The sequence below is a fragment of the Pseudomonas sp. NFPP07 genome, from assembly GCF_900115645.1.
Lineage (GTDB): Bacteria > Pseudomonadota > Gammaproteobacteria > Pseudomonadales > Pseudomonadaceae > Aquipseudomonas > Aquipseudomonas chlororaphis.
In genome coordinates, this window is sequence record NZ_FOXG01000011.1 from 228,215 (window position 1) to 284,100 (window position 55,886).

The following is a 55,886-nucleotide window of genomic DNA, read 5'->3' on the forward strand; positions in this document are numbered from 1 at the left end:
CTGTCCAAGCCCGGCTACCAGTGCGCGCCAATCAACCTGGGGTCCAACACCGACCCCTACCAGCCCATCGAACGGGAGCACCAGCTGACCCGGCGGACCCTGGAGGTGCTGCTGCGCTACCGGCATCCGGTGACCATTGTCACCAAGGGCTCGCTGATCCTGCGCGACCTCGACCTGTTGGCCGAACTGGCCGAGCAGCGGCTGGTGGCGGTGATGATCAGCCTGACCACCCTGGACGACGAGCTCAAGCGCATCCTCGAACCCCGGGCGGCGGCGCCCAAGGCGCGGTTGCGGGCGATCCGGGTGATGCGCGAGGCGGGGATTCCCGTGGGCGTGCTGTGTTCGCCGATGATTCCGATGATCAACGACAGCGAGCTGGAAAGCCTGCTCGCCGAGGCCCATGCCGCGGGCGCGCAAAGCGCCGCCTACATGATGCTGCGCCTGCCCCTGGAAGTGGCGCCGCTGTTCGAGGAATGGCTCAACGCCCACTATCCGCAGCGGGCGGCCCATGTCCTGAGCCTGATCCGCCAGTGTCGCGGCGGCGAGCTGTACGACAGCCGTTTTGGTGCACGGATGCGCGGCGAAGGCCCCTTCGCGGCCCTGCTGGCGCAGCGTTTCGCCAAGGCCAGCAAACGCCTGGGGCTCGATCGGCGCGAAGGCTACAACCTCGACTGCACGGCGTTCTGTCCGCCGGGAGGGCAGATGTCGTTGCTCTAGGATGTATTGGCCTATGGTGGAGTAGTGCCGATGCACCGCCGTCTCTACGCTGGTCACCTTTTTGCATCGCCAATAGTGGCGTTTTAGAGCGGCCGGTTCAGTTTGAGTTAAGTTTGGAAGGCTACCTTGTTCACCAAGTGACCGATGGGTCGCTGTCAGCGGGCTGGTTGTTTTTTAATCAATCGCTGGCGTCGTGCCGGATAAAACTGGAAAATTCACCTAATCCGTCAAAAGAGGATGAATCATGAGTGACAAGGATAAACAGCCGTTGGCTGCGTCGGCTTCAGCGTCCCCGGAGGTCGCCGAAAGCGCCGATGCAGCGCTGCAGATAATCGTTGACGGCTTTTTGCATTTTCATCACGAGGTCTTCCCACAGCAGGAAGAACTGTTCAAGAAACTCGCCACGGCCCAGCGGCCGCGGGCGATGTTCATTGCCTGCGCGGATTCGCGCATCGTCCCCGAACTGATTACCCAGAGCGCCCCGGGCGACCTGTTCGTGACCCGCAACGTCGGTAACGTGGTACCGCCTTACGGGCAGATGAACGGCGGGGTGTCCACGGCCATCGAATACGCGGTCATGGCCCTGGGTGTGCACCACATCATCGTTTGCGGCCATTCCGACTGCGGCGCCATGCGCGCGGTGCTCAACCCGCAGAGCCTGGAAAAGATGCCGACGGTCAAAGCCTGGCTGCGCCACGCCGAAGTGGCCAAGACCATGGTCCAGGAGAACTGCGACTGCGCCGACGAGAACGCCAGCATGCATGTGCTGACCGAAGAGAACGTCATCGCCCAGTTGCAGCATTTGCGCACCCACCCTTCGGTGGCTTCGCGCATGGCCAACGGCCAGTTGTTTATCCATGGCTGGGTGTACAACATCGAAACCAGCGAAATCAAAGCCTACGACGCGGATCAAGGGTGTTTCCTGCCGTTGGACGGACGCCATCCGATCCCGGTTGCGACGCCTAAAGCGCGCTTCTAAATCCTCCTAAATCCCAGTGGGGTTCAGCCATGACTGCCGTCTGCGCGGTCAGGCTTTGCCACGCCTGAAGAAAGCTTCGGGAGAATCATCATGCGTGCAGCACAATTGAAAGCTGTTTTGCCACGGGAGCTGCTCGCTTCCGTGGTGGTGTTTCTGGTGGCCCTGCCCTTGTGCATGGGTATCGCCATCGCTTCCGGCATGCCGCCGGCCAAGGGGTTGATCACCGGGATCATCGGTGGCCTGGTGGTGGGCTGGCTGGCCGGCTCGCCCTTGCAGGTCAGCGGTCCGGCCGCGGGGCTGGCGGTCCTGGTGTTCGAGCTGGTGCGCCAGCACGGTATCGCCATGCTCGGGCCGATCCTGCTGCTGGCGGGTTTCCTGCAACTGGTGGCTGGACGCCTGCGCCTGGGTTGCTGGTTTCGGGTCACGGCGCCGGCGGTGGTCTACGGCATGCTTGCCGGGATCGGGGTGTTGATCGTGCTCTCCCAGGTGCACGTGATGCTCGACGCCCAGCCCCAGGCGTCCGGCCTGGATAACCTCGCGGGCTTCCCCGAGGCGGTGGCCCAGGCCTTGCCCAGCCTGGGCGGCGGCTTTGGCTGGCAGGCCGGGCTGCTCGGCCTGTCGACCATGGCGGTGATGTTCCTGTGGGAAAAACTGCGCCCGCATTCGCTGCGCTTCATCCCCGGTGCCCTGCTGGGCGTCGGCCTGGCGACCTTTGCCAGCCTGGCCCTGGCGCTGCAGGTCAAGCGGGTCGAGGTGCCGGAAAACCTTGCCGAGGCGATCGACTGGCTGCGGCCGGCCGACCTGCTCAACCTGGCGGACCCGACACTGCTGATCGCGGCCTTTGCCGTGGCCTTTATCGCCAGCGCCGAAACCCTGCTGTCCGCGGCCGCGGTGGATCGCATGCACAGCGGTACGCGCTCGGATTTCGACCGTGAACTATCGGCGCAAGGGATCGGCAACATGCTCTGCGGGTTGCTCGGCGCCCTGCCGATGACCGGGGTGATCGTGCGCAGCTCGGCCAACGTCCAGGCGGGCGCGACCACGCGGCTGTCGGCGATCTTCCACGGTTTGTGGCTGCTGGCGTTCGTGCTGTTGCTGTCCAGCGTGCTGCAAAGCATTCCGGTGGCCAGCCTGGCGGGCGTGCTGGTGTACACCGGGTTCAAGCTGGTGGACCTCAAGTCGTTCCGCAAGCTGGGTCGTTATGGGCCGATGCCGATGCTGACCTACGGCGTGACCGCGCTGGCGATTGTCTTCACCGACCTGCTGACCGGTGTACTGATCGGTTTTGGCCTGACCCTGGTGAAGCTGGCCTGGGGCGCTTCGCGGCTGAAGATCAGCCTGGTGGACCTGCCGACCGAAGGCGAAATGGAGCTGCGCCTGGTGGGTGCCGCGACCTTCCTCAAGGTGCCGGCCCTGACCCAGGCGCTGGGCAGCATCCCAGCGGGCACCACCGTGCATGTGCCGCTCAATAACCTGGGCTACATCGACCATGCCTGCCTGGAGCTGCTCGAGGAGTGGGGGCGGGCCAATGCGGCCAAGGGCTCGAAGCTGGTGATCGAGTCGCGCGGGTTGAAGCGCCGCCTGGAGGGGCGCTTGCACACCAACGTCGGCGTGAGCCCGGCCTCGAAGCTGGAGGCCAAAGGCCTGAGCCGGGCGTAAGTCTGTAGCCCTGTAGCCGCTGCCGAAGGCTGCGATAAGGTCCGAAGGGCCTTCAGCGTCGGTGATATCGCTGCGACCGTGCCGGTCGATCGCAGCCTGCGGCAGCGGCTACAGGGCCGCCCCCTGCAATCATCAGGCAGCCGGCTGGTCGAGTTCCAGTTCCACGCCCAGTTGGCGCGACAGGCACGGCCAGCGTTTCCAGGCGGCATCGGTGTCGGGGCTGTTGAGCTTTTCCCGGTAGGCCTCGACCGACTCCAGGGCGAAGCTCTCTTCGTCGAGCATCGCGTCGACCGCATGGTGCACCGCTTCGTCCAGCTGGTTGGCGAAGATTTCGCCGATCAACTGGTGGGCGATCAGGTTGGCCACCGTGGTGTCCAGGGGAATCAGCGGCTGGCCGAAATGCGTGATGTACAGGTCGTTGACCTCCTCCACCAGGCGATGGGCCAGATAGGCTTCGTCCAGCAGACTGTCCAGGCCTTCGTGGCCGGCCATGATGGCGGGCGGCTGGAGAAAGAACTGCTCGGCGATCTTCAGCACCGGCTTGATCTGCGACTCGATGCCGGCTTCGCGCGCGACTTCGTTGGCGGCGTCCAGCAGGTCGGGAACCTGATCGATATAAGCGGCGACAAAACGGGTCATCACCCCCTGGGCGTCCACTTCGGGGAGCTGGATGGCGGGGTGCAGGTGTGGCAATTGGGTTTCCAGCTGGCGGCGCAATTGCCCGGTGCCGGACTCATGTTGATGGGCTCGTTGGATCTGCTCGCGCAATGCGGCGGTGTTCATGAATACTCCAGGAAACAAGGGCAATTAATTAGGGAAGACATAAGTTAGCCTGCTCACGAAATCGCTTAAGACGTATTTTTCATAATTATTTCATGGTTAGTCGTCTGGGTTATATCGCTTCGCCATCATTGATCCCCTATCCCTTTCCAACCGTGGCCTATAAGGCAGCGGCAAACTGTTTCAGTGGATTTACGGCACCGCGTTGCGAGGTCGAGGTCGCTGTCTATACTCGGGTCTGAATGAAGTTAGCTGATGACGCCCGACTGCATGCGCAGCGAAGGCTCGGCGGTTTAAGTTCGTAGTCTAGGCAGCCGCTCCCTTGGCCGCAGGTGCAAGCCGGCGGGATAACAAGAACGATAAGGGGAACCCGCAATGATGCGACATCCACAAGTCTGGATGGGCCTCCTGTTGTGGTCGGTATTCAGCCAGGCGCATGGCGCCTGGACCGTGAATATGGCGCCTGGAGCGACTGATATAAGTCACGCGGTATTCGACCTGCACATGACCATCTTCTGGATCTGTGTGGTGATCGGCGTCATTGTCTTTGGCGCCATGTTCTGGTCGATGATCCTGCACCGCCGCTCCACCGGCCAGGTGGCCGCCAAGTTCCACGAAAGCACGACGGTGGAAATCCTCTGGACCGTGGTGCCGCTGCTGATCCTGGTGGCCATGGCCGTTCCCGCCACCGCGACCCTGATCAAGATGTACGACGCCAGCGAACCGGATGTGGACATCCAGATCACTGGCTATCAGTGGAAGTGGCACTACAAATACCTGGGTCAGGACGTCGAGTTCTTCAGCAACCTGACCACTCCCGCCGACCAGATTCATAACCAGAGCGCCAAGGGCGAGCATTATCTGCTGGAAGTCGATCAGCCGCTGGTGCTGCCGATCGGCGCCAAGGTGCGCTTTCTGGTGACCTCCGCCGACGTCATCCATTCCTGGTGGGTCCCGGCCTTCGCGGTCAAGCGCGATGCGATCCCCGGTTTCGTCAACGAAGCCTGGACCCGGGTCGACAAGCCCGGCCTGTATCGCGGCCAGTGCGCCGAACTGTGCGGCAAGGACCATGGCTTTATGCCGATCGTGGTCGACGTGAAGACCCAGGCCGACTACGACACTTGGCTGGGCGAACGCAAGGCCGAAGCCCTCAAGCTCAAGGAACTGACCAGCAAGGAATGGACCCTCGAAGAGCTGGTGGCCCGTGGCGACAAGGTTTACCACACCACCTGCGTGGCCTGTCACCAGGCCGAAGGCCAGGGCCTGCCGCCGATGTTCCCGGCGCTCAAGGGCTCGAAGATCGCCACCGGGCCGGTGGCGGATCACTTGAATATCGTCTTCCACGGCAAGCCCGGCACCGCCATGGCGGCGTTCGGCAAGCAGTTGTCGGAAGTCGACCTGGCAGCGGTGGTCACCTACGAACGTAACGCCTGGGGCAACAACAAGGGCGACATGGTGACGCCCAAGGATGTCCTGGCTCTGAAACAGGCGCAAAGCAAATGACCCGGTCCATTGCGTGTTCCCGCAGCCGATCAGGGCGTGCCGCCCTCGATCGTCCAGCCCACCCGTTTACAGGAGACAGGCCATGAACGCTGTGAGCGACGAACAGGGTCATGCCATCGTTGGCGATCACGACCACACCCACGGCCCCGCCAAGGGCCTGATGCGCTGGGTGCTGACCACCAACCACAAGGACATCGGCACCCTGTACCTGTGGTTCGCCTTCTCCATGTTCCTGCTCGGCGGCTCGTTCGCCATGGTGATCCGCGCCGAGCTGTTCCAGCCCGGCCTGCAGATCGTGCAGCCGGAATTCTTCAACCAGATGACCACCATGCATGGCCTGGTGATGGTCTTCGGCGCGGTGATGCCGGCCTTCGTCGGCCTGGCCAACTGGATGATCCCGCTGATGGTCGGCGCGCCGGACATGGCCCTGCCACGGATGAACAACTTCAGTTTCTGGTTGCTGCCGGCGGCGTTCCTGCTGCTGGTCTCGACCCTGTTCATGCCCGGTGGCGGACCCAACTTCGGCTGGACCTTCTACGCCCCGCTGTCCACCACCTACGCGCCGGAAAGCGTGACCTTCTTCATTTTCGCCATCCACCTGATGGGCATCAGCTCGATCATGGGCGCGATCAACGTGATCGCCACCATCCTCAACCTGCGTGCTCCCGGCATGACCCTGATGAAGATGCCGCTGTTCGTCTGGACCTGGCTGATCACCGCGTTCCTGCTGATCGCGGTGATGCCGGTGCTGGCTGGCTGCGTGACCATGATGCTGATGGACATCCACTTCGGCACCAGCTTCTTCAGCGCCGCCGGTGGCGGCGATCCGGTGCTGTTCCAGCATGTGTTCTGGTTCTTCGGTCACCCCGAGGTGTACATCATGATCCTGCCGGCCTTCGGCGCCGTCAGTGCGATCATCCCGGCCTTCTCGCGCAAGCCGCTGTTCGGCTACACCTCGATGGTCTACGCCACGGCGAGTATCGCCTTCCTGTCGTTCATCGTCTGGGCGCACCACATGTTCGTGGTCGGCATTCCGCTGGTGGGCGAGCTGTTCTTCATGTACGCCACGATGCTTATCGCGGTGCCGACCGGGGTCAAGGTCTTCAACTGGGTCAGCACCATGTGGCAGGGCTCGCTGACCTTCGAGACGCCGATGCTGTTCGCCGTGGCCTTCGTGATCCTGTTCACCATCGGCGGCTTCTCCGGGCTGATGCTGGCCATCGCCCCGGCGGACTTCCAGTACCAGGACACCTATTTTGTGGTCGCGCACTTCCACTATGTGCTGGTGCCGGGCGCGATCTTCGGCATCTTCGCCTCGGCCTATTACTGGCTGCCGAAGTGGACCGGGCACATGTACGACGAAACCCTGGGCAAGCTGCACTTCTGGCTGTCCTTCATCGGCATGAACATGGCGTTCTTCCCGATGCATTTCGTTGGCCTGGCGGGGATGCCGCGGCGGATCCCGGACTACAACCTGCAGTTCGCCGATTTCAACATGGTGTCGTCCATCGGCGCGTTCACCTTCGGCGCGACGCAGATCTTCTTCCTGTTCATCGTCATCAAGTGCATCCGTGGCGGCCAACCCGCGCCGGCCAAGCCCTGGGACGGTGCCGAAGGGCTGGAGTGGAGCGTGCCGTCGCCGGCGCCATACCACACCTTCACCACGCCGCCGGAAGTGAAATGAACAGCCTGGTGCTCTGCCAACTGATCTCCTCCTGTAGGAGCGAGCTTGCTCGCGATAGCCACGAAGTGGCGTTCCATCAGCCACATCGTGTCATCGTTGGTGATTTTTTCGCGAGCGATCGAGCGTCGACCGGCTGCTCCTACAGGGGGCGCGCTCATGGCTGAGATCTCGATGAAGAAGCTGGTCACCCGCCTGTTGCTGGTGGTGGCGGCGATGTTCGTCTTCGGTTTTGCCCTGGTGCCGATCTACGACGTGATGTGCAAGGCGCTGGGCATCAACGGCAAGACCGGCGGGCAGTACTCCGGCGAGCAGCAAGTGGATGTCTCGCGCCAGGTGCGGGTGCAGTTCCTGTCGACCAACGCGATCGACATGGTCTGGGACTTCTATCCCAAGGCCGACGACATCGTGGTTCATCCAGGCGCGGTGAACGAGATGATCTTCATCGCCCGCAACCCCAGCGACCGTCCGATGAGCGCCCAGGCGATCCCGAGCATTTCGCCGAGCAGCGCCGCGATGTATTTCCACAAGACCGAATGCTTCTGTTTCACCCAGCAAGTGCTGCAGCCCGGTCAGCAGATCGAGATGCCGGTACGTTTCATCGTTGACCGCGACATGCCCAAGGATGTGAAGCACCTGACGCTGGCTTACACGCTGTTCGATATCACCGCGCGTCATCCACCGGTGGCCGTGAGCACCAACACCGGCGGTTAAGACGGTGCCCGATAAGGAGAACAATAAATGGCAACTCATGAGCATTATTACGTTCCCGCCCAGAGCAAGTGGCCGATCATCGCCACGGTGGGCATGTTCGTTACGGTGTTCGGCCTGGCCACCTGGTTCAACGACCTCAAGGCCGCGCGCCCGGAATCCCATGGCCCGCTGATTTTCTTCGTCGGGAGCCTGTTGCTGGCCTACATGCTGTTCGGCTGGTTCGGCGCGGTGATCAAGGAAAGTCGCGCCGGCCTGTACAGCGCCCAGCTGGATCGCTCGTTCCGCTGGGGCATGAGCTGGTTCATCTTTTCCGAAGTGATGTTCTTCATCGCCTTCTTCGGCGCGCTGTTCTACGTGCGCCAGATCACCGGCCCGGCCCTGGGCGGCGAAGGCAGCAAGGGCATCGCGCACATGCTTTGGCCGAACTTCGAGTTCGTCTGGCCATTGCTCGAAAACCCCGATTCCAAGCTGTTCCCGCCGCCCAAGGAAGTCATCAGCCCCTGGGGCCTGCCGCTGCTCAACACCGTGCTGCTGGTGAGTTCCAGCGTCACCGTGACCATCGCTCACCACGCCCTGAAGAACGGCCATCGCGGCGCGCTGAAGATCTGGCTGGCGATCACCGTGCTGCTGGGCTGTGCGTTTCTCGGCTTCCAGGCCGAGGAATACCTGCACGCCTACCACGAGCTGGGGCTGACCCTGGGTTCGGGCATCTACGGCGCCACCTTTTTCATGCTCACGGGTTTTCACGGTGCCCACGTGACCATCGGCACGGTGATCCTGTTCGTGATGCTGATGCGCATCATGAAGGGGCACTTCGACGCCGAGCATCAGTTCGGTTTCGAGGCGGCCAGCTGGTATTGGCACTTCGTCGATGTGGTGTGGATCGGCTTGTTTGTCTTCGTCTACGTGCTCTGAGCGCGGCGTTACCAGGGCGCGTGCGACACCAGCTGGCCGCTGAAGAAACCCCAGGCGATCAAGCCGACGGTGAGCGCGGCCAGGCACACACGCACGGTCAGCGACCTGACCAGGCGATGGGAGCTGCTGTCGTCCTTGACCAGAAAGAACAGGCCGCTGAACAGGCTGATGAGCGTGGCTATCAGCAACAGGACGATGGCCGCTTTAAGCATGGTGGGCTCCAGGAGAAACGCGATGCGCTTGAGTATAGCCAGTCGATCTCGCCACTTTCTGGCACGGCCATGAACGGTTTTCGTCCGGGCGTGCTGCCGACCCTGGTGGTGTTGGTGTTGCTGCCGGTGTTGGTGACGCTCGGGTTCTGGCAACTGGGCCGGGGCGAACAGAAGCGCGAGCTGCTGGCCAGCTACGCCGAACGGCGCGTGGCCGAGCCTTTGACCGTGGATGAGCTGCAGGCTGCCAGCGATTTGGCTTTCCGCCGGGTGCAAGTGCATGGCCGCTTCGATGCGGCCCACAGCCTGCTGCTGGATAACCGCATGCATGAAGGCAAGGTCGGGGTCGAGCTGCTGCAACCCTTTCTCGACCAGGCCAGCGGTCAATGGCTGCTGCTCAACCGTGGCTGGCTGCCCTGGCCGGACCGGCGCACGCCACCCGCATTCAGCACCCCGGAACAGTCCCTGAGCCTCGATGCCTGGGTCTATGTCGCCCCCGGCGCGACCTTTCAACTGCACGCCGACCCACTGAATGCCCAGTGGCCGCGGCTGGTGACGACGATCGATCCGGCCAGGCTCTGGAGCGAACTGGGACGCAGCGGTTTTGCCTACGAGCTGCGCCAGGAGGCTGGTCCGGGCGCCTACCTGACCGAATGGCCGGTGGTGGCCATGGGGCCGGAAAAACACCTGGGCTACGCCGTGCAGTGGTTCGCCATGGCGCTGGCCCTGTGCGCTTTGTACCTCTATCTCGGATGGCATAACGCAAGGGAGAAACACCATGGGAGCGGCCATGAATCCACCCAACATTTCTGAGGCCCAGGTGCCCCACAACCGGCGCCGCGGACGCTGGCAGCTGCTGCTGATCGTGGCCATGGTGATCGGCCCGATGATCCTCGCCACCGGCATGTACAAGTTGCAGTTCTGGGTACCGGAAAGCCGCAGCTACCACGGCGAGCTGATCGGCAACGGCCAGAGCCGCGCCGACATCGGGGTCCAGGCCGACGAGACGCGCTGGCAGATCCTGGTCACCGCGCCCAGGGACTGCGCCGTGGATTGCCAGCAACTGGTGTACCTGGCGCGGCAGATCCAGATCTCCCTCGGCCGCGACGCCTCCCGGGCCAGCCACGCCCTGGCCGCCGCCCAGCCGCTGGACACCGACTACCAGGCCAAGCTGCAACGCGAATATCCGCAACTGCAACGCTACCCACTGGACCTGCCGATCTTCACCAAGGGCGCCAGCGACCAGGGCGCGCCGCTGCTGTGGATCGTCGACCCGCACGGCAACCTGGTCCTGCGCTACGACGCCCGGGTCAAGGGCAAGGACCTGCTCAACGACCTGCGTCATCTGCTGAAACTGTCGAACATCGGATAAGGGCATCGTCATGGCCAAACCTGGATTTCGCCTCGCCTTGTTTGCCACCTTGCTGGCACTGATCGTGGTGCTGCTCGGCGCGTACACCCGGCTGACCCACGCCGGCCTCGGCTGCCCGGACTGGCCGGGTTGCTACGGTTTCATCAGCGTGCCGAAAAGCGAAGCCCAGCTGGCCCATGCCGAACTGCATTTTCCCGACACCCCGGTGGAAGCCCACAAGGGCTGGAACGAGATGATCCACCGCTATTTCGCCGGCACCCTGGGCCTGTTGATCGTGCTGCTGGCGGCACGCTCCTGGACCCACCGGCATCATCCCGGGCAACCGCTGAAGTTGCCGCTGTTCCTGCTCTCGGTGGTGTTCGCCCAGGCCTTGTTCGGCATGTGGACGGTGACCCTCAAGCTGTGGCCGCAAGTCGTCACCGCGCACCTGCTGGGCGGCTTCGCCACCCTGAGCCTGCTGTTCTTGCTGACGCTACGGCTGTCCGGGGTGCTGCCGGCGCTGATCGTGCCCAGGCGCCTGCAATACTGGGCCACGGCCGGGCTGGTGCTGGTGATCGGGCAGATCGCCCTGGGCGGCTGGGTCAGCTCCAACTATGCGGCGGTGGCCTGCATCGACTTGCCGACCTGCCACGGCCAGTGGTGGCCGGCGGCGGATTTCGCCAATGGCTTTCACCTGACCCAGCACATCGGCCCCAACTACTTGGGCGGGCAGCTCGACAGCGACGCGCGCACGGCCATCCACCTGACCCATCGCATCGGCGCGTTGCTGGTGACCCTGGTGTTGCTCGGCCTGGCCTGGCAACTCAAGCATGTGGGCATGACCCGCCTCGCCGGGCTGGTGCTGGTGGCGCTGGCGGCGCAGATCGCCCTTGGCATCAGCAATGTGCTGTTCCACCTGCCGCTGCCGGTGGCCGTGGCGCATAACGCCGGCGGCGCGGCGCTGCTGCTGACCCTGGTGCTGGTCAATTATCACGCCCGCACCAGCCTGGTCCGCACCCGCTCGCACCTGCCGCTGGGCTGGCGCCTGAGCCCGCGCAAACACGCCGCCGGGCCCATAACCATAAAAGGAGAGATGCCATGGCGACTTTGATCGGCGAGCGTCACAGCCAGGCGATCTGGCGTGACTACCTGGAACTGACCAAGCCCAAGGTGGTGGTGCTGATGCTCATCACCTCGCTGGTGGGCATGTTCCTCGCCACTCGCGCCGGGGTGCCGTGGACGGTGCTGGTGTTCGGCAACCTGGGCATCGCCCTGTGCGCCGGCGCGGCGGCGGCGGTGAACCATGTGGTGGACCGGCGGATCGATGCGGTCATGGCGCGCACCCACAAACGGCCGCTGGCCGAAGGCCGGGTGTCGCCGGCGGCGGCGCTGGGTTTCGCCCTGCTGCTGGCCATCGCCGGGCAAGCCTTGCTGCTGGCGTTTACCAACCCGCTGACCGCCTGGCTGACCCTGGCGTCGTTGCTCGGTTATGCGGTGATCTACACCGGCTTCCTCAAGCGGGCGACCCCGCAGAACATCGTGATCGGCGGCCTGGCCGGGGCCGCGCCGCCGCTGTTGGGCTGGGTCGCGGCCACCGGCCATGTGACGGCCGAACCGCTGCTGCTGGTGCTGATCATCTTCGCCTGGACCCCGCCGCACTTCTGGGCCCTGGCCATTCACCGCAAGGAGGAATACGCCAAGGCCGATATCCCGATGCTGCCGGTGACTCACGGCGAGCACTACACCAAGGTGCATATCCTGCTCTACACCTGCGCCTTGCTGGCGGTCAGCCTGCTGCCTTATGCGATCCACATGAGCGGCATGCTCTACCTGATGTGTGCCCTGGGCCTGGGCGCGCGCTTTCTGCAATGGGCCTGGGTGCTGTACCGTGGCAGTCGGCCGCACGCGGCGATCAACACCTTCAAGTACTCTATTTATTACTTGTTCCTGCTGTTTATCGCGCTGCTCGTAGACCACTACCTATTGTTGAACCTATGACTCGAACTCAGAAAACCGTCTTTATTCTCGTGGCGCTGGTGGCCCTGGTGCTGGGGCTGACCGTCAACAAAGTGCTGACCGGCAAGAACCAGGGGGATCCGACCGCGTTGATCGACGCCGGGATCATCCTGCTGCCCCAGAGCCGCAACCTGCCGGATGTGAAGATGACCGACCAGGAAGGCCAGCCGGTGGTGCTCAATGAGCTCAAGGGCAAGTGGAGCCTGCTGTTCTTCGGCTACACCTTCTGCCCGGACATCTGCCCGACTACCCTCGCCCAGCTGCGCCAGATCAAGAGCGAGCTGCCCAAGGAGGCGGTGGATAACCTGCAGGTGGTGCTGGTCAGCGTCGACCCGAACCGCGACACGCCGCAGCAGCTGAAACAGTACCTGGGCTACTTCGACAAGGACTTCAAGGGCCTGACCGCGACCTCGGTGGCGGACGTGCAGAAGCTCGCCAACGCGGTGAGCATCCCGTTCATCCCGGCCGACACCAGCAAGCCCAACTACACCGTCGACCACAGCGGCAACCTGGCGGTGATCGGCCCGGACGGCACCCAGCGCGGCTTCATCCGCGCGCCGCTGAACAACCAGAAGCTGGTGGCTCAGCTGCCGGTGATGTTGCAGCGCAAGTAATCCGGGACGCCTGAACCCTGTAGCCGCTGCCGCAGGCTGCGATAAGGCGCGTAGCGCCTTCCGAGGGCCTCAAGAGCACGTCTCCTGCGGAGCCGATCGCAGCCTGCGGCAGCGGCTACAGGGAACCCGGCAGGCAACTGAAACGAAACGGGGCGCCTTGAGGCGCCCCGTTTGTATTTCTGCAATCGATCAGAACGCCGGTACCACGGCGCCTTTGTATTTCTCGAGAATGAATTGCTTCACCTCGGGGCTGTGCAGGGCGGCAACCAGTTTCTTCATGGCGTCCGAGTCCTTGTCGTCAGGACGGGCCACCAGGATGTTCACGTAAGGCGAGTCCTTGCCTTCGATCACCAGGGCGTCCTTGGACGGGTCCAGCTTGGCTTCCAGGGCGTAGTTGGTGTTGATCAGCGCCAGGTCGACCTGGGTCAGCACGCGCGGGATGGTCGCGGCTTCCAGCTCACGGAATTTCAGGTCCTTGCTGTTCTCGGTGATGTCTTTGACCGTGGACAGGATGTTGTTGGAATCCTTGAGCTTGATCAGGCCGGCCTTGGCCAGCAGCAGCAAGGCACGGCCGCCGTTGGTGGCGTCGTTGGGGATCACCACGTTGGCGCCGCCCGGCAGTTCTTCGAGCTTCTTGAACTTGTTGGAGTAGGCGCCCAGCGGCTCCAGGTGCACGCCGGCGACGTTTACCAGGTGGGTACCCTTGGCCTTGTTGAACTCATCCAGGTACGGCTGGTGCTGGAAGAAGTTGGCGTCCAGGCGCTTTTCCGCGACCTGTACGTTCGGCTGGATGTAGTCGGTGAAGACCTTGACCTTCAGGTCCACGCCTTCCTTGGCCAGCGCCGGCTTCACGAATTCGAGGATCTCGGCGTGAGGCACCGGGGTGGCGGCCACGGTCAGGGTGTCAGCGGCGTGCGCGGAGAACGCGGCAACGGCGGCGAAAGCGACGAGTAGTTTTTTCATCCAGCTAGCTCCTTGTGAGGCGCCCGGTGCCGGACGCCTGCCGGCCAGGGCCGACTTATTTTCGGGAAAAGTGCACCACCAGCTTGTCGCCGACGGTTTGCAGAACTTGAACCAGCACCAGCAACAGCACCACGGTAACCACCATCACATCGGTCTGGAAGCGCTGGTAACCGAAGCGGATCGCCAGGTCGCCGAGACCGCCCGCGCCTACCACGCCCGCCATGGCGGTGTAGGAAACAAGGGTAATCGCTGTCACGGTAATTGCCGCGAAAATACCTGGGCGGGCTTCCGGCAGCAGGGCGTTGGTGATGATCTGCCGGGTGGTCGCGCCCATCGACTGGGTGGCTTCGATGATGCCGCGGTCCACTTCGCGCAGGGCGGTCTCCACCAGGCGGGCGAAGAACGGCGTGGCGCCGACCACCAGGGGCGGGATCGCCCCGGCGACACCCAGCGAGGTGCCGGTGATGAGCACGGTGAACGGGATCATCACGATCAGCAGGATGATGAACGGCAGCGAGCGCAGGATGTTCACCAGCAGCGACAGCAGGGCGTAGAGGCTCTTCTGCTCCAGCAACTGGCGCGGGCTGCAGAGGAACAGCAGCACGCCCAGGGGCAGGCCCAGCAGCACGGTGAACAGCAGCGAGCCACCGAGCATCAGCAGGGTGTCGCCGGTGGCCAGCCAGATTTCGTACCAGTCGATATTGGCGAAGAAACTTGTCAGCAGTTCCATTAGCGCAGCACCTCCATGTGGACATCCGCCGCGGTGAAGTGGGCGAAGGCCGCCTCCATGTCACCGCCGGTGATAGCCAGGGTCAGTTGCCCGTAAGGGACGTCTTTGATGCGGTCGATGCGGCCGGCGAGGATGCTGTAGTCCACCCCGGTTTCGCGGGCCACGGTGCCCAGCAGCGGCGCGTAGGTGGCGTCGCCCTGGAAGGTCAGGCGCACGATGCGGCCCGGCACGTGGGCGAAGTCGTCGCGCTGTTCGCTTTCGTCGATCTGCTCGTCTTCCTGGACGAAACGCTTGGTGGTCGGGTGCTTGGGATGCAGGAACACCTCGGCCACCGAGCCCTGCTCGACGATCACCCCGGCGTCCATTACCGCCACCTGGTCGCAGACGCGACGGATCACGTCCATTTCATGGGTGATCAGCACGATGGTCAGCTTCAGTTCACGGTTGATCTCGGCCAGCAGTTGCAGGACCGACGCGGTGGTCTGCGGGTCCAGGGCGCTGGTGGCTTCGTCGCACAGCAGGATTTTCGGCTTGGTCGCCAGGGCGCGGGCGATGCCGACGCGCTGCTTCTGCCCGCCGGACAGCTGGGCTGGGTATTTCTTGGCGTGATCGGACAGACCGACGCGGGCCAGCAACTCGGCCACGCGCTGGTCGATCGCACTGCGCGACAGCTCGCCGGCCAGGGTCAGCGGCAGCGCGACGTTGTCGGCCACGGTCTTGGAGGCCAGCAGGTTGAAGTGCTGGAAGATCATCCCGACCTGCTGGCGGAAGCGGCGCAGGCCGTTGGCGTCCAGGGCGGTGACTTCCTCGTCGTCGACGACGATCTTGCCGCCGCTGGGGTTTTCCAGGCGGTTGATCAGGCGCAGCAGGGTACTTTTGCCCGCGCCGGAATGGCCGATCAGGCCGAATACCTGGCCGTTCTCGACCTTCAGGCTGGTCGGATGCAGGGCGGGAATATCCTTACCGGCGACCCGGTAGGTTTTATGGACGTTTTGAAACTCGATCACGTAGCGAACCTTGTGGGGCGCGTTAGAAAAGGATCAGCGGTTAGCCGGGCGCGCATTTTAGCCTGTCCGTATAGAGGTTCTTAGCATTTATTTTGTATTCATCCTTCGATTTGGCAATAACGCGATCAAAGGTCATAAAAAAGGAACGGCGCCAAACCTCATCAGTCACTCAATAAGCCACTCGAAAAAAGCCAGGTGCCGTGCCTGGCGATTTTGACCGATGAAGCCCCGCCCCGCCGGGGCTTCGCCAACGAGGAGTTTTGCCTGATGAGTAGCAAGAAGCCAAGCGCATCGAAAAGCCAGCTGGCCGGGACCGATACCCTGGATCGCGGCAACACCAACAGCAAGCTGCACAGCCTGGAGACCTTCCGCTCCGACGCCACCGAACAGGCGTTGCGCACCAATCAGGGGGTCAAGGTCGCCGATAACCAGAACACCCTGAAGGCCGGCGCCCGTGGGCCCTCGCTGCTGGAAGACTTCATCATGCGGGAGAAGATCACGCACTTCGACCATGAGCGGATCCCGGAGCGTATCGTCCATGCCCGTGGTGTCGGCGCCCATGGTTACTTCCAGGCCTACGAGAATCATTCGGCCCTGACCAAGGCCGGCTTCCTGCGCGATCCGGGGAAGAAGACCCCGGTGTTTGTGCGCTTCTCCACGGTGCAGGGTCCGCGCGGCTCTGGCGACACCGTGCGCGACGTGCGCGGTTTTGCCGTGAAGTTCTTCACCGACGAAGGCAACTTCGACCTGGTGGGCAACAACATGCCGGTGTTCTTCATCCAGGACGCGATCAAGTTTCCCGACTTCGTCCATGCGGTCAAACCCGAGCCGCACAACGAGATCCCCACCGGTGGCTCGGCCCACGACACCTTCTGGGACTTCGTGTCGTTGCAGCCGGAATCGGCGCACATGGTGATCTGGGCCATGTCCGACCGGGCGATTCCGAAAAGCCTGCGCAGCATGCAGGGCTTTGGCGTGCACACCTTTCGTTTCATCAATGCCGAAGGCACATCCAGTTTCGTCAAATTCCACTGGCGGCCGACAGTGGGCACCTGTTCCCTGGTCTGGGACGAGGCGCAAAAGCTGGCGGGCAAGGACACCGACTTCCATCGCCGCGACCTGTGGGAGTCGATCGAGAGCGGCGATTATCCGGAGTGGGAACTGGGTGTGCAGGTGATCGTCGAGGAAAACGAGCACAAGTTCGATTTCGACATCCTCGACCCGACCAAGTTGATACCCGAGGAGCTGGTGCCGATCACGCCCCTGGGCAAGATGGTGCTCAACCGCAACCCGGACAACTTCTTCGCCGAGACCGAGCAGGTTGCCTTCTGCCCGGGGCATATCGTGCCGGGCATTGACTTCTCCAACGATCCGCTGCTGCAGGGCCGGCTGTTTTCCTACACCGATACGCAGATCAGCCGCCTCGGCGGGCCGAACTTCCATGAGCTGCCGATCAACCGCCCGCTGGCGCCCTTCCACAACGGCCAGCGCGATGCCATGCACCGCACCACCATCGATAAGGGCCGGGCGTCCTACGAGCCCAATTCCATCGATGGCGGCTGGCCGAAAGAGACGCCGCCCGCGGCCGAGGATGGCGGTTTCGAGAGCTACAACGAGCGCATCGACGCGCACAAGATCCGCCAGCGCAGCCCGTCCTTCAGCGACCACTTCTCCCAGGCGCGACTGTTCTTCAAGAGCATGAGCACGCATGAGCAGGAACACATCATCGCCGCCTACAGCTTCGAGCTGGGCAAGGTCGAGCGCGAGTGGATCCGTGCGCGCCAGGTCAACGAGATCCTGGCCAATATCGATCTCGAGCTGGCCAAGCGGGTCGCGCAGAACCTGGGCTTGCCGGTGCCCAAGCGCGGTACGGTCGACGTGCCTGAGCTGTCCCTCGATCACTCGCCGGCCCTGAGTCAGTCCAACCTGCTGTCGGGGGATATCAAGACCCGCAAAGTGGCGATCCTGGCGGCGAATGGGGTCGACGGCAAGGCGATCGACGCCTTGAAAAAGGCCCTGCAAGCCGAAGGCGCCCACGCCAAGTTGCTGGGCCCGACCTCGGCGCCCGTGACCACCGCGGACGGCAAGACCCTGCCGGTGGACGCTTCCATGGAAGGACTGCCGTCAGTGGCGTTCGACGCGGTGTTCGTGCCGGGTGGCGCCAAGTCGATACAAGCCTTGAGCGGCGATGGCGTGGCCCTGCATTACCTGCTCGAAGCCTACAAGCACCTCAAGGCGATTGCCTTGCAGGGCGAGGCCAAGCAGTTGCTGGATGTGCTCAAGCTGGAAGTGGATGCGGGGTTGATCGTCGGCGGGGATGCCAAGGCGTTGAAGGCGTTCTTCAACGCGATTGCCCATCACCGGGTCTGGGAGCGGGAGCCGAAGGCCAAGGCGATTCCCGCCTGATGCTGCTGACGCTTCTGTAGGAGCACCGCTTGCGTGCAAAAGGGTTTGGCACCGCGTTAGCGTTTATCGCGGGCAAGTCGGATCGCCGCCCGCTCGCTCCTACAGAGGTGGTGTTATTGGGGTTTGCGTGGCGTCAGCACCATCTGTGCCGGGATGTGGCGCAGGATCTGTCGTTCGATCTGCAGGTCGAACTCGCCATCGAGCTTTTTCACTCGCTTGCTCAGCAGGGTCTTCAGCCAAGGGTAATCTTCGGTGCGTGGCGCCTGGATGCTCACGTCGCACTGGTAATTCACCACATCGGCGGCGATCGCATCGAGTTGCCGACGCAGTTGCTTGATATCGCTGAGGTTCAGCGCAATGGTGGTGCTCTCGGCGGCCGGATCGATCAGCTTGGCTGGCGGCCGGGCTTCAGCGGCCTTGAGCGCGGCTTCGGCTTTTTCCAGCTCGGCTTTACGGGCCTGGGTGATGGCGCCATCGACGCCGCCGGTCAGGGCCGGCGCCTTGGGCATCAGCGCGCGGGCGCGGCTCAGGGCCGTGGCGGCGGCATTGACATCACCCTTTTGCAACACGATCTGGCTGCGCTGCAGGTAGGCTTCGGCCAACTGGCGCTGGTATTGCTCAAGCTGCGGGTCGTTGGGCGACTGGGCCTGCAAGGCGCTCAACTGGTCTTCGGCGGTGGCCAGTTCGCTGCTGGCGATATTTTGCTGCAGCTGTGCGATGGCCGTGGCCCGGGCGTCGGGCACTTCAGCCGGCGGCGTGCTCTGGCAGGCGCCCAGCAGCAGGGAAAATGCGACAAGGAGCAGATAACGGGAGGCGAACGGCTTCATTCCTGCGACTCTCTAATTGCGCAAAAAGCGAGCAAGTCTACACCCCTCGACGGGGCAGGACAAAACTCAGCAGAAACAATGCGGCCGCCGTGACCACGATCGATGGCCCCGCGGGGGTGTCCTTGAACCACGACAACGCCAGCCCGCCACAGACCGCGAGTATGCCCAGCAGGCTCGCGCCCAGCGCCATCTGCTCCGGGGAACGGGCGTGACGTTGGGCCGCAGCCGCCGGGATGATCAGCAGCGAAGTGATCAGCAAGACCCCCACGATCTTCATCGCCACCGCGATCACCACCGCGATCAACAGCATCAGTGCCAGGCGCAGCGACGCCACCGGCAAACCTTCGACCCTGGCCAGCTCCTCGTGCACGGTGATCGCCAGCAACGGCCGCCACAGGGCTACCAATAGCAGCAGGACCGCGGCGCTGCCGCCAAGAATCCACGCCAGGTCGCCGGGGCTGATCGCCAGCAGATCGCCGAACAGATAGGCCATCAGGTCGATCCGCACGTCATGCATGAAGCTTAGTACCACCAGCCCGAGGGAGAGGGTGCTGGGAGCGAGAATCCCCAGCAACGTATCGGAAGCCAGCGGCTGGCGCTGTTGCAGGGTGACCAGCAGCACCGCCAGCAGCAGGCAGCCGACGGTCACCGCCACCGCCGGGCTGACATCCAGCAGAAAGCCCAGGGCCACGCCGAGCAAGGCGGCATGGGACAGGGTGTCGCCGAAATAGGCCATGCGCCGCCAGACCACGAACGATCCGAGGGGACCTGCCACCAGCGCCAGCGCCAGGCCTGCGAGCAGGGCGTACAACAGAAAATCAGCCATGCTTGCAGCTATCTCCGTGAACATGAACGTGGCCGGCCGCGGCCCCGGTGACCACCGAACCGTGCAGGTCGTGGGCGTGGTCGTGATGGTGGTGGTAGATCGCCAGGCTCGGCGCGTTCTGGCCGAACAGCTCGACGAAGGCCGGGTCGCCGCTGACCTGTTCCGGGTGGCCGGAGCAGCACACGTGGCGATTGAGGCAGACCACCTGGTCGGTGGTGCTCATCACCAGGTGCAGGTCGTGGGAGACCATCAGCACGCCGCAACCGTGGCGGTCGCGCAAGCGGGTGATCAGCCTGTAAAGCTCGGCTTGGCCGGCGACGTCCACGCCTTGTACCGGCTCGTCCAGTACCAGCAATTCCGGCTCGCGCAGCAGGGCGCGGGCCAGCAGCACACGCTGCATCTCGCCGCCGGAAATGCTCTGCACCGGGCTGTCGATCACCTGTTCGGCGCCGACTTCGTTCAGTGCGGCCAGGGCTGTCGCGCGGTCCACGCCCGGTACCAGGCGCAGGAAGCGCAGCACCGACAGCGGCAATGTCGGATCGACGTGCAGCTTCTGCGGCATGTAGCCGACCCGCAGCTTCGGCTTGCGCCAGACGCTGCCGCTGTCGGGCTTGAGCAGGCCGAGCACGGCGCGCACCAGGGTGGTCTTGCCGGCGCCGTTGGGGCCGATCAGGGTGACGATCTGCCCAGGCTCGACACTGAGCTGGATGTTGTCCAGCACGGTCTGCCCGGCAAAGGTCACTGCGACCTGATCGAGGCGGATCAAGGCATTGCTCATCAGGCCCCCTGGCAACCCGAGCAGAGGCCGACCACTTCGACGGTCTGGCCTTCGACGACGAAGCCGACATCGCGCGCGCTGCTGATGATCGCGTCGCTGATGGATTTCTGTTCAAGCTCGATGGCGGCGTGGCAGACGCGGCAGATCAGGAACTGGCCCTGGTGCGCGTGTTCCGGGTGATTGCAGCCGACGAAGGCGTTGAGCGATGCGATGCGATGCACCAAGCCGTTTTCCAGGAGGAAGTCCAGGGCGCGGTACACGGTTGGCGGTGCGGCGCGGCGACCGTCCTGTTCGCTGAGCACGGCGAGGATGTCGTAGGCACCCAGCGGCTTGTGGCTTTGCCAGACCAGTTCCAGCACCCGCCGACGCAGGGCGGTCAGGCGCAGGCCTTGGCGGGCGCACAGGGCATCGGCCTCGGACAGTGCGCTGTGTACGCAGTGAGAGTGGTCGTGGGGGCGACTGGCAAGGGGGGTTTTAGGCATGAGCGGCGACGATAATGGTGAGAGACGTTATTATGTTACCCGTTCTTGCCTCTTCGAGTGGTCATCGTGTCCCGACTTTTTGCCCTTTTTGTCGCTTTTACCGCCAGTTTGTTCGTGATCAGCTCGGCCCAGGCCGAGGTCCGGGTCCTGACCAGCATCAAACCCCTGCAATTGATCGCCGCCGCCGTCCAGGATGGCATCGCCGTGCCCGAGGTTCTGCTGCCGCCGGGGGCCTCGCCGCACAACTATGCGCTGCGTCCTTCCGATGTGCGCAAGGTACAGTCGGTGGAATTGCTGTACTGGATCGGCCCGGACATGGAGAGCTTCCTGCCGCGGGTCCTCAAGGGCCGCACGCTGCCATCGCTGGCGGTGCAGGACCTGCCAGGCCTGAAACTCCGTCATTTCGCCGAAGATAACCACTCGCATGCTGAGGAAGCCGACGAGCATGACCACGATCATCGTCCAGGCAGCCTCGATGCGCACCTGTGGCTGTCGCCGGTCAACGCGCGGGTCATCGCCGACCGCATGGCGGCCGACCTGAGCGCCGCGGACCCGGCCAACGCCGCGCGTTACCAGAGCAACGCCAAGGCCTTCGACCAGCGCCTGGATGCCCTGGACGCCCGTTTGAAAGCCCGCCTGGCGCCAATCGCCGGCAAGCCTTATTTCGTCTTCCATGAAGCTTTCGATTATTTCGAAGACGCTTATGGCCTCAAGCATGCGGGCGTGTTCAGCGTCGCAGCCGAGGTGCAGCCGGGCGCGCAGCACGTAGCGGCGATGCGCACGCGCTTGCAGCAGGTCGGCAAGACCTGTGTGTTCAGCGAGCCGCCATTGCGCCCGCGCCTGGCCGAAACCCTGGTGGCGGGCTTGCCGGTGAAGCTGGCGGAGCTCGATGCGCTGGGCGGCTACACCCCGGCCACCGCGCAGGGGTACGAGCAGGTGCTGGAGAAGCTGGGCAACGATCTGGCAGGCTGCCTGGAATCGCTGTAAAGACTGCTGGCGCTATTGCGGGCAAGCCGCGCTCCTACAAGAGACCGTAGGGGCGGGCTTGCCCGCGATGCTTTCAGATGGCGAACGGCAATGGCGTGCTGACCTGCTGGCGCTGGGCCAGGCGCAGCTGGAACTCTATCGGGTCGTGAATCAGCACGTCCTGTCCGGCGAAGGACTCGGCGGCGATCAGGCGTGACAGCCAGAAGCGCACGCAGGCCACCCGCAACAGGGTTGGCCACAGCTCGGCCTCGGCGGTGGTGAACGGGCGCAGGGCCGCGTAGGCGCCCAGCAGGGCCCGGGCGCGCGAGCCGTCGAGCAGGCCGTCGGCGTCGGAACACCAGTCGTTCAGGGCAATCGCCACGTCATACAGCATCGGCCCGGAGCAGGCGTTGTAGAAGTCGATCAGCCCGGTCAGGTGCGTGCCTTCGAACATCGCGTTGTCGCGGAACAGGTCGGCGTGGATGTTGGCCCGAGGCAGCGCGAGGATCTTCACCTTCTGCTCGTCGATTTCATCCAGCGCCCGCTGCAGCAGGTCCCGTGCCTGCGGGTCGAGATGCGAGAGCATCTGCGAGCCTTCTTCCTGCATCCAGTCCAGGCCACGATCGGTCTTGCGCTTGATCATGTTGTCCTTGGTCGCCAGGTGCAGGTGAGCCAGCAGCTCGCCGACCTGCGCGCAATGCTGGGCATTGGCTTCCTTGATGTGCTTGCCGGCCAGGCGCGGCTGCAGCAGCGCTGGTTTGCCGGCCAGCTCGCGCAGGGCCACGCCGTCGGTGGTGCGCAGGGCGTAAGGCACCGGCAGGTCGGCGTCGTGCAGCACGTCCAGCAGTTCGATGAAGAACGGCATTTCCTGGACCGGACCGCGCTCGACCAGGGTCAGGACGAACTCGCCCTGTTCCAGGCTGATGAAGAAGTTGGTGTTTTCGCTACCAGCGGCAATCCCCTGGAAGTCAAGCAGGCGGCCGAGCCCGTAAGGGGCGAGAAAGGTTTCCAGCTCGGGCCGAGCCAGGGGAGTAAACACAGACATGGTTAAAAACTGCCAGTACGGGCGCCGCTGTCGAGCCAGCGCCGGTTGAAGTTAGGAGTGGTTTACCACTCGAAAATTTTCCACGCCGGAATCAGCATATCCGGCTGGTCAGAACGAATGAAGTTGCCATCGGAACCGTCGGCGCGCACCAGAAAGTAGGGTTTGCCGACCTTCGGTGTGACCTTGATGGCGTACAGGAAACCGTTCTGGCGGTACTCCTGGATGGTCTTGTCGCCTTCCGTGCGAATGGTTACTTCCGGATCCGCCGATGGCGCATCCTCCGCCGCAATCACGGCCATCGGCGCGATTGCAATCAGGCTGGCCAGCAGCAAGCGATTTAGTGTGCGCATGATAACCTTGTCCCTTTGTCGTCAACGGTCCCGCTATTCTAGCGCCGGACCCGCCGAAAAGGTTGATCCTGCTCATGAGCCAAGCCCCCCTCGTCCTGGTGGACGGTTCGTCCTACCTGTACCGCGCCTTCCACGCGCTGCCCCCGCTGACCACTTCCAAAGGCATGCCGACCGGTGCGGTCAAGGGCGTGCTGAACATGCTCAAGAGTCTGCGCAAGCAGTACCCGGACAGCCCGTTCGCCGTGGTGTTCGACGCCAAGGGCGGGACCTTCCGCGATGACATGTACGCCGAGTACAAGGCCAATCGCCCGAGCATGCCCGACGACATGCGGGTGCAGATCGAACCGCTGCACGCCAGCGTGATCGCCCTGGGCTTTCCGCTGCTGTGCGTCGAGGGCGTCGAGGCGGACGACGTGATCGGCACCCTGGCCCGCAGCAGCGCGGCGGCCGACCGGCCGGTGGTGATCTCCACCGGCGACAAGGACATGGCGCAACTGGTGGACGGGCACATTACGCTGGTCAACACCATGTCCGGTAGCAGCATGGACGTGGAGGGCGTGAAGGAGAAATTCGGCGTCGCTCCCGAGCAGATCATCGATTACCTGGCGCTGATGGGCGACTCCTCCGACAACATCCCGGGTGTGCCGGGCATCGGCCCGAAGACTGCTTCCGGCCTGCTGGTGGGGGTCAACGGTGGCCTGAACGAGCTGTATGCACAGCTCGATATCGTCCCGAGCCTGCCGATTCGTGGGGCCAAGACCCTGCCGGCCAAGCTCGAAGAGCACAAAGAGATGGCTTTCCTCTCCTATCAGCTGGCGACGATCAAGGTCGATGTGCCGCTGGATATCGGCCTGGACGACCTGCACCTGGGCGAACCGGACCGCGACAAACTGGTCGAGCTGTACAGCCTGCTGGAGTTCAAGAGCTGGCTCGACGAGCTGCAGCGCGATGCCAAGCGCCTGGAGCTGAGTGTTGCCGCCTCTGAGCCGGTGGCCGACTTGTTGACTCAGGTCGAGGTCGAGATCGAAGTGCCGGTGGTTGTCGAAGCCCAGTACGAAACCATCCTCGATCAGGCGCGTTTCGATGTCTGGCTGGAAAAACTGAAGAACGCCAAGCTGTTCGCCTTCGATACCGAAACCACCGGCATCGACGCCCAGCAGGCGCAGCTCGTAGGGCTGTCCTTCGCCGTGCAGGCCAACGAAGCGGCTTATATTCCGCTGACCCACTCCTACCTCGACGTGCCGGAGCAGCTGGATCGTGACACCGTCCTGCGCGCCCTGAAGCCGATTCTCGAAGACCCGAACAAACTCAAGGTCGGCCAGCACGCCAAGTTCGACATGAATATCCTGGCCAACTGCGCCATCGGCGGCGATCAGGCCAACGGCATCACTGTGCGCGGTGTCGCCTTCGACACCATGCTCGAGTCCTACGTGCTCAACTCCACCGCCACCCGGCATGACATGGACAGCCTGGCGGAGAAATACCTGGGCCACACCACCGTGAGTTTCCAGGACATCGCCGGCAAGGGCGCCAAGCAGCTGACCTTCGACCAGATTGCTCTTGAGCAGGCCGGGCCTTATGCGGCGGAAGACGCCGATGTGACCCTGCGCCTGCATCAGGTCTTGCATGAAAAACTGGCCGCGATCCCAAGCCTGGCCAGCGTGCTCAGCGATATTGAAATGCCCGTGGTGCCGGTGCTGGCGCGGATCGAGCGCCAGGGTGCCTTGGTGGACGCCGACCTGCTGGGCGTGCAGAGCATCGAGCTCGGCGACAAGATGGTGGCGCTGGAGCGTGAAGCCTTCGAGATCGCCGGTGAAGAATTCAACCTCGGCTCGCCCAAACAACTGGGAGTCATCCTCTACGACAAGCTCGGCCTGCCGGTGCTGAAGAAGACTGCCAAAGGCCAGCCGTCCACCGCTGAAGAAGTGCTGGCCAAGTTGGCCGAGGACGACTACCCGCTGCCCAAGGTGCTGATGCAGTACCGCTCCATGAGCAAGCTCAAGAGCACCTACACCGACCGCCTGCCGGAGCAGATCAACCCGCGTACCGGGCGAATCCACACCTCCTACCATCAGGCAGTCGCGTCTACCGGGCGTTTGTCTTCCAGCGATCCGAACCTGCAGAACATCCCGGTGCGTACCGCCGAAGGCCGGCGCATCCGCCAGGCTTTCATCGCGCCGCCTGGCTACAAGCTGCTGGCGGCGGACTATTCGCAGATCGAACTGCGGATCATGGCGCACCTGTCCCGCGACGAAGGGCTGATGAATGCCTTCCGCAACAACCTCGACGTGCACACGGCCACCGCGGCCGAAGTGTTCAAGGTCGAACTCAAGGACGTCAGTTCCGATCAGCGCCGCAGTGCCAAGGCGATCAACTTCGGCCTGATCTATGGCATGGGCGCGCAGAAGCTCGGCAAGGACATCGGCGTCGATACCAAGACTGCCAAGGCCTATATCGACACCTACTTCGCCCGCTACCCCGGCGTGCGCGAATACATGGATCGCACCCGCGCCCAGGCCGCGGAACAGGGTTATGTGGAAACCCTGTTCGGCCGCCGCCTGTACCTGCCGGAGATCAACTCCAACAAGCCGCAGGAACGCGCCGGTGCCGAACGTACGGCGATCAACGCACCGATGCAGGGCACGGCGGCCGACATCATCAAGAAGGCCATGGTGGCGGTAGACAACTGGCTGACGGCCTCAGGCCTGGATGCCAAGGTCATCCTGCAAGTGCACGACGAACTGGTGCTGGAAGTGCGCGAAGACCTGGTGGACAAGGTGAGCGAGGAGATTCGCGGCTACATGAGCAATGCCGCGACCCTGGATGTGCCGCTGCTGGTCGAGGTCGGGGTGGGCAGCAACTGGGATGAGGCGCACTGAGGCGAGAAGGCAGTACTTTGGCCGCGGCACAGTGCCGCGGCGAAGGCTAGCGAAGAGCTATTAGTGCGGAAAATTTCATCGACTATTGCCAATAGTTTTTGAAACCTCCCGGAACTTAATCCGTGAAAGCCCACTCAGAGTAACTGAATGGCTGGTGAAGCCCTTCGATGCTCCTATGTTGTGTTAAGTGTTGGCAGATATCTGGACCCCGCCCTAGCGGTCCGGAACTTGGACCCCGAACTTCCCCTCCCCATACGAAGTCCGGGGTTTTTTTTGCCCAAAAACTGCTTGTGGCGCAATCATGCTGCGTTAAAAACTGGCGGGAAATGCTCATTTAGGCCCCTAAAGTCGAATGCGACCCCAGCCGTTCCCGCCAGTTTTTGCCTTGCCTGATCACACTTCAGGCAGTTTTGCGTATGTCTTTCAGGCCTCGGTTTCGGCGCCTTTGTCCGCCAGTTCCATCCAGCCCGCCAGTACAGTGTAGGCCTCTTCCAGGCCCATGCGTTTTGGTGCCGAGAACAGTTGGATGGTGACGTTATCGCCCCAGCCTTTACGGATTTGCGACTGCACCTTGAGCAGGGTGTTCTTGGCCGCGCCGTAGGTCAGTTTGTCGGCCTTGGTCAGCAGGATGTGCATCGGCATGCCGCTGGCGACGGCCCAGTCGAGCATCAGCAGGTCGAAGTCGGTCATCGGATGGCGGATGTCCATCATCAGAATCAACCCTTTCAGGCTCTCGCGGCTGCCCAGGTAGGCTTCCAGGTGACGCTGCCAGTGCTGCTTGAGCGGAATCGGCACTTTCGCGTAACCGTAACCCGGCAGGTCGACCAGACGGCGATCGTCGTCTAGCTTGAAGAAGTTCAACAGCTGCGTGCGGCCCGGAGTTTTCGAGGTGCGGGCCAGGCTGGCATGGGTCAGGGTATTCAGGGCGCTGGATTTGCCGGCGTTGGAACGCCCGGCGAAGGCCACTTCGAAGCCTTCGTCGTCGGGGCATTGATCGACTTTGGCGGCGCTGAGCATGAAAGTGGACTGTTGGCACAGACCAAGAATGGGATTTTTGAGTTGCATGGGATTTCCGATAGGGGCGGTGCCGAGAATGGACGCGGCGAGCGGTGTCGTTTCCGTTTCAGTAGCGCCAGTATATAATGCCGCAGATTTTGTGTGCGCTTTGTCCCAGCGTAGGATGAAGTTCACGAGAGCGATAGACCTTGATTGCGCATTAGAACGCAGCACGCTCTCAACCCTGAAAAGGTCGTTTTATGACGAAATGGCTGCTGGCTGCCGGCGTCCTGATACCGCTTTACAGCGCTCAGGCTACCCAGGATCCGGAAGCTGTGTTCAACCGTGTTTGTGGGGCTTGTCATTCCGGCCAACTACCAACGGCTCCCCGCAAGGGGGACCAGGGAGCTTGGGCGCCGAGGCTGGCGCAAGGTATGGAGACGCTGGTGCAACACGTGACCCAGGGTTTCAAGGCGATGCCGCCGCGTGGTTTGTGCATGGACTGCAGTGCCGAGGATTACCGAGCCATCATCCTTTGGATGAGCGAGTGATCCCGGTCCATAACTCTTAACCCTTAGCCGTAGTTGGATTAGCTGATGAACAAATTACTCGTGAGTCTGCTGTTGACCTTGGGCATCACAGGTGTCGCCCATGCTGCAGGCGACGCTGCTGCCGGTCAGGCGAAAGCCGCCGTATGTGGTGCTTGCCATGGTCCGGATGGGAACAGCATGGCGCCTAACTTTCCAAAGCTGGCGGGTCAGGGTGAGCGTTACCTGAACAAGCAGTTGCACGACATCAAGTCCGGCAAGCGCCAGGTGTTGGAAATGACCGGCCTGCTGACCAACCTGAGCGACCAGGACCTGGCCGACCTCTCCGCCTACTTCGCCAGCCAGAAAGGCAGCGTCGGCGCGGCAGACCCGAAAGTCGTGGCTCGCGGTGAAGAGTTGTTCCGTGGCGGCAAGCTGGATCAAGGCATGCCTTCCTGCACCGGTTGCCACTCGCCAAATGGCACGGGTAACGCCGCCGCCGGCTTCCCGCACCTGGGTGGCCAGCATGCTCAGTACGTAGCCAAGCAGTTGACCGACTTCCGCGAAGGCAACCGCACCAACGACGGCGACACCATGATCATGCGCAGCATCGCCGCCAAGCTGAGCAACAAGGACATCGAAGCGGTATCCAGCTACATCCAGGGCCTGCACTGAGGCCGGCGATCATGTTGCGAAAGGGTCTATCTTGCGCAACGTTAATGATCGATTAATCTGTCGATGAAAGCATAAAGGGTGGCTCAGGCCGCCCTTTTTTATGGCGTCTGCCGCTACACTAGCGAACTCAAGCCCTGCCATGACCTGTCTGCGAACAGGCCGCGCGAGGCGACCTTACTTGTTCAGGAGTAAAGCATGCGTAATCTGATTCTCAGCGCCGCTCTCGTCACCGCCAGCCTGTTTGGCATGACTGCTCAAGCCGCCGAGCCCCTTGAAGCCGGTAAACAATATGTAGAGCTGAGCAGCGCCGTTCCGGTTGCGGTGCCTGGCAAGATCGAAGTGGTCGAGCTGTTCTGGTATGGCTGCCCACACTGCTACGCCTTCGAGCCGACCATCAACCCATGGGCTGAAAAACTGCCGGCCGACGTCAACTTCGTACGTATTCCGGCCATGTTCGGCGGCATCTGGAACGTTCACGGTCAACTGTTCATCACCCTGGAAGCCATGGGTGTCGAGCACAAGGTCCACAAAGCGGTATTCGAAGCCATCCATGGCGGCAAGAAACTCGCATCCCCAGAGGAAATGGCCGAGTTCCTGGCCGGCGAAGGCGTCGACAAGGACAAATTCCTGAGCACCTACAACTCGTTCGCCGTCAAAGGCAAGGTCGAGGACGCGAAGAAGAAGGCCCAGGCCTATCAGATCTCCGGCGTACCGACCATGGTCATCAACGGTAAGTACCGTTTCGACCTGGGCACCGCCGGTGGCCCTGAAGGTGCCCTGAGCGTCGCCGACCAGCTGATCGCCAAAGAGCGGGCGGCCAAGTAAGCGAGCCCCTGCCATGCGACGTTGGGGTACGGAACGCATCGTTGGCCTGCATGATCCGCGGGTCAACGAGCACCATGTGGCGTCCTCCGGCCTACCGGCAGACAGCCGTCTGCGGTTGCTCAGTTTTAATATCCAGGTCGGTATCAGTACCGAACGTTATCGGCATTACCTGACCCGTGGCTGGCAGCACCTGTTGCCGCACAACGGGCGCGCCGACAACCTGCAAAGGATCGGCGATCTGCTGGGCGACTTCGATCTGGTCGCCCTGCAGGAAGCCGATGGCGGCAGCCTGCGCTCGGGCTACGTCAATCAGGTCGAGCACCTGGCCCAACTCGGCGCCTTCCCCTACTGGTACCAACAGCTCAATCGCAACCTTGGCCGCCTGGCCCAGCACAGCAATGGCGTGCTCAGCCGCCTGCGTCCCTGGGCGATCGAAGATCATCCGCTGCCCGGCCCCAAGGGCCGCGGTGCGATTCTTTTACGCTTCGGCGATGGTCCCGAGGCGTTGGTGGTGGTGATGATGCACCTGGCCCTGGGCGCCCGTACGCGTACCCGGCAACTGGCCTACATCCGCGAGATGATCGGCGGCTACAAGCATCAGGTGCTGATGGGCGACATGAATACCCATGCCAGCGATCTGCTGGAACATTCTCCGTTGCGCGACCTCGGCCTGCTGGCGCCGCAATTGGAAGCGACTTTCCCCAGCTGGCGCCCGCAACGCTGTCTTGATCATATTTTGCTCAGCCCCAGCCTGACGCTGGAGCGGGTCGAAGTCCTGGCCCAACCGATTTCCGATCACCTGCCGGTCGCGGTAGAGATTCGTCTGCCGGGTTCGCTCACGGCCGATGCATTGCCCGCGCTGAGTCCTGCCCCTCGCGGAACCCATGAATGAGCGACGACGCCCAGCGCTGGAAAGAGAAGTACCTCAAAAGTATCGAACAACAGGAAAAACTCGAGCGACGCTGGAATGCCCGCCTCGACCTGCTTCGCCGTGGCCTGGTGCGCAGCACGCTGGCGGCCGAAGGTACTGATCGCGCTGTCGACCAGTGCATGAAGGAAATGCGCGAGGTGGTGCGCACCGACGATATGGACGCGGCCCTGGTGGCCCTGTTGCCGCGCCTGGAAAAAGCCGTGCTGGACTCCGAGCAGCGTCGCGAGACCCGCATCGAGCAAATGAGCACGGCCCTGACCTCGCTGGTCAGCCAGTTGCAGAAGCTGCCGTTGCCTCGCGAGGTGAGCCGTCCGCTGAAAAACTTCGCCAAGCAACTGGATGGTCGCGTCGGGCAAGCCCGGGAAATTCCACTGTTGCTGGGTGAGCTGAGCGGCCTGCAAGGCAAGGCGCTGAGCCAGTTGGAGAGCCCCGCGGAGCCGCCCCGCCCAGGTTTGCTGCAGCGTCTGTTTGGTGGTCGTGACGCTGACGAAGCGCCTGTCCTGTCCGCGGCCGAAATGCCTGCGGTGGTGGCGAGCCCGGTTGCGGTACAGCCACTGGCAACGGCTGAAAGAGCTGCGGTTGAAACGCCCCCGCCTCGTGTCGAAGCCGCGTCCGCACGGCCGTCCGAAGCCCCTGTGCCTGCGCCTGTGGTCGAGGAGCTCGCTGCTGTCAGCCTGCCGCCCGAGCCACAACCGCAAGCACTGCCCGAGGTAACCACGGCTGCCCAGGTCGAGGCCTTTGTACCGCCGGTGCTGGAGTCGGAGAAACCCATCGCCGTCGAGCCGGCCCCGCCGCTGCTGGATTCACAGGAATCGCCGTCGCCAGCCGCGCCCGAACCCATTGAAGTGCCGCCGGCCGTGCAGCCTTCGACTGTCGAGGCTGCGGTTGCTCTTTCCAACCCGGACGAATTGATCGTTGCCGCACCCGCCGAGGCGGCCCCGGCGCCTGTGCTGCTCGATCGTTTGCCGTTGCCGGCGGCCATGGCCGAGGCGCTGGCGGCGATCGACCCGCAGCAGGCCGAGCAGGATGTGCTGTATGCCCTGCCCGACACGCCGGAGCCCTCCTACAGTTCGGTGGCCAAGCACATCGAACATACCCTGCTCGGCCTTCTGGATGACCTGAGCCTGCCAGAACGTCATCGGCCGCAAGCCGAGTCCATGCGCGATCGCTTGCAACATGGATTGAACTGGTACGAATTGCTGCCGATCCTCGACGATCTGGCAGTATTGATGCTGGCGATCACCGACAGCGGCCAGCATGAATTCGAGGCGTATCTCAAGCGACTCAACGAGCGCCTGGAATCCTTCCAGAGCAACCTGCAGGCCGCCAGCGAGGGCCATGCCGACAGCAGTTCGGCGGCGCGGGAGATGGACACGCAGATTCGCGAGCAGGTCGATGGCCTGCAAAGCAGCGTTCAGGAAGCGGCGGATCTGGACGATCTCAAGCAGGTCCTGGAAAGCCACCTGGAAGGCCTGCTTGGCACCATGGACCATCACCAGAAGCAGCGTGACGAACGCGAAAAGGAAGTGGCTGCGCGCCTGCAAAGCCTGGCCGAGCGGGTGTCGAGCATGGAGCAGGAAGCCCAGGGCTACCGCGAGCACCTGGAAGAACAGCGGCAGAAAGCGCTGATCGATCCCCTCACCGGCCTGCCCAATCGGGCGGCCTGGAGCGAGCGTCTGGAGCATGAAGTGGCGCAGTGGCAGCAGCATGGCAACACCTTGTTGCTGGCGATGCTCGACCTCGACCACTTCAAGCGCATCAACGACAACTACGGTCACCTGGCCGGCGACAAGGTGCTGAAGATCATCGCCGGCGTGCTGCGCAAGCGCCTGCGCGGCAACGATTTCATCGCCCGTTTCGGCGGTGAAGAGTTCGTCCTGCTGATACCCGATACCACCTGGCCGGTCGGGGCGCGCCTGGCGGAAACCCTGCGGGCGGCCATCGAAGCCTGTCCGTTTCACTTCAAGGGCGAGCGGGTGACCATCACCATGTCCATCGGCATGAGTGCCTTCAAGCCGGGAGAACGCAGCGATCTGGTGCTTAAGAGAGCCGATCAGGCGCTCTATCGGGCCAAGGAGGCGGGGCGCAACCGGGTGGAACTGGGCTGACGCATAATTTGTTCCATTTTGTATAAACCGGTGTTTTCGCCGGTTTTCCGCAAAGGCAGTACGTTACACTGTTGCATTATTTTCTCCAGCGTACTGCCTTCCGCCATGAAAGTTCTTGTCCTCGCTTTGTCCCTTCTGTTGCTGGCCGGTTGCGCCAGCGGCCCGCGTTTCGATACCAGCCACCCTTCGGTCAACTTCGATGAGCGGGTGCAATTCGTGGTGGTGCATTACACCTCGGCCTCGATGGAGCGCTCCCTGCAACTGCTGACCCATGGCCAGGTCAGCAGCCACTACCTGATTGGCGACGATAAGGCGGGGACCATCTACAAGCTGGTGGACGAGCAATACCGCGCCTGGCACGCCGGCGAGAGCCAGTGGCAAGGCCGTACCTGGCTGAACTCCAGTTCCATCGGGATCGAGATCGTCAACCCGGGCTTTCGCGACCTGCCCACCGGGCGTGTCTGGTATCCCTACAGCGAAGCGCAGGTCCAGAGCCTGATCGTGCTGCTCAAGGACATCAGCAAGCGCAACAACATCGCGCCACAGCACATTATCGGCCACAGTGATATCGCTCCCCTGCGCAAGCTCGACCCGGGTCCGCTGTTCCCCTGGAAGCGTCTGGCCGAGGCCGGGTTGGGCCGGTGGCCGAACGCCCAGGCGGTGGCGCGCCAGCAGGCGTTCTTTGCCGCGTCGCTGCCGAGCATCGCCTGGTTCCAGCAAGAGCTGGCTCGCCTGGGCTATGAGACACCGCAGACCGGCGAACTGGATGTGGCGACCCGTCACGTGCTGGCCGCGTTCCAGATGCATTACCGGCCGTCGCGTTTCGACGGCCAGCCGGATGCAGAAAGCGCTGCGATCCTGCAGGTGCTCAACCAGACAAAATAATGACGCCCGCCCGACGGTCAGGGTTTTTTCTCAATCAGTAGCTATAACTCATTGGTAACCCTCGGATATCCAATGATGCCGGCCGCTCGCGAACCCCTACGCAGTTGGTTCTATCGCCCCTGGCTGTTGGCGATGTGTGCGGCTGTGTTGAGTGCGGCCCTGCTGCTGGCGGCGAGCCTGGGCATTGCGATGCACGAGGCGCAACTGCGCGAAAGCGAGCAGATGAATGCCCAGGGCCAGCGTTTTCTCGAACGCTTGGAGCAACTGTTCGGTCAGTTGCGTGAAGGCCTGGACGTACTCGAGGCGCAGCCCCTGCGCGGATGCAGCCCCGAGATGGTCGTGGCCCTGCAGCAGATCAGCTTCAGTTATCGCTTCATTTATGAAGCGGCCTATATCGATGCAGCTCAGGCCTGCACCAACTGGCCGCTCCAGGACAACCTGGCCGTGATGCGGCCGCCGGATATCCGCGGCCCGACCTACAGCTACTGGCTGAACACTTCCGCCGAACCCAATGAAAACCGCGCGGCCCTGATGCTCGGGCGCGGCAACTTCCGCGTGGCGACGTCTCGCGGGCACCTGACCGATATGGTCGACCTGCCCGCCAACAGCAGCCTGATGGTGGTTCTCGACCATGGCTCGCGGGCCATCCCGGTGCTGGGGCCGGCGCTGGACTGGCCGCCGACCGAACCGTGGCCGCCCACGGGACGCAGCCCGTTGCTGGTGACCCAGGACCAGTTGATCTACCGGATGCCCACCAGCAATCCGGAGTATCAGATGGTGCTCGTCACCCCCCGCACCAACATGCAGCGAGAAATTTTCGAGGGGTGGTGGTGGCTGCTGCCCAGCAGCCTGGTGCTGGCGGTCTTTATTGGCGGCCTGGCCTTTCAACTGGCCGGGCAGCGCCAATCCCTGGGTGCCGAATTGCAGGGGGCGCTGCGCCGCGGCGAGCTGCAGGTGCTGTATCAACCCATCTTCGATCTGCGAACGCGCCAGTGTGTCGGCGCCGAGGCCCTGCTGCGCTGGCGTCGTCCGGACGGCACCCTGACCAGCCCGGACCTGTTCATTCCCATGGCGGAGAACACCGGGCAGATCCGCCCGATCACCGATTTTGTCCTGCAACGCCTGCTCGAACAGTTGGGGCATCTGTTGCGGGCCAACCCGCAGCTGTACATCTCGGTCAACCTGGCGGCCTGCGATGTCATGGTGCCGCGGATCGGCAAGGTGATGGCGCGCCTGTTGGCGCTGCATCGGGTGGCGGCGCGGCAGATCGCCTTCGAAGTCACCGAGCGCGGGCTGATCGATGTGGTGGTCGCCCGGCATAACCTGCAAGCCTTGCGGGACGTTGGCCATCAGGTGCTGATCGACGACTTCGGCACGGGTTATTGCAGCCTGGCGTACCTGCAGACCCTGCCGGTGGATTACCTGAAGATCGACAAGGCATTCATCGATGCCCTGGGGCATGACGCCGCCAGCAGCGGCGTCGCCCCGCACATCATTCGCATGGCCCATGCCCTACAGCTCAAGGTGATTGCCGAGGGCATCGAGTTCGAGGATCAGGCGTTGCTGTTGAGCAGCGAGGGTGTGCGTTTTGGCCAGGGCTGGCTGTTCGCCCATGCGCTGAGCGCGGTGCAGTTCATCGACCTGATTACCCGCGGGCGCCGCCTGGGGCCGCGGCGCCTGGATGACGGGGCCTAGTCCCTAGAGGGGCAAGGCCAGATAGAACTGGGTTCCCTGCCCGGGCCGTGAATAGACGCCCATGCGCCCGCCGTGCAGTTGCACGATTTCCTTGCACAGCGCCAGGCCCAGGCCGGCCCCGCCTTTCTTGCGCCCGACCTGGACGAAAGGTTCGAAAATCCGCCCCTGTTGCCCATAGGCGATGCCTTCGCCGTTGTCTTCGACGCTGATGATGACCCGCTCGCCATGCCGACGGGCCTGCAAGCGGATCAAGCCACCCTTGGCGGTATGCCGCAGGGCATTGTCGATCAGGTTGTCCAGCACCCGCTCCAGTTGCATGCGGTCGGCGTGCAGCCGCGGCAACGGCGCCTGGAGCTCCACCCGCAGCTCGATGCCCTGCGCCGTGGCGGTGCCGATGAAGCGGTTGCGCGCCTGCTCCAGCAGCTCTTCCAGGGTGCAAGGCGCCAGGGTGAGCTTCTGCAGGCCATTCTGATAACGCGAGAAGTTCAGCAGGTCGTTGATCAGTTGCATCAGGCGCTGCATTTCTTCGTTGACGGTGTTCAGCAGGTCGGCTTCGCGGGACTCCTCCGGGAAGCGCAGGCGTTCCTGCAACAGGCCGAACGCCATGTGCATGCCGGTGACCGGGGTGCGCAATTCATGGGAGGCACGCAATACGAACTCGCTGCGCACACGCTCGAAGGCTCGCTGCTCGGTGACGTCGTGCAGCACCATCACCGCGCCGAGGATATGCCCCTGGGGATGGCTGACCGGGGTCAGGCTGTACGTCAGCAGGCGCGATTCGCCATCGACCTCGACGCTGAGGTCTTCCGGCGCCCGTTCCAGGGTGCCGCCGCGCAATACCAGTTGCAGTTGCTCGTCCAGTTCCGGTCGCTGCAGGGCGCTGCCCAGCCCTTGTCCGAGGCGTTCCTCGTCCCAGCCCAGCTGGCGTTGGGCTACCGGGTTGAGGTGTTCCAGGTGACCCTGACGGTCGATCATCAGCAAACCGTCGTCGATGCTGTCGAGCACCGATTGCAGGCGCTGCTGGCCGGCGAGCAGTTCGTCGATATTGGTGGCCTGATGCTCGCGCAGGGCTTGGGCCATGATTCCGAAGCGCCGGGTCAGCAAGTTCATCTCGGCAGCCGCAGACAGAGGCAGGGTCACATCGAAGTTGCCCTGGCCGATATTGTCGGCGGCCTTGGCCAGCGCTTCGATGGGGCCGCCAAAGCGCCGGGCGATGCCGTGGGCGGTGATGAAGCCGATGATCAGCACGGCCAGCCCGACCAGGCCGAGCAGGCCGGCGATCAGCAAGGCGCGATTGCGGGCCTGGTGTTCGATGTCATTGATGTTGTCCAGGGCCTGCTTGTGCTCGCCGATCAAGCCATTGCGCAGGGTATTGAAGCGGTGGGTCAGTTCGGTATTGCCATTGACCCCTGCCGGGGTCCCGTCGGCGCGCTCGAAGGCTTCGAAGAAACGCTGGTAGTCGTCGCGTGCCTGGGTGAAGCCGTTACGCACATTGTTTTGCCGTTCATGCTCGATGCCCTGCTCGAGCAGGGCCAGGTATTCCTGCCTGGAGTCGTCCAGCGCCGTCCGGTCAGGGTTGTGGTTGAGCATGATGAGCAGTTGGTCGCCCAGGGTCTGTCGCAGCTTGAGCCCCAGGTCCAGGGTAATGAAGTTGTCGCGGATCAGCGCTTCCTGGGTCTTGGCCATCTGCATCACGCTGACCAGCCCGAGCAGCAGGCCGAGCAGCGCCACGGTGATCAGCGCCGAGATGCTCAGAAACAGTCTCGTGCGCAGTTTCATCGCTAACTTCATGAGGGGCGGCTCACAGGTTGTACTGTTTGCGTTTGCGGTACAGCGTCGAGGCGTCGATGCCGAGCGTCTTGGCGGCCTGGTCGAGGGTATCGCTGGTGGCCAGCACGGCGCCGATATGGGCTTTCTCCAGCTCGTCCAGGCTCAAGGCAGCGCCGATGCGCGGGGTGTTGTTGGTCGGTTGCTCGGCCATGCCCAGGTGGCTGATCTCCACCTTTTCCTGGGGACAGATGATGCTGGCGCGTTCCACCACGTTGCGCAGCTCGCGGATATTGCCCGGCCAGCGGTAGTTGAGCAGCGCTTCGCGGGCATCAATGCTGAAGCCACGGGCGGGGCGGGCGTATTCCTTGACGAAGCGCGCCAGGAAACGGTCGGCCAGGGTCAGGATGTCTTCGCTGCGTTCGCGCAGCGGCGGCAGGTGCAGGGTGATCACGTTCAGGCGGTACAGCAGGTCTTCACGGAAGCGTCCGTCGCGCACCATGTCCTCGAGGTTGAGGTTGGTCGCGGCGAGGATGCGCACGTCGGCGCGGCGGGTCACCGGGTCGCCGACCCGCTCGTATTCCTTGTCCTGGATGAACCGCAGCAACTTGGGTTGCAGGGTCAGCGGGAAGTCGCCGATCTCGTCGAGGAACAGCGTGCCGCCGTCAGCCTGGTTGACCCGGCCAAGGGTGCTTTCGCTGGCGCCGGTAAAGGCCCCGCGGCTGTGACCGAACAGCTCGCTCTCCATCAGTTCGGCGTTCAGCGACGGGCAGTTGATGGTGACGCAGGATTTCCTGGCGCGCTTGCTCCAGCCATGAATGGCCCGGGCCAGCTCGCCCTTGCCGGTGCCGGACTCGCCGAGGATCAGGATGTTGGCGTCGGTGCCGGCGACCTGGCGGGCGGTTTCCAGCACCACTTTCATTGCCGGACTGTGCGAATCCAGGCCGTCCTTGGGTTTGCGCACTTCGCCTTCGAGGGCCTCCAGGCGCGCCGAGAGCTGGCGGACTTCCAGCTGCTTGGCGGTCGCCAGGCGCAGTTGATCGGGGCTGCAGGGCTTGACCAGATAGTCGGCGGCGCCGGCCTGGATGGCGTCCACCGCGGTATCGACGGCCGAATGGGCGGTGACGATGACCACCCGCATCCAGGGGGCCTGGATGCGCATCTGGGCCAGTACGTCCAGGCCGTTGTCCTCGCCTAGGCGCAGGTCGAGGAAACACAGGTCGAACACCTGGCGTTGCAGCAAGGTATCGGCCTGAGCGGCGCTATTGGCCGTGGCGACGGTGTAGCCCTCGTCTTCCAGGCAGTAACGGAAGGTACGAAGGATCGCGGACTCATCATCTACCAGAAGAATGCGGCCTTGATTTTCCGGTGCTGATTCCATGTCCGAGGCTCCTGAAGTGAGTGATCTTATTTAGTCCCGGAAAAATCGGGCAAGTTGCATGGTTAATTCTGATCGATTTCACTGCGTGCAGATTAGTTATCTCCTGGCTCTATTGCTAATCGGTTGAAAACAATAGGTTTTTTATTGATTTTAGGTCTTGCCCGCAGGCCTTTCCCGATTTCGCCACTGTACTCCATGCATTTTCAGCTGCGCTTTTTTCCTCAAGTACCGGGCTGATCGTGCAATTCGCACGGTATCCAGGGCGGCATCGTGCAGGATGGCGTATGGCAAACCTCCCAATATGATTACAAGTCATTGTTTTTATTGAGTTTGTTTTAATCGTGAAAGCTGGCATGCAGGCTGCAACAACCTGATCAGGCTCGGTTGAACAAGCCGCAGGCACAGCAACAAGCGTTGAGAACAATGACCCCCATGGGAGGAGCTTCCGGATGAAACGCCAACGTCTCGCCCCATTGTCTGTTTCGTCCCTGCATCTGCAGCAGGGATTGTTCGCCAGCCTGGCATTGCTGGTGACCTTGATTGGCGGTCAGCAGTTTTCACGTTGGGAGCATAGTCAGCAGCAAGAAGCTGTGAGGTTGCCGGTTTCTCACCCCACTCACACCCACTTCAGTGCAGTCAGCACTCGGTTTGCCGATTCCGCCCCGATGCTTCTGATGGACGTCGACCAGGCTCAGCCTGCCACCGACACGGCTTATCAGGAGCGCTGGGTGTTCTAGGCAGGACAGTCGGTGCGCAACGGCGGGCCGGCTAGGCAGTACCTCTAAATAGAAGCGTAAGGAGAATGACCATGTTGAGCTGGGCAATCACATTCCTGATCATTGCCATCATCGCCGCGGTACTGGGCTTTGGTGGTATCGCGGGCACCGCCACGGGTATCGCCAAGATTCTCTTTGTCGTTTTCCTGGTGATGTTCATCGTTTCCTTCTTCTTTGGCCGTCGTGGTCGAGGTTGAGCATGAGCGTTTCTTTGAAAACATTGGCCGCCGCCCTGTTGCTGGGCGGCGCGGCCACGGCGATGGCGGCCAACGACGGTCAGACCCGGGTCAACGAGTTGTTGAACAGTGACCCGCAATACCGTGAAACCTGGCAGGAAGTCGTCGAAAAGGAAGAGCGCCTGCCGGAATGGGTGATGAACCTGTCCGGTGACGCGCAGCAGATGAATGCGGTGGAAGAAGACGGCGACAAGTACCTGGTCGGTCCGCTGTGCGAAACCCGCGATACCTGTCGCAACCAGCGCCTGATCGTGGCGTTCAGTTTCGACAAGAAGGACGCCTACGCCATGTTGGTCGAAGTGCCGGCGGGCTTGCCCGCGGACAAGTCGCCGACCCGCCATGCCGAATACCGCTTTCTCGGCAAGCCGGACGCTGGCATGCAGGGCTTGCTCAAGGAACAGCTGAAAAAGGACCCGAACTGGTACTGAGTTGACTGTTCGAAGGTTCGACCATGGAAAGCAAGCGCCATCCGAGCCTTGCTTTCTGTTGCGCCGCCCCGAGGAGGGGCCGCGCATGACCAGGGGGCCGGGACGTTCTGATCGCAACCGGATCGGAGTGACCTAGGGGTACAGGGAGTGCCTCCGCGAGGGCCGGGTCAGGAAAAACTGCGGCGCAAGTTCGCCAGCCGCTCAGGCTTGACGACTTGCGTCGTGTTTGAATGCCACAAACCTTTGTGGCAGAGCGGTGGCCTGCTTTTTCAGGCAGGGGTTCGCGACAAATATTCCGAGTTGCCTGGTCTAACCGTTTCACGGTGTTTCCTTGCGACCGTACATCGAGAAACTTTTGGCTTTTTCCAGATGAGATTTCTGGTTCTAACGTAAGAACTTTCCCTTCTTTCGAGGGTCATTCCGAGCCCGCCTAAAAGCGCTGAATGCCGCCTGAAATGGCCGTTTCACGGTAGATGGTCGGGCCGAAATGTCGCATTCGAACCGGTTGGGACGCCCGTTTCGTTTAGAAAAACTCATGCCGATTCGGCATAGGGTAGGCGTTTACGGCATTAGACGCGCCCCCCTTGCGTCGGAATAGTTGCGCCTTTTTTCGCCTGCAGAGAGCCGTAAATGCTCGCTCGGGGTGACCTTATACGGGGGCCGATGCACAGACTTTTCCGCCATTGAGCGTTCCAGTTCGCGCATCAGCCCGAGTCCAACTGAAGTAAGGGTAATGATATGAAGAAGGCAAAACTAAGCCTCGCCTGGCAGATCCTCATCGGTCTGGTGCTGGGGATTGCAATTGGTGCGCTGCTCAACCATTTCAGTGCCGAAAAAGCCTGGTGGATCAGCAACGTCCTGCAACCTGCGGGCGATATCTTTATCCGCTTGATCAAGATGATCGTGATCCCGATCGTGATCTCCTCGCTGATCGTCGGTATCGCCGGCGTGGGCGACGCGAAGAAGCTCGGGCGTATCGGCCTGAAGACCATCATCTACTTCGAAATCGTCACCACCATCGCGATCCTGGTCGGCCTGGTGCTGGCCAACGTGTTCCACCCGGGCGCCGGCATCGACATGAGCACCCTGGGTACCGTGGATATTTCCAAGTACCAGGCGACCGCCGCCGAGGTACAGCATGAACACGCGTTCATCGAAACCATCCTCAACCTGATCCCATCGAACATCTTCGCGGCCATGGCCCGCGGCGAGATGCTGCCGATCATCTTTTTCTCGGTGCTGTTCGGCCTCGGTCTGTCGAGCCTGCAGGCCGACCTGCGCGAGCCGCTGGTGAAGATGTTCCAGGGCGTCTCGGAAAGCATGTTCAAAGTCACCCACATGATCATGAACTACGCCCCGATCGGCGTATTTGCCCTGATCGCGGTGACCGTGGCCAACTTCGGTTTCGCCTCCCTGCTGCCGCTGGCCAAGCTGGTGATCCTGGTTTATGTGGCCATCGCCTTCTTCGCCTTCGTGGTCCTGGGCCTGATCGCTCGCCTGTTCGGCTTCTCGGTGATCAAGCTGATGCGCATCTTCAAGGATGAGCTGGTGCTGGCCTACTCCACCGCCAGTTCGGAAACCGTGCTGCCGCGAGTGATCGAGAAGATGGAAGCCTACGGTGCACCGAAAGCCATCTGCAGCTTCGTGGTACCGACCGGTTACTCGTTCAACCTCGACGGTTCGACCCTGTACCAGAGCATCGCGGCGATTTTCATTGCCCAGCTGTACGGCATCGACCTGTCGATCAGCCAGCAACTGCTGCTGGTCCTGACCCTGATGGTCACCTCCAAAGGCATCGCCGGCGTACCGGGCGTGTCCTTCGTGGTGCTGCTGGCGACCCTGGGCAGCGTGGGCATTCCGCTGGAAGGCCTGGCCTTCATCGCCGGTGTCGACCGCATCATGGACATGGCCCGTACCGCGCTGAACGTGATCGGCAACGCCCTGGCGGTCCTGGTCATCGCGCGTTGGGAAGGCATGTACGACGACGCCAAGGGCCAGCGCTACTGGAATTCCCTGCCGCACTGGCGCAGCAAGGAGCCGCTGCCGGCCGGTGAAGTCACCAAAGGCTGACAGCTGTAGCCGTCATCATCGACAAACCCCGGTCAAGCCGGGGTTTGTCGTTTCTGTCTGCACCGCTATCATTCGCCGCATCTTCTGGGGGAATAACTGATGCTCAATGGCCTGTGGCTTGGCTTCTTCATCGTGGCGGCCGTTTCAGCGCTGGCGCAGTGGCTGGTCGGCGGTAACGCCGGGATCTTCGCGGCGATGGTGGAAAGCATCTTCGCCATGGCCAAGCTGTCGGTGGAAGTGATGGTGCTGCTGTTCGGCACCCTGACCTTGTGGCTGGGCTTTTTGCGGATCGCCGAAAAGGCCGGGATCGTCGACTGGCTGGCCAAGGCCCTGGGCCCGCTGTTCACCCGCCTGATGCCGGAAGTGCCGCCCGGCCACCCGGCCATCGGCCTGATCACCCTGAACTTCGCGGCCAATGGCCTGGGGCTGGACAACGCCGCCACGCCGATCGGCCTCAAGGCCATGCGCGCCTTGCAAGACCTCAACCCCAACGCGACCACGGCGAGCAACGCGCAGATCCTGTTCCTGGTGCTGAACGCCTCGTCCCTGACCCTGCTGCCAGTGACCATCTTCATGTACCGCGCCCAGCAAGGCGCCGCCGACCCGACCCTGGTGTTCCTGCCGATCCTGCTGGCCACCAGCGCCTCGACCCTGGTCGGCCTGCTGTCGGTCGCGGTGATGCAGCGCTTGCGCCTGTGGGACCCAGTGGTGCTGACCTACCTGATTCCCGGCGCCCTGGCCCTGGGTGGCTTCATGGCCTTGCTCGCCACGCTGTCGGCCACCGCGCTGGCGTCGCTGTCGTCGATCCTGGGCAACCTGACCCTGTTCGGCCTGATCATGTTGTTCCTGGTGATTGGCGCGCTGCGCAAGGTCAAGGTCTACGAGGCCTTCGTCGAGGGCGCCAAGGAAGGTTTCGACGTCGCCAAGAACCTGCTGCCGTATCTGGTGGCCATGCTCTGCGCGGTGGGCGTGCTGCGCGCCTCCGGCGCCCTGGACTTCGGCCTGGACGGCATCCGGTATCTGGTGGAATGGGCTGGCTGGGACACACGCTTCGTCGATGCCCTGCCGACGGCCCTGGTCAAGCCCTTCTCCGGCAGCGCCGCGCGGGCCATGTTGATCGAAACCATGCAGACCCAGGGCGTGGACAGTTTCCCGGCGTTGGCCGCGGCGACGATCCAGGGCAGTACCGAGACCACTTTCTATGTGCTGGCGGTGTACTTCGGCTCGGTCGGTATCCAGCGGGCGCGCCATGCCGTCGGCTGCGCCCTGCTGGCCGAGCTGGCCGGCGTGGTGGCGGCGATTGCGGTGTGCTACTGGTTCTTCGGTTAAGGCTCGGAACGACTCGCGGATAAGCCTCGCGCCTACCAGGACCATCCTGTAGGCGCGAGGCTTGCCCGCGATGAGGCCATCAACGCCTGACCAGCTGGCTGCCCTGCTTCACCGTCCACTCCACCACCTGCCGGTTCAAGGCGTCCCCGGCCTGGCCAAACCCGGCGACCACCGCCGGCACCTTGGTATCGTTCAGCGGCTGGCGCACTTCGAAGCGCTGGCTGGCCAGGATCTTCTGGTCGTAGCCGCGCACCAGGCGCGCATCCAGGCGGATCACCACCGCCACCGCCTTGCCCTGGTATTCGCTCTGGAATGCCTGCAGGTTGCCGCCCAGTTCGAGATCGGTCTGCACATCGCTGTCGTCGGTGCCCAGCAACTGCACCCGGCCATCGGCGAGGAACCCATCCAGCAGCCTATTGCGCAGCAGCACCGGCGCCGGATCGCTCCAGCGCGCGTCCTTGTAGCTGCTGATCACATCGCCTTGGGGGATCACAGCGATTCTCGCGCTGTTCAAGGCGTCGCTCGCCAGGGGTTTGGTCAGGCGCAGGGACCAGGGCTGCGCGTGGCCCTGAGGCCGGGCTGTGGCGCTCTGGGCCGTGGGCAGGCGATAGATATCCACCGGGTCGGCCTGGGGCAGGATCGAGCAGGCGCCGCTCAAGGCGAATCCGGCGGCCAGGGCCAGCCGGCCGAATGGGCGATAGGCACGCTTCATGGCGTGAACTCCTTGTTCTTGTCACTGCCCAGCAGGTAGCCGCTGGGGTTGGCTTCCAGGCGACGCGAAATGGCCCGCAGCGAGCTCAGGGTATCGCGCAGCTCGCGCACGGCCGGCGCCAGGCCATTGAGGCCCTGGATGCCGTTGTTCAGCGAGTCCTGGTTGTCGGTCAGCAGTTTGTTGATGGTGGCGCTGCTCTGTTCCAGCGATTGCATGGCCAGCTCGGCGCTGCCGAACATCTGCTTGCCCTGCTCGTTGAGCAGGCCGTTGGCGTTGCGCATCAGCGCGGTGGTCTGTTCCAGGGTGGCGCTGGCCTGCTTGCCGATGGACGCCAGTTGCTGCATGGCCAGGCGCACGTCGCCGCGCTGTTCGGCGATGGCTCCGGTGGTCTGCTCCAGATGTTCGAGGGTGTTGCCGATGCGCTCGACGTTCTCTGGCGAGAACATGCTGTTGGCGTTGTGCAGCAGCAGGTTGACGCTGGTCATCAGGTCTTCGCTGTTGTTCAGCAGGCGGGCGATCGGCGATGGCGAAGCGACGATCACCGGCAGTTTGCCGTCCTTGCCCAGAAGCGGTTGGCTTTGTGGAGTACCGCCACTGAGCTGGATGATCGAGGTCCCGGTGATGCCGGTCAGGGTCAGCTTGGCCTGGGTGTCTTCCTTGATCGGGGTTTCGCCGCTCAGGCGGATCCGCGCCAGGACCCGGCGCGGGTCGTTCGGGTCCAGGCGCAGGCTGACCACATCGCCGACCTTGATCCCGCTGTACTGCACGGCGCTGCCTTTGGACAGGCCGCTGACGGCCTCGTTGAAGATGATCTCGTAGTCCTTGAACTCCGTGTCGACGCTGGACTTGGCCAGCCACAGGCCGAACAGCAGGGCGCCGACCACCACAATCACGGTGAACAGGCCGATCAGGACATGATGGGCTCGGGTTTCCATGTCATACCTCGTTGAGCTGTGTAGCGGCCTGATACGCCGCGCGGCCGCGAGGGCCATGGAAGTATTCGTGAATCCAGGCGTCGTCGGTCTCGGCGACCTGGTCGATGGCATCCGCCACCAGCACCTTTTTCTGTGCCAGCACCGCCACCCGGTCGGTGATGGTGTACAGCGTGTCCAGGTCATGGGTGACCAGGAACACGCTCAGGCCCAGGGCGTCACGCAGGGTCAGGATCAATTGGTCGAAAGCCGCGGCACCGATCGGGTCGAGGCCGGCGGTGGGTTCGTCGAGAAACAGGATGTCCGGGTCCAGGGCCAGCGCCCGGGCCAGGGCGGCGCGCTTGATCATGCCGCCGGACAGCGAGGCCGGGTATTTGTCGGCCGCCGACAGCGGTAGCCCGGCCAGCGCCAGTTTCACCGCCGCCAGGTGCTCGGCGTCGGCGCGGCTCAGGCCGGCATGCTCGATCAGCGGCAGGGCGACGTTTTCGGTCACGGTCAGCGACGAAAACAGCGCGCCCTTCTGGAACAGCACGCCGAAGCGCCGTTCGATCAGCGAGCGCTCATGTTCCGCCAGGCTCGGCAGGTTCTGGCCGAAGACCCGCACCGAACCTGCGCTGGGCTGGCGCAGGCCGATGATGCTGCGCAGCAGCACCGACTTGCCGCTGCCTGAACCGCCGACCACCGCGAGGATCTCGCCCTTGTAGAGGTCCAGGTCGAGGTTTTCGTGCACGCTCTGCGGGCCGAAGCGATTGCACAGGCCACGGACTTCGATCACCGCCTCGGCGGGCGGACGGGTTGAACGGTTCACCAGCCCATCTCCATGAAGAACAGCGCGGCGACGGCATCGAGGACGATCACCACGAAGATCGATTGCACCACGCTGGAGGTGGTGTGGGCGCCTACGGATTCGGCGCTGCCGCTGACCTTGAAGCCTTCCAGGCAGCCGATGGCGGCGATCAGGAAGGCGAAGATCGGCGCCTTGACCATGCCCACCAGGAAGTGCTGCACGCCGATGTCCGATTGCAGCAAGGCGAGGAACATCGCCGGCGAGATATCCAGCGACAGCGCACAGACCACCCCGCCGCCGACAATCCCCGAGAGCATCGCCAGGAAGGTCAGCATCGGCAGCGCCACCAGCAGCGCCAGGACCCGGGGCAGCACCAGCAGCTCCATCGGGTCCAGACCCAGGGTGCGGATGGCGTCGATTTCCTCGTTGGCCTTCATCGAGCCGATCTGCGCGGTGAAGGCGCTCGCGGTCCGGCCGGCCATGAGGATCGCAGTGAGCAGCACGCCGAACTCACGCAGGAAGGAGAACGCCACCAGGTCCACGGTAAAGATGCTGGCGCCGAAACTCTGCAGCACCGTGGCGCCGAGGAAGGCCACCACGGCGCCCACCAGAAAGGTCAGCAAGGCGACGATGGGCGCGGCGTCGAGGCCGGTCTGCTCGATATGCGCGACCATCGGCGTGATGCGCCAGCGCTTGGGGCGCAGCAGGCCGCGGGCCAGGGTTTCGAGGATCAGGCCGACGAAACCCAGCAGTTTCAGGCTGTCCTGCCAGATGGCGTCGACCGCCTTGCCGATCCGGGTCAGCAACTGGATGCCGACCGATATTTCCGGCTCCTTGAGTGGTACGCAGAAGTCGGTCAGCGAGCAGTAGACGGTCTGCAGCAGCGCGCGGTCGGCCGAAGACAGGGTGCAGTCGGGGTGTTCGGTAGACTGGCCGAGACGCTCGGAGCCCAGCAGCTCGACCAACAGCGAGGCGCCCGCGGTATCCAGGGCGCCGAGGCCGTTGAGGTCGATGTGGGTGCTGGCGTCGTACTGTCCGGTGAGCTTTTCGCAGAGGTGCTTGAGCTCGGTGTAATGGACGAGCGTCCAGTCCCCCGCGACTCGCAACCGCGAGGGGGAACTCGACGTATCCAGTTGGGCACTGCCGGCCGTCGTGCTCTGAGTCATAAGCTCCGTGCTTGCATGGTTTTTACGCAGTGCTACGTAATACCACGATCGAGACGACTTTGCCTTGTACTAAGGTGCTGAGTCTTGCCCGTTGGTGCCGGTGATCTTGAAGCGCAGCACGCCGATCACCTGCCCGTCTTCGGTCAGCACCCGGACCTGCCAGCTGCCGGTCGGATCGCCGGGGAAGTTCTGCTTGTGCGACCAGGCGCGGTAGCCCTCCTTGCGCCCGCCGTGGATGTCCAGGGCCACCCGGTCGACCTCTTTACCGTTGAATTGCCAGACGTGATAAATGCGCTCGTCCAGCCCGCGCGGCGCATTGATCGCGGTGTAGGCATACAGCCCGGCGCTGCGCACGTCGTTGGCGCTGACCTCCTTGAGGCTGGCGCCGGGGGTGCGGTCCTGCAACTGGGTGCTGATGGCTTCCTCGGCGATCCACAAGGTCGCCGGCGGAACCCAGGAGCGCAGCAGCCAGCCAGTGCCGCCGATGGCCAGGGTCATGCCCAGCAGCATCAGCGCGCCGCGCAGGTTGCGGATCGGGAAGATCGACGCAAGGCTGGGGAACGACAGCAGCATGGCGATGCCCAGGGCCAGCTTGAAGCTCTGCGCGGTGGTCAGGTGCAGGATGATCGGCAGCGCGGTCAGCAATGCGGCGAACAGCGTCAGGGTATGCAGGGCGAGGAACAGCCAGCGGCGTGGGGCCAGCCATTTGTAGTACAGCGGGTCGATGATCGAGACCAGCGCCGAGGCGCCCAGCAGGCCGGTGAATACCAGCTGCCCGCTGTTCCAGGCGGTGGTGATGAAGAAGAACGGCAGGACGAAAAACAGGCTTTCCTGGTGAATCATCTGCGTTGCGTAACGCAGCAGCGGCTGGGGGATTTCCCGCTTGAAGATCTTGGTGAACAGCTGGGTCAGGCTGTTTTCCAGCATCAGCCAGATCCAGCTCACCAGCATGATCACGGCGATCCAGGTGGCCAGGCCCTGTTGGCGGTCCACCAGGATGAAACTGCCGACACCGGAAATGAAACCGCCGAGCGCAATGACCCCTGGGTAGCGCTTCATCAGTTCCAGGATGCGCTGCATGTAATGAGTCAGGTTTGGCATTCGGCGATCACACTAGAAAAAATCCCCGACAGAATAACGGTTTAGCATGACAAAAGACGCATCAGACACGGATTCGTTTGCGATAAGCCCGCCAGCCGAACAGAGCAAAAACAATCAATAGCAGTGCGCCGATCAGCCCGCTCAGGGCTGTATAGCTCAGCAGCGGTTTTTCGATCCGCAGGTAGCCGGGCTGTTCCAGCAGTTGGCGCATGGCCTGGTTGGCCTGCTTCAGGCTGACGGCTTGCAGGCGCTTGGCCGGGTCGCTGAAACGCCCGTCCGCGTAGTCGCTCAAGGCGCTCCAGTAGTAGTCCGCCAGGGCGCTATTGCCCTGTACCGCCCAGGCCTGGCGAACAATGGCGGCCTGTTGCAGACGGGCGAAGGTGGTCGGCTCCAGGCCGTCCTTGAGCAGCTGCGCCTTGAGCTCGTCGATCGCTTGCCGGGCCTCGGGGACGTCCGCGCGCTCCAGGTCGGCATTCAGGCTGAGAAAGCCGACGCCGCCGAACACCTCGCGTTCGCTGTTCGGCCCGTAGGACAGCTCATGCTGCAGGCGCAGCTTCTGGTACAGCGCCCAGTCCAGGTAATCCTTGAGCAGATCGAAGGTTTCATCGTGCTGCCGGTCGAGGATCGGCTCGGGGAACAGCCAGTGCAGTTTGGCGCTGTCGCCGACCCAGCCGTGGATCAGACTGCGCTCGGCGGCGGCCGTTTGTTGAATGTCCGGCAGGCCCTGGTGCTCGCTGGGCTCCACCGGTTCCAGCGCCCCGTAGCTGCGTTCCAGGTAGGCCGGCAGCAGGCGGTCAAGGTCGCCGACGACGATCAGGGTCATATTGTTCGGCGCGTACCAGTTCTTGCGCAGCTGCTCCAGCTGTTCCAGGGTCAGTTGATCGACCTCGGCCCGTTCGGCGCACTTCAGGCCCAGCTCCACCGCCAACTGATTACTGGCGGTGTGGCCCAGGTCCTGGCGGTCCAGCCAGCGTTGCAGGTGCGAGTAATGCCCGCCGTCCTCGCGCTCGACCACCCGTTTCGCCGTTTGCAATGCGTTGTCGTCGAGCTCGGTACGGGTCAAGAGGGCCAGCAGCAGGTCCAGCACCTTGCGCTGGTTTTTCGCCGGAGCCTCGATGACGAACGTGGTATCGGCATTGCTGGTGTAGGCGTTCCACTCGCCGCCCAGGGCTTGCATGCGTTCCTCCAGCCCGCCCTCACCGCTGGCGTCGATGCCGCTGAACAGCAGGTGTTCGAGCACATGCGGCAGTTCCTTGTCGGCGCAGCCGAAATCGTCCAGCCCTACCCCGACCACCAGGCGAATCGCCACGTGGCCGCGCACGTTGCCCGGCTTGAGCAGCAACTGCAGGCCGTTGGGCAGCATGTAGCCTTCGACCTGGAAGCGATCCAGGGCAAACGAATGGGCTGATCCGAGCAGCAGACAGGCGAATAACAGGCAACGCATAACGGGCTTCCTTACGACGGGCGTAAGTTCAACAGACTTCGAGTAACTCTGGACGTTCAGGGTGAATGGGTGATGTCAGCCATATCGTCCACGGCGAGCGCGCCGGTTTCGGAGGAACCCAGCACCACGTAGGCGCTGCCGCAGAACAGCGAATTCAAGCGCTTCATATCGGCGATCAGCTCCAGGTGCAGCGAGCTGGTCTCGATGCTCTGGACGATTTTACGTTGCAGGCGGCTGACATGGGCATGGGCCAGGCGACGTTCCTGAGCGCGAAAGCGGCGTTTTTCCCGCAGCAGCTGCCGGGCGCTTTCCGGATCGGCGCTGAGAAACACCGAAAGCCCCAGGCGCAGGTTGGCGATCAGCTGTTCATGCAGGCCGGCCAGTTCTTCCAGGCCGACTTCGGAAAAGGAGCGACGCTGCGCGGTCTTCTGCTGCTGGACCTTGCGCAGCATGCGTTCGATCAGGTCGCTGGCCAGTTTCAGGTTGATCGCCAGTTCGATGATCTCGGCCCAGCGCCGGCTGTCCTGTTCGCCCAGGTCTTCCCGGGGCATTTGCGCCAGGTAGAGTTTGATCGCGTTATAGAGCACTTCGACATCGTCGTTGAGGTTGCGCATTTCCTGGGTGATCGCGGTCTGCTTGCCGTGCAGCACATCGCGCACGGCTTCGAGCATGGTTTCGACCAGGTCGCCGATGCGCAGGGTTTCCCGCGCCGCGTTGGCCAGGGCCAGGCTGGGGGTGGCCAGGGCGGTCGGGTCGAGGTGGCGAGGCTTGGCCCGGCCATTGGTTTCCGGGCGTTCCGGCAGCAACCAGGTGCAGACCTTGGCCATCGGCCCGACCGTCGGTAGCAGTACCAGGCAACGCAGGGTGTTGTAGAGCAAGTGGAAACCGATCACCACTTCTTGCGGGCTGAAATCCAGGCTGTCCATCCAGTGGGCGAGCGGGTCGAGCACCGGAATGATCAGCACCAGGCCGATCAGCTTGTACAGCAGGCTGCCCAGCGCCACCTGGCGGCCGGCGGCGTTCTGCATGTTGGTGCTGAGAAAGGCCAGCACCCCGCTGCCGATGTTGGCGCCGATCACCAGGCCGATGGCCACCGGCAGGCTGATCACGCCGGCCCCGGCCAGGGTCGCGGTGAGCAGCACGGCGGCCAGGCTGGAGTATGAAATCATGGCGAACAACGCGCCCATCAAGGCGTCGAGCAGGATGTCGCCGGTCAGCGAGGCGAACAGGACTTTCACGCCCTGGGCATGGGTGATGGGCGCGGCGGCCTCGACGATCAGTTGCAGGGCCAGGATGATCAGCCCCAGGCCGATTCCTACCCGCCCGAGCTGGCCGGCGCGGGTCTGTTTGCGCGAGAGGAAGAAGATCACCCCGAGAAAGATCAGCAGCGGCGACAGCCAGGACAGGTCGAAGGTCAGCACCCGGGCCATCAGCGCGGTGCCGACGTCGGCGCCGAGCATGGTCGCCAGGGCGGGTGTCAGGGCCATCAGCCCCTGGCCGACGAACGAGGTGACCAGCATCGCCGTGGCGTTGCTGCTCTGGACCATGGCGGTGACCAGGATCCCGGCGATGAAAGCCAGTGGGCGCTTGGCCATGTTCTGGCCGATGAGGTGGCGCAGGTTCGAGCCATAGACCCGCAGGATGCCGGTGCGGACGATATGCGTGCCCCAGATCAGCAAGGCCACGGCGGACAGCAAATTGAGCAGGGTGAGCATAACGGCCCCCTGTGGTGAATAGCGCCCCAGAGGGGCAAGTTAACGGTGCCGCGCGTTGTTCTACGTTCTGTACTTAAGCTGTAGTTGGCTAACGGTCTGTGCGCCAGCATCGCATAGCTGATGCGGCGATTGAAACAAAACTGTCATGAAGAAAGCGGTTTTTCGCAGGCGTGAAAAAGGGGCTCGAAAGCCCCTTTTCCTGCTGCGCTCTCGGGTTATTGACCCGGGATGTCCTTGCGCAGTTTCACCGGGTCCTGCTGCTTTTTCTTTTTCGCGATGGCGGTGCGCATCTTGATGTTGATCGCCTCCACCGCCAGCGAGAAGGCCATGGCGAAGTAGACGTAGCCTTTTGGCACGTGCACTTCGAACGCCTCGGCGATCAGTACGGTACCGACCACCAGCAGGAACGATAGCGCCAGCATTTTCAGCGACGGGTGCTTGTCGATGAACTCGCTGATGGTGCCCGAAGCCAGCATCATCACCAGCACCGCGACGATGATCGCCGCGACCATGACCGGTACATGGGAGACCATGCCGACGGCAGTGATCACCGAGTCCAGGGAGAACACGATGTCGATGATCGCGATCTGGATGATGGTGTAGAGGAAGTTGCCGCCCTTGCCGCTTGGCTCTTCCGCGGTTTCGTCCTCGCCTTCCAGGGAGTGGTACATCTCCTGGGAGCTTTTCCAGAGCAGGAACAGGCCACCGAAGAACAGGATCAGGTCGCGCCCGGAAATACCCTGGCCGAAGACCACGAACAGGTCGGCGGTCAGGCGCATGACCCAGGTGATCGACAGCAACAGGAGGATCCGCGTGATCATGGCCAGCGCCAGACCGAAGATCCGGGTCCGTGCCTGCATGTGCTTGGGCATGCGGCTGACCAGGATCGAGATCATGATGATGTTATCGATACCCAGGACGATTTCCAGGGCGGTCAGGGTAAAGAAGGCAACCCAGATTTCCGGGTTGGTCAGCCATTCCATGTGTATTCCTTTGAGCGAGTGTTGTACCGCGCCAGTCGAGATTTCCGAGAACGAAGTCTAGCGGCCGGCGCGGTGAGTCAATTGCTTTTTATAGAGTGCTGAACAGCGGAAAAATCCCCATCAGCAAGGCGGCGAACATTATGCACAGGCAAACCAGCACTGCCCACTTGAGGGTGAAGCGCTGGTGATCGCCGAACTCGATACCGGCCAGGGCTACCAACAGGTAGGTGGATGGTACCAGCGGGCTCAGCAAGTGGACGGGTTGGCCGACGATCGAGGCACGTGCCATTTCCACCGCGGTGATGCCGTAGTGACTGGCGGCCTCGGCGAGGACTGGCAACACACCGTAATAGAAGGCGTCGTTGGACATGAAGAAGGTGAACGGCATGCTCACCAGCGCGGTGATCACCGCCAGGTACGGGCCCAGTGCATCCGGAATCACCGCCAGCAGGCTCTTGGACATGGCATCGACCATGCCGGTACCGGACAGGATGCCGGTGAAGATACCGGCGGCGAAGATCAGCCCGACTACCGCCAGTACGCTGCCGGCATGGGCCGCGACGCGGTCCTTCTGCTGTTGCAGGCACGGGTAGTTGACGATCATCGCGATACTGAAGGCCACCATGAACAGCACAGGCAGCGGCAACAGGCCGGCGATCAGTGCACACATCAGGGCGAAGGTCAGGGCGCCGTTGAACCAGATCAGCTTTGGACGGCGGGCGTCCGGGAACTGCGAAACGCTGATTTCGCTGTGGTCGATCTCGTCACCCTGCAGGTGCAGCTCGCCCAGGCGCGCCCGTTCACGCTTGCCGTACATATAGGCGATCGCCAGGATTGCCACCACGCCGGCCAGCATCGCCGGGATCATCGGCACGAAGATGTCCGACGGGTCGACATGCAGCGCACTGGCGGCACGGGCGGTCGGGCCACCCCAGGGAGTCATGTTCATCACACCGCCGGCCAGGATGATCAGGCCGGCCATGATCCGCGGGCTCATGCCGATGCGGCTGTACAGCGGCAGCATGGCCGCCACGCAGATCATGTAGGTGGTGGCGCCGTCGCCGTCCAGAGACACCACCAGCGCGAGCACGGCGGTACCGACCGAGACTTTGAGCGGGTCACCCTTGACCAGCTTGAGGATCTTGCGCACGGCCGGGTCGAACAGGCCGGAGTCGATCATCAAGGCGAAATACAGGATGGCGAACATCAGCATCACGCCGGTCGGTGCCAGCTTGGTGATGCCTTCGAGCATCATCGGGCCGATCTTCGGGGCGAAGCCGCCGAACAGCGCGAACAGGATAGGAACGATGATCAGGGCGATCAGCGCGGACAGGCGCTTGGTCATGATCAGGAACATGAAGGTGATGACCATGGCGAAGCCAAGGAAAGTCAGCATGGGAATACTCCAGGCGTAGCGCGGCTAGGGAATGGCAAACCGGATGGGGTCAGCGCAGAACGGGAAGCGCGGGACGGGCTGGAGGAAGCGGGACGAAAAGGCGGGTACGAACGGACATCAGAATCACCATTGTTGTTGTTAATTGGGCCTGGAGGCGCAAAAACGCCCATTGGCCAACCGGTCTGTTGCCGGCAGTGGAGGCGATCCTAATCGCGGAAGCTTTCAGCTACCTTTCGTTGTAGAAAGCAATGAGTGGATGCGTCGCGAGCCGACGTGCGGTCAAAAAACAACCAGATCGGCCCGTTGGCCGAGTTTTCCGGAACAGTCGCTGGGAGGTCCTCGTATGAGCCTGTTGCACACCGGCGGTTGCCATTGCGGCCAGCTGCGTTATCAGTTCAGCGGGCCGCTGCGCGATATTGCCCATTGCCATTGTTCGATCTGCCGACGGGTCAGCGGCGGCCTGGTGACTACTTGGATCACCTTGCCCCGCCAGGCTTTCCAATGGCTGGCCGGGACGCCGGCCCGCTACGACTCTTCGCCCGGTTGTGCGCGGTATTTCTGCCCGAACTGCGGCGCGCATCTGGCGCTGATCACCCAATTGAGCCCGGACAGCATCGATGTGACCATCGCTACCCTGGACCATCCGGAGCTGGCGCCGGCCGAGCGGCATATCTGGACCGACAGCCGTTTGCCCTGGCTGCACCTGGATGAGCAGTTGCCGGGAGAGGCCGAGGAGACGTTGTAAGGTGGTGGGATCGCTTCGTGGGCCAGCGATGAAGGAAGCTGGCCCGCGATGCGGGATCAGGGCAGTTCCAGCCCGCCCGCCGCCTTGTGCAAGGCCCGCAGATGTTCGCCGAGCTGTTTCAGGTTGGCCTCGTTGGCGGCGATTTCGGCAGCGCGGCTCGGTTCCAGCAACGCGCGCACTTCCTTGTCCAGATCGCCGGTCAGGGCCTGCAGCTGTTTCTGGCGCAGGCTGCTTTCCGCTTCCAGGCGTTGCCATTCGCTCGGCTGCGGCAAGCCATAACCGCTGCTACCGAGCAATTCGGCCGGGCGACTGAGGAAGCCACTGTTGGCGAGGATTTCCTGCAGGGTCTTGTTGGCCTTGTCCATGCCGCCGTTCTGCAGCTCGCGAGCCCCCAGATAACGCTGCTTGACCTCATCCTGGGCCAGCAGCAGCTGGCGCCGGAAGCTCGCCTGTTCGAGCAGCAGCAAGGCGGCGCTGGTGCGCAGGTCCGCCTGGTCGAACCACTGGCGACGCTGCGCGGCGCTCAGGGACAGCCAGTCTTCGACGCTGCTCTGTTTGATCGGCAGGTGTTTTTTCAACACCTCGAACATCGCCTGGTAGCGGTCGCGGAAGGAGTCGAAGCGATACCCCAGGCGCAAGGCTTCGCGAGGATCGTCCAGTACGCTGGTGTCGGCCAGGCCGCGGCCCTTGAGCACTTCCAGCAGGCCGTTGGGCATGATGCTGTCGAGCCCGGTGAGCTGGGCATTGTTGCTGCCGCTGCGCAGCAGCTTCAGGCTTTCCACGGCGCAGTTGTTGGACAGGAAGTAATAGTTGCCGTCGTAGCTCCAGTGCATCTCGGCGGCACGCTCGACCACTTCTTCGATCTCGTTGCGCGACAGGTTCAGCGGCACCGAAGCCAGGCTGCGCAGCTCGGTCTTGGTGTATTCGTCGATGACCTGGGCCAATGGCAGGATAAACAGGCGGGACGGGTATTTGCCGACCAGGCCGTCCCAGCTCGACAACTGCACGTCACCGACAAAGGCGCGGTAGGACAGCACCAGGTGCTGCTCGAGGTCCAGCCGGCAATCCGGCCCGCGTGGCCGGCCAGGTGCGCAGATCACCAGGCGCAACATGCTGTGCCCCCAGCGGCTGACCCAGTTCTGGTTGGCTTCGGCCAGCAGGTAATCCACGGCATAGACCCGCTCCGGGTCGACCTTGCCCAGCGGCTGCTTGGCGAAGTCGTTGCCGGCGTTGAGGAAGGCGAAGGACTGGGCGCAGGTGTCCTTGGCCTTCGGCGCCCAGCCGAAGTGTTCCTGGTAATAACGGTACAGCGCCGGTCGGCGGCAGGCGTAGCTCGGGTCCAGGAGGAAGTACTCCATGTTCACCGCGACGAACTCTTTGGGGTTGGTCGTTTCGTAGATATCCGGGCTGCGGGCGACCTGGCGGTTGTACTGCTCGCGTTCGCCGCGGCGGCCGACGTATTGCGGCCAGCCGGCGAGGTCGAGCAGGCGCGGGTCGTCGCTGAGGGTGAAGCGGCGCGCGGTCTGGCCGCGGCACTGGTCCGGCAGCCCGATCAGGCCCGAGGCGCTGTTCTGGCGGCTGCAACGCTGGATCAGCGTGCGTTCGGCACCCGACCACAGGCGCGAACGGTCATAAATATGGGTGAGTTCATGCAGCACGGTGGCGAGCATTTCCCGGCGCACGGTGCCATGAGGTCGATGGGTTTTCTGCGTGGCCGCGCTGCCGTCGGTGAGGCTGGCCAGCAGTTTGCGATTCAGGTCGAGTTCGTCGACCAGCGATGCCTGGCCGTAGGCGTTGTGAGGCATGTCGTCGGTCCAGCCGACATCGATGCGACGGTCCAGTTGTTCGATGAAGCGCGGCGGTAGCGCTTGCATCGCTT

At 63.1% G+C, this 55,886-nt stretch carries 52 protein-coding genes (2 of these 52 running past the window's edge); 28 read left to right on the top strand and 24 right to left on the bottom strand.

The window, feature by feature from the left end:
* The 3 genes from BM019_RS26525 to BM019_RS26535 form a co-directional block, all read left to right on the top strand.
* Positions 1-717, top strand: the 3' portion of a protein-coding gene (locus tag BM019_RS26525; protein ID WP_009041511.1) for a PA0069 family radical SAM protein. Its footprint begins 342 nt before the window's first position; 717 of the gene's 1,059 nt are visible here — the last part of the coding sequence; its start codon lies off the left edge, out of view; its stop codon occupies positions 715-717.
* A 244-nt stretch (positions 718-961) separates the two neighbouring features.
* Positions 962-1,696 (top strand): carbonic anhydrase, encoded by a 735-nt coding sequence (locus tag BM019_RS26530; RefSeq protein WP_007924326.1) that lies wholly within the window; start codon positions 962-964, stop codon positions 1,694-1,696.
* 90 nt (positions 1,697-1,786) lie between these two features.
* Positions 1,787-3,355, top strand: coding sequence for a SulP family inorganic anion transporter (locus tag BM019_RS26535; RefSeq protein WP_092421555.1), 1,569 nt, complete (start codon positions 1,787-1,789; stop codon positions 3,353-3,355).
* 132 nt (positions 3,356-3,487) lie between these two features.
* Here the strand turns inward: BM019_RS26535 and BM019_RS26540 are convergent, their stop codons facing one another.
* Positions 3,488-4,138, bottom strand: coding sequence for a hypothetical protein (locus BM019_RS26540; RefSeq protein ID WP_092421558.1), 651 nt, complete (start codon positions 4,136-4,138; stop codon positions 3,488-3,490).
* Positions 4,139-4,510: 372 nt separating this feature from the next.
* Between BM019_RS26540 and coxB the strand changes: the two genes are divergently transcribed.
* The 4 genes from coxB (at position 4,511) to BM019_RS26560 (ending at position 8,948) form a co-directional block, all read left to right on the top strand.
* Entirely contained in the window at positions 4,511-5,638 is a 1,128-nt protein-coding gene (gene coxB, locus BM019_RS26545; protein ID WP_009041513.1) for a cytochrome c oxidase subunit II, read from the top strand.
* Between the two features lie 82 nt (positions 5,639-5,720).
* On the top strand, positions 5,721-7,322 hold the full coding sequence (gene ctaD, locus BM019_RS26550; RefSeq protein ID WP_009041514.1) for a cytochrome c oxidase subunit I: 1,602 nt from the start codon (positions 5,721-5,723) through the stop codon (positions 7,320-7,322).
* Positions 7,323-7,478: 156 nt separating this feature from the next.
* The gene (locus BM019_RS26555) at positions 7,479-8,033 is read left to right on the top strand and encodes a cytochrome c oxidase assembly protein (protein WP_009046265.1); all 555 of its coding nucleotides are present in this window, start codon (positions 7,479-7,481) and stop codon (positions 8,031-8,033) included.
* Between the two features lie 27 nt (positions 8,034-8,060).
* A complete protein-coding gene (locus BM019_RS26560) occupies positions 8,061-8,948 on the top strand; it encodes a cytochrome c oxidase subunit 3 (protein WP_092421561.1) in 888 nt (295 codons plus the stop codon).
* Between the two features lie 8 nt (positions 8,949-8,956).
* Here BM019_RS26560 and BM019_RS26565 read toward each other — a convergent pair whose 3' ends face one another.
* Entirely contained in the window at positions 8,957-9,160 is a 204-nt protein-coding gene (locus BM019_RS26565; protein ID WP_016703917.1) for a twin transmembrane helix small protein, read from the bottom strand.
* A 69-nt stretch (positions 9,161-9,229) separates the two neighbouring features.
* On the opposite strand from BM019_RS26565, the gene BM019_RS26570 reads away from it, so the two are divergent.
* From BM019_RS26570 to BM019_RS26590, 5 genes are read left to right on the top strand one after another with little or no spacing between them, the layout of a single operon-like run.
* Positions 9,230-9,970, top strand: coding sequence for an SURF1 family protein (locus tag BM019_RS26570; RefSeq protein WP_092421564.1), 741 nt, complete (start codon positions 9,230-9,232; stop codon positions 9,968-9,970).
* Complete coding sequence (locus tag BM019_RS26575) at positions 9,936-10,529, top strand: hypothetical protein (protein WP_092421567.1); 594 nt, start codon at positions 9,936-9,938, stop codon at positions 10,527-10,529. The genes BM019_RS26570 and BM019_RS26575 overlap by 35 nt, the downstream gene beginning before the upstream one ends.
* Positions 10,530-10,539: 10 nt before the next feature.
* Entirely contained in the window at positions 10,540-11,619 is a 1,080-nt protein-coding gene (locus tag BM019_RS26580; protein WP_092421570.1) for a COX15/CtaA family protein, read from the top strand.
* The gene (gene cyoE / locus BM019_RS26585) at positions 11,607-12,506 is read left to right on the top strand and encodes a heme o synthase (RefSeq protein WP_009041519.1); all 900 of its coding nucleotides are present in this window, start codon (positions 11,607-11,609) and stop codon (positions 12,504-12,506) included. Before BM019_RS26580 ends, cyoE begins: the two co-directional genes overlap by 13 nt.
* A complete protein-coding gene (locus tag BM019_RS26590) occupies positions 12,503-13,138 on the top strand; it encodes an SCO family protein (protein WP_009041520.1) in 636 nt (211 codons plus the stop codon). The genes cyoE and BM019_RS26590 overlap by 4 nt, the downstream gene beginning before the upstream one ends.
* A gap of 189 nt (positions 13,139-13,327) precedes the next feature.
* On the opposite strand, the gene BM019_RS26595 is transcribed toward BM019_RS26590, so the two are convergent.
* Genes BM019_RS26595 through BM019_RS26605 form a run of 3 tightly spaced genes read right to left on the bottom strand, consistent with a single transcriptional unit; the run spans position 13,328 to position 15,838 of the window.
* Positions 13,328-14,101, bottom strand: a complete 774-nt coding sequence (locus tag BM019_RS26595; RefSeq protein WP_009041521.1) for a MetQ/NlpA family ABC transporter substrate-binding protein — start codon at positions 14,099-14,101, stop codon at positions 13,328-13,330.
* Positions 14,102-14,156: 55 nt separating this feature from the next.
* Positions 14,157-14,831: a methionine ABC transporter permease gene (locus tag BM019_RS26600; protein ID WP_007924307.1), complete on the bottom strand. Its 675-nt coding sequence runs from the start codon at positions 14,829-14,831 to the stop codon at positions 14,157-14,159.
* Positions 14,831-15,838, bottom strand: a complete 1,008-nt coding sequence (locus BM019_RS26605; RefSeq protein WP_007924306.1) for a methionine ABC transporter ATP-binding protein — start codon at positions 15,836-15,838, stop codon at positions 14,831-14,833. Before BM019_RS26605 ends, BM019_RS26600 begins: the two co-directional genes overlap by 1 nt.
* Before the next feature lie 213 nt (positions 15,839-16,051).
* On the opposite strand from BM019_RS26605, the gene katE reads away from it, so the two are divergent.
* Positions 16,052-18,244 carry a catalase HPII gene (gene katE / locus BM019_RS26610; protein WP_275668619.1) on the top strand — a complete coding sequence of 731 codons (2,193 nt, stop codon included), beginning with the start codon at positions 16,052-16,054 and terminating at the stop codon, positions 18,242-18,244.
* Between the two features lie 113 nt (positions 18,245-18,357).
* Here katE and BM019_RS26615 read toward each other — a convergent pair whose 3' ends face one another.
* From BM019_RS26615 to zur, 4 genes are read right to left on the bottom strand one after another with little or no spacing between them, the layout of a single operon-like run.
* Positions 18,358-19,071: a PA5502 family lipoprotein gene (locus BM019_RS26615; RefSeq protein ID WP_009041523.1), complete on the bottom strand. Its 714-nt coding sequence runs from the start codon at positions 19,069-19,071 to the stop codon at positions 18,358-18,360.
* 37 nt (positions 19,072-19,108) lie between these two features.
* Positions 19,109-19,897, bottom strand: a complete 789-nt coding sequence (znuB, locus tag BM019_RS26620; RefSeq protein ID WP_007924303.1) for a zinc ABC transporter permease subunit ZnuB — start codon at positions 19,895-19,897, stop codon at positions 19,109-19,111.
* Entirely contained in the window at positions 19,890-20,675 is a 786-nt protein-coding gene (gene znuC, locus BM019_RS26625) for a zinc ABC transporter ATP-binding protein ZnuC (protein ID WP_092421573.1), read from the bottom strand. Before znuC ends, znuB begins: the two co-directional genes overlap by 8 nt.
* Positions 20,675-21,157, bottom strand: a complete 483-nt coding sequence (gene zur / locus BM019_RS26630; RefSeq protein ID WP_007924301.1) for a zinc uptake transcriptional repressor Zur — start codon at positions 21,155-21,157, stop codon at positions 20,675-20,677. Before zur ends, znuC begins: the two co-directional genes overlap by 1 nt.
* A 57-nt stretch (positions 21,158-21,214) precedes the next feature.
* Here zur and BM019_RS26635 point away from each other — a divergent pair, with 57 nt between their 5' ends.
* Positions 21,215-22,144: a zinc ABC transporter substrate-binding protein ZnuA gene (locus BM019_RS26635; protein ID WP_092421576.1), complete on the top strand. Its 930-nt coding sequence runs from the start codon at positions 21,215-21,217 to the stop codon at positions 22,142-22,144.
* 73 nt (positions 22,145-22,217) lie between these two features.
* Here the strand turns inward: BM019_RS26635 and BM019_RS26640 are convergent, their stop codons facing one another.
* Both BM019_RS26640 and BM019_RS26645 read right to left on the bottom strand, forming a co-directional pair.
* Positions 22,218-23,168, bottom strand: coding sequence for a homoserine kinase (locus tag BM019_RS26640; protein WP_092421579.1), 951 nt, complete (start codon positions 23,166-23,168; stop codon positions 22,218-22,220).
* 62 nt (positions 23,169-23,230) lie between these two features.
* Positions 23,231-23,518, bottom strand: coding sequence for a DUF2782 domain-containing protein (locus BM019_RS26645; RefSeq protein WP_007924295.1), 288 nt, complete (start codon positions 23,516-23,518; stop codon positions 23,231-23,233).
* Between the two features lie 74 nt (positions 23,519-23,592).
* Here BM019_RS26645 and polA point away from each other — a divergent pair, with 74 nt between their 5' ends.
* On the top strand, positions 23,593-26,397 hold the full coding sequence (gene polA / locus BM019_RS26650; RefSeq protein WP_092421582.1) for a DNA polymerase I: 2,805 nt from the start codon (positions 23,593-23,595) through the stop codon (positions 26,395-26,397).
* Between the two features lie 423 nt (positions 26,398-26,820).
* On the opposite strand, the gene yihA is transcribed toward polA, so the two are convergent.
* Entirely contained in the window at positions 26,821-27,462 is a 642-nt protein-coding gene (gene yihA, locus BM019_RS26655) for a ribosome biogenesis GTP-binding protein YihA/YsxC (RefSeq protein ID WP_007924293.1), read from the bottom strand.
* A gap of 191 nt (positions 27,463-27,653) precedes the next feature.
* Between yihA and BM019_RS26660 the strand changes: the two genes are divergently transcribed.
* The 7 genes from BM019_RS26660 (at position 27,654) to BM019_RS26690 (ending at position 35,039) form a co-directional block, all read left to right on the top strand.
* Positions 27,654-27,944 carry a c-type cytochrome gene (locus BM019_RS26660; protein ID WP_092421585.1) on the top strand — a complete coding sequence of 97 codons (291 nt, stop codon included), beginning with the start codon at positions 27,654-27,656 and terminating at the stop codon, positions 27,942-27,944.
* A 45-nt stretch (positions 27,945-27,989) separates the two neighbouring features.
* Positions 27,990-28,595: a c-type cytochrome gene (locus BM019_RS26665; protein WP_009041529.1), complete on the top strand. Its 606-nt coding sequence runs from the start codon at positions 27,990-27,992 to the stop codon at positions 28,593-28,595.
* A 195-nt stretch (positions 28,596-28,790) separates the two neighbouring features.
* Positions 28,791-29,420 carry a thiol:disulfide interchange protein DsbA/DsbL gene (locus BM019_RS26670; RefSeq protein ID WP_092421588.1) on the top strand — a complete coding sequence of 210 codons (630 nt, stop codon included), beginning with the start codon at positions 28,791-28,793 and terminating at the stop codon, positions 29,418-29,420.
* A 13-nt stretch (positions 29,421-29,433) separates the two neighbouring features.
* On the top strand, positions 29,434-30,312 hold the full coding sequence (locus BM019_RS26675; RefSeq protein ID WP_009041531.1) for an endonuclease/exonuclease/phosphatase family protein: 879 nt from the start codon (positions 29,434-29,436) through the stop codon (positions 30,310-30,312).
* Positions 30,309-32,459, top strand: a complete 2,151-nt coding sequence (locus tag BM019_RS26680; RefSeq protein WP_092421591.1) for a diguanylate cyclase — start codon at positions 30,309-30,311, stop codon at positions 32,457-32,459. The genes BM019_RS26675 and BM019_RS26680 overlap by 4 nt, the downstream gene beginning before the upstream one ends.
* Before the next feature lie 105 nt (positions 32,460-32,564).
* Positions 32,565-33,344: an N-acetylmuramoyl-L-alanine amidase gene (locus BM019_RS26685; RefSeq protein ID WP_092421594.1), complete on the top strand. Its 780-nt coding sequence runs from the start codon at positions 32,565-32,567 to the stop codon at positions 33,342-33,344.
* Between the two features lie 72 nt (positions 33,345-33,416).
* The gene (locus BM019_RS26690) at positions 33,417-35,039 is read left to right on the top strand and encodes an EAL domain-containing protein (protein WP_114761151.1); all 1,623 of its coding nucleotides are present in this window, start codon (positions 33,417-33,419) and stop codon (positions 35,037-35,039) included.
* Between the two features lie 3 nt (positions 35,040-35,042).
* Here BM019_RS26690 and BM019_RS26695 read toward each other — a convergent pair whose 3' ends face one another.
* Together BM019_RS26695 and algB are read right to left on the bottom strand one after the other, a co-directional pair.
* Positions 35,043-36,830, bottom strand: a complete 1,788-nt coding sequence (locus tag BM019_RS26695; RefSeq protein WP_092421597.1) for a KinB sensor domain-containing domain — start codon at positions 36,828-36,830, stop codon at positions 35,043-35,045.
* A gap of 10 nt (positions 36,831-36,840) precedes the next feature.
* Positions 36,841-38,187, bottom strand: a complete 1,347-nt coding sequence (gene algB, locus BM019_RS26700; RefSeq protein ID WP_092421600.1) for a sigma-54-dependent response regulator transcription factor AlgB — start codon at positions 38,185-38,187, stop codon at positions 36,841-36,843.
* Between the two features lie 449 nt (positions 38,188-38,636).
* Between algB and BM019_RS26705 the strand changes: the two genes are divergently transcribed.
* From BM019_RS26705 to BM019_RS26725, 5 genes are all read left to right on the top strand, one after another.
* Positions 38,637-38,924, top strand: coding sequence for a hypothetical protein (locus BM019_RS26705; RefSeq protein ID WP_092421603.1), 288 nt, complete (start codon positions 38,637-38,639; stop codon positions 38,922-38,924).
* A gap of 71 nt (positions 38,925-38,995) precedes the next feature.
* Positions 38,996-39,160: a DUF1328 domain-containing protein gene (locus BM019_RS26710; protein WP_009041538.1), complete on the top strand. Its 165-nt coding sequence runs from the start codon at positions 38,996-38,998 to the stop codon at positions 39,158-39,160.
* A 2-nt stretch (positions 39,161-39,162) separates the two neighbouring features.
* Complete coding sequence (locus tag BM019_RS26715) at positions 39,163-39,627, top strand: inhibitor of vertebrate lysozyme family protein (RefSeq protein WP_007924277.1); 465 nt, start codon at positions 39,163-39,165, stop codon at positions 39,625-39,627.
* Positions 39,628-40,365: 738 nt separating this feature from the next.
* On the top strand, positions 40,366-41,697 hold the full coding sequence (gltP, locus tag BM019_RS26720) for a glutamate/aspartate:proton symporter GltP (RefSeq protein ID WP_007924276.1): 1,332 nt from the start codon (positions 40,366-40,368) through the stop codon (positions 41,695-41,697).
* 99 nt (positions 41,698-41,796) lie between these two features.
* Positions 41,797-43,026, top strand: coding sequence for a nucleoside recognition domain-containing protein (locus BM019_RS26725; protein ID WP_092421607.1), 1,230 nt, complete (start codon positions 41,797-41,799; stop codon positions 43,024-43,026).
* Between the two features lie 79 nt (positions 43,027-43,105).
* Here BM019_RS26725 and BM019_RS26730 read toward each other — a convergent pair whose 3' ends face one another.
* The 9 genes from BM019_RS26730 to BM019_RS26770 form a co-directional block, all read right to left on the bottom strand.
* Positions 43,106-43,738: an ABC-type transport auxiliary lipoprotein family protein gene (locus BM019_RS26730; RefSeq protein WP_062824096.1), complete on the bottom strand. Its 633-nt coding sequence runs from the start codon at positions 43,736-43,738 to the stop codon at positions 43,106-43,108.
* Positions 43,735-44,673 carry an MlaD family protein gene (locus BM019_RS26735; protein ID WP_092421610.1) on the bottom strand — a complete coding sequence of 313 codons (939 nt, stop codon included), beginning with the start codon at positions 44,671-44,673 and terminating at the stop codon, positions 43,735-43,737. The genes BM019_RS26730 and BM019_RS26735 overlap by 4 nt, the downstream gene beginning before the upstream one ends.
* 1 nt (position 44,674) lies before the next feature.
* Positions 44,675-45,478: an ABC transporter ATP-binding protein gene (locus tag BM019_RS26740; protein WP_009041542.1), complete on the bottom strand. Its 804-nt coding sequence runs from the start codon at positions 45,476-45,478 to the stop codon at positions 44,675-44,677.
* Positions 45,475-46,623 carry an ABC transporter permease gene (locus tag BM019_RS26745; protein ID WP_053263263.1) on the bottom strand — a complete coding sequence of 383 codons (1,149 nt, stop codon included), beginning with the start codon at positions 46,621-46,623 and terminating at the stop codon, positions 45,475-45,477. Before BM019_RS26745 ends, BM019_RS26740 begins: the two co-directional genes overlap by 4 nt.
* Positions 46,624-46,692: 69 nt before the next feature.
* Positions 46,693-47,724, bottom strand: a complete 1,032-nt coding sequence (locus BM019_RS26750) for a DUF5924 family protein (protein ID WP_007924268.1) — start codon at positions 47,722-47,724, stop codon at positions 46,693-46,695.
* Between the two features lie 61 nt (positions 47,725-47,785).
* Positions 47,786-49,168, bottom strand: coding sequence for a M16 family metallopeptidase (locus BM019_RS26755; protein ID WP_092421613.1), 1,383 nt, complete (start codon positions 49,166-49,168; stop codon positions 47,786-47,788).
* A gap of 56 nt (positions 49,169-49,224) precedes the next feature.
* Positions 49,225-50,883, bottom strand: coding sequence for a Na/Pi cotransporter family protein (locus BM019_RS26760; protein WP_009041545.1), 1,659 nt, complete (start codon positions 50,881-50,883; stop codon positions 49,225-49,227).
* A 215-nt stretch (positions 50,884-51,098) separates the two neighbouring features.
* Positions 51,099-51,866, bottom strand: coding sequence for a TerC family protein (locus BM019_RS26765; RefSeq protein WP_009041546.1), 768 nt, complete (start codon positions 51,864-51,866; stop codon positions 51,099-51,101).
* A gap of 88 nt (positions 51,867-51,954) precedes the next feature.
* On the bottom strand, positions 51,955-53,262 hold the full coding sequence (locus BM019_RS26770; RefSeq protein WP_007924260.1) for a CitMHS family transporter: 1,308 nt from the start codon (positions 53,260-53,262) through the stop codon (positions 51,955-51,957).
* A 343-nt stretch (positions 53,263-53,605) separates the two neighbouring features.
* On the opposite strand from BM019_RS26770, the gene BM019_RS26775 reads away from it, so the two are divergent.
* Positions 53,606-54,007, top strand: coding sequence for a GFA family protein (locus tag BM019_RS26775; RefSeq protein ID WP_062824094.1), 402 nt, complete (start codon positions 53,606-53,608; stop codon positions 54,005-54,007).
* A gap of 56 nt (positions 54,008-54,063) precedes the next feature.
* Here BM019_RS26775 and BM019_RS26780 read toward each other — a convergent pair whose 3' ends face one another.
* Positions 54,064-55,886 carry the 3' portion of a DUF7844 domain-containing protein gene (locus BM019_RS26780; RefSeq protein ID WP_092421616.1) on the bottom strand. 139 nt of this gene lie beyond the right edge of the window, so the window shows 1,823 of its 1,962 coding nt (coding positions 140-1,962); the start codon falls outside the window, past its right edge — the gene reads right to left on this strand; its stop codon occupies positions 54,064-54,066.

Excerpts from the sequence above, each read along its gene's own strand:
- BM019_RS26640 (WP_092421579.1), bottom strand. The coding sequence starts at position 23,168 with ATGTCTGTGTTTACTCCCCTGGCTCGGCCCGAGCTGGAAACCTTTCTC.
- znuB (WP_007924303.1), bottom strand. The coding sequence starts at position 19,897 with ATGGCTGATTTTCTGTTGTACGCCCTGCTCGCAGGCCTGGCGCTGGCG.
- BM019_RS26675 (WP_009041531.1), top strand. The coding sequence starts at position 29,434 with ATGCGACGTTGGGGTACGGAACGCATCGTTGGCCTGCATGATCCGCGG.
- yihA (WP_007924293.1), bottom strand. The coding sequence starts at position 27,462 with ATGCAACTCAAAAATCCCATTCTTGGTCTGTGCCAACAGTCCACTTTC.
- BM019_RS26615 (WP_009041523.1), bottom strand. The coding sequence starts at position 19,071 with ATGAAGCCGTTCGCCTCCCGTTATCTGCTCCTTGTCGCATTTTCCCTG.
- BM019_RS26565 (WP_016703917.1), bottom strand. The coding sequence starts at position 9,160 with ATGCTTAAAGCGGCCATCGTCCTGTTGCTGATAGCCACGCTCATCAGC.
- BM019_RS26715 (WP_007924277.1), top strand. The coding sequence starts at position 39,163 with ATGAGCGTTTCTTTGAAAACATTGGCCGCCGCCCTGTTGCTGGGCGGC.
- BM019_RS26645 (WP_007924295.1), bottom strand. The coding sequence starts at position 23,518 with ATGCGCACACTAAATCGCTTGCTGCTGGCCAGCCTGATTGCAATCGCG.
- BM019_RS26730 (WP_062824096.1), bottom strand. The coding sequence starts at position 43,738 with ATGAAGCGTGCCTATCGCCCATTCGGCCGGCTGGCCCTGGCCGCCGGA.
- BM019_RS26695 (WP_092421597.1), bottom strand. The coding sequence starts at position 36,830 with ATGAAGTTAGCGATGAAACTGCGCACGAGACTGTTTCTGAGCATCTCG.
- BM019_RS26680 (WP_092421591.1), top strand. The coding sequence starts at position 30,309 with ATGAGCGACGACGCCCAGCGCTGGAAAGAGAAGTACCTCAAAAGTATC.
- BM019_RS26685 (WP_092421594.1), top strand. The coding sequence starts at position 32,565 with ATGAAAGTTCTTGTCCTCGCTTTGTCCCTTCTGTTGCTGGCCGGTTGC.
- BM019_RS26580 (WP_092421570.1), top strand. The coding sequence starts at position 10,540 with ATGGCCAAACCTGGATTTCGCCTCGCCTTGTTTGCCACCTTGCTGGCA.
- BM019_RS26750 (WP_007924268.1), bottom strand. The coding sequence starts at position 47,724 with ATGCCAAACCTGACTCATTACATGCAGCGCATCCTGGAACTGATGAAG.
- BM019_RS26725 (WP_092421607.1), top strand. The coding sequence starts at position 41,797 with ATGCTCAATGGCCTGTGGCTTGGCTTCTTCATCGTGGCGGCCGTTTCA.
- BM019_RS26600 (WP_007924307.1), bottom strand. The coding sequence starts at position 14,831 with ATGGAACTGCTGACAAGTTTCTTCGCCAATATCGACTGGTACGAAATC.
- BM019_RS26555 (WP_009046265.1), top strand. The coding sequence starts at position 7,479 with ATGGCTGAGATCTCGATGAAGAAGCTGGTCACCCGCCTGTTGCTGGTG.
- BM019_RS26665 (WP_009041529.1), top strand. The coding sequence starts at position 27,990 with ATGAACAAATTACTCGTGAGTCTGCTGTTGACCTTGGGCATCACAGGT.
- BM019_RS26690 (WP_114761151.1), top strand. The coding sequence starts at position 33,417 with ATGATGCCGGCCGCTCGCGAACCCCTACGCAGTTGGTTCTATCGCCCC.
- BM019_RS26755 (WP_092421613.1), bottom strand. The coding sequence starts at position 49,168 with ATGCGTTGCCTGTTATTCGCCTGTCTGCTGCTCGGATCAGCCCATTCG.
- BM019_RS26535 (WP_092421555.1), top strand. The coding sequence starts at position 1,787 with ATGCGTGCAGCACAATTGAAAGCTGTTTTGCCACGGGAGCTGCTCGCT.
- BM019_RS26575 (WP_092421567.1), top strand. The coding sequence starts at position 9,936 with ATGGGAGCGGCCATGAATCCACCCAACATTTCTGAGGCCCAGGTGCCC.
- polA (WP_092421582.1), top strand. The coding sequence starts at position 23,593 with ATGAGCCAAGCCCCCCTCGTCCTGGTGGACGGTTCGTCCTACCTGTAC.
- BM019_RS26770 (WP_007924260.1), bottom strand. The coding sequence starts at position 53,262 with ATGCTGACTTTCCTTGGCTTCGCCATGGTCATCACCTTCATGTTCCTG.
- algB (WP_092421600.1), bottom strand. The coding sequence starts at position 38,187 with ATGGAATCAGCACCGGAAAATCAAGGCCGCATTCTTCTGGTAGATGAT.
- gltP (WP_007924276.1), top strand. The coding sequence starts at position 40,366 with ATGAAGAAGGCAAAACTAAGCCTCGCCTGGCAGATCCTCATCGGTCTG.
- znuC (WP_092421573.1), bottom strand. The coding sequence starts at position 20,675 with ATGAGCAATGCCTTGATCCGCCTCGATCAGGTCGCAGTGACCTTTGCC.
- BM019_RS26745 (WP_053263263.1), bottom strand. The coding sequence starts at position 46,623 with ATGACTCAGAGCACGACGGCCGGCAGTGCCCAACTGGATACGTCGAGT.
- BM019_RS26765 (WP_009041546.1), bottom strand. The coding sequence starts at position 51,866 with ATGGAATGGCTGACCAACCCGGAAATCTGGGTTGCCTTCTTTACCCTG.
- coxB (WP_009041513.1), top strand. The coding sequence starts at position 4,511 with ATGATGCGACATCCACAAGTCTGGATGGGCCTCCTGTTGTGGTCGGTA.
- BM019_RS26705 (WP_092421603.1), top strand. The coding sequence starts at position 38,637 with ATGAAACGCCAACGTCTCGCCCCATTGTCTGTTTCGTCCCTGCATCTG.
- ctaD (WP_009041514.1), top strand. The coding sequence starts at position 5,721 with ATGAACGCTGTGAGCGACGAACAGGGTCATGCCATCGTTGGCGATCAC.
- BM019_RS26560 (WP_092421561.1), top strand. The coding sequence starts at position 8,061 with ATGGCAACTCATGAGCATTATTACGTTCCCGCCCAGAGCAAGTGGCCG.
- BM019_RS26775 (WP_062824094.1), top strand. The coding sequence starts at position 53,606 with ATGAGCCTGTTGCACACCGGCGGTTGCCATTGCGGCCAGCTGCGTTAT.
- BM019_RS26710 (WP_009041538.1), top strand. The coding sequence starts at position 38,996 with ATGTTGAGCTGGGCAATCACATTCCTGATCATTGCCATCATCGCCGCG.
- BM019_RS26530 (WP_007924326.1), top strand. The coding sequence starts at position 962 with ATGAGTGACAAGGATAAACAGCCGTTGGCTGCGTCGGCTTCAGCGTCC.
- BM019_RS26735 (WP_092421610.1), bottom strand. The coding sequence starts at position 44,673 with ATGGAAACCCGAGCCCATCATGTCCTGATCGGCCTGTTCACCGTGATT.
- BM019_RS26590 (WP_009041520.1), top strand. The coding sequence starts at position 12,503 with ATGACTCGAACTCAGAAAACCGTCTTTATTCTCGTGGCGCTGGTGGCC.
- BM019_RS26540 (WP_092421558.1), bottom strand. The coding sequence starts at position 4,138 with ATGAACACCGCCGCATTGCGCGAGCAGATCCAACGAGCCCATCAACAT.
- zur (WP_007924301.1), bottom strand. The coding sequence starts at position 21,157 with ATGCCTAAAACCCCCCTTGCCAGTCGCCCCCACGACCACTCTCACTGC.
- BM019_RS26660 (WP_092421585.1), top strand. The coding sequence starts at position 27,654 with ATGACGAAATGGCTGCTGGCTGCCGGCGTCCTGATACCGCTTTACAGC.
- BM019_RS26760 (WP_009041545.1), bottom strand. The coding sequence starts at position 50,883 with ATGCTCACCCTGCTCAATTTGCTGTCCGCCGTGGCCTTGCTGATCTGG.
- cyoE (WP_009041519.1), top strand. The coding sequence starts at position 11,607 with ATGGCGACTTTGATCGGCGAGCGTCACAGCCAGGCGATCTGGCGTGAC.
- BM019_RS26570 (WP_092421564.1), top strand. The coding sequence starts at position 9,230 with ATGAACGGTTTTCGTCCGGGCGTGCTGCCGACCCTGGTGGTGTTGGTG.
- BM019_RS26595 (WP_009041521.1), bottom strand. The coding sequence starts at position 14,101 with ATGAAAAAACTACTCGTCGCTTTCGCCGCCGTTGCCGCGTTCTCCGCG.
- BM019_RS26670 (WP_092421588.1), top strand. The coding sequence starts at position 28,791 with ATGCGTAATCTGATTCTCAGCGCCGCTCTCGTCACCGCCAGCCTGTTT.